Below are 55,052 nucleotides of genomic sequence, written 5' to 3' on the forward strand. Positions count from 1 at the left end.
GGTGATAACGTCTCTATCACAGTCAAACTGATCAACCCGATCGCGATGGAAGAAGGCTTGCGCTTCGCTATCCGTGAAGGCGGTCGTACTGTCGGTGCTGGCGTTGTTGCTAAAATCATCGAGTAATATCTGTCGTAATTTGTAGTATACTAGCTGGCTGTCGTATTAAATTTAATGCGGCAGCCAGTGTAGTTTTCGCTCTTTATTCAATATGCCACCGGTTCTGCCGTCAGTGGCTCGCTCTTTACAGGAATGAACATGTCCACACAAAATCAAAAAATCCGTATCCGTCTGAAGGCTTTCGATTACAAACTGATCGATCAGTCCGCTCTGGAAATCGTTGAAACAGCCAAGCGCACAGGCGCTGTTGTTAAAGGCCCGGTCCCTCTGCCTACACGTATCCAGCGTTTCGACGTACTGCGTTCCCCACACGTGAACAAAACTTCCCGTGATCAGTTCGAAATCCGTACGCACCAGCGTTTAATGGACATCGTCGACCCAACTGACAAAACAGTTGATGCATTGATGAAGCTCGATCTGCCAGCTGGCGTTGACGTAGAAATCAAATTGCAATAATCCCAATTGATCGGGAAATGCGAATGCAAATTTGTATTTCCAGATAAATACTGAAAATTCGACATACCACAATTTTTCGAAAATTCAAATAAATAGTCTTGTAAATAAAAAATTCGCAGGCTATAATCGAAGGCTTAGATGTAGGTCAGCTATTGCTGGCCTATTCGTTTAAGTTTTTTAAACATCAGCCTCACCCAATCGTAGGTGAGAATGGAGAAAACAATGAGCTTGGGCCTAGTTGGTCGCAAGGTTGGTATGATGCGCATCTTTACAGATGACGGGGATTCAATTCCGGTTACTGTTTTGGATGTGTCCAACAACCGCGTGACGCAAGTCAAAACTCCTGAAACAGACGGTTACTCCGCTGTTCAGGTAACTTTCGGTCAGCGCCGTGCATCCCGCGTAACAAAAGCGGCTGCCGGTCACCTCGCAAAAGCAGGTGTTGAAGCTGGTACTGTATTAAAAGAATTCCGTATTGATGCTGCTAAAGCTGCTGAAATGAAAGCAGGCGATGTCGTGCCTGTTGGCATGTTCGAAGCTGGTCAAAAAGTGGATGTACAAGGCGTTTCTATTGGTAAAGGCTATGCCGGTACCATCAAGCGTCACCATTTCGCTTCCGGTCGCGCTTCTCACGGTAACTCCCGTTCGCATAATGTACCTGGTTCTATCGGTATGGCGCAGGATCCAGGTCGTGTATTCCCTGGTAAGCGCATGACTGGTCATCTGGGTGACGTTACTCGCACTGTGCAAAATCTGGAAATCGCTCGCGTTGATGCTGAGCGTCAGTTGTTGCTGGTGAAGGGTGCTGTGCCGGGTGCAAAAAATGGTCAGGTGGTTGTATCTCCTGCTGTTAAAGTTAAAGCAAAGAAGGGAGCCTAATCCATGGAACTGAAGCTCCTAAACGAACAAGGTCAAGCAGCGTCGAACGTAGCCGCTCCTGATACTATCTTTGGTCGTGATTACAATGAAGCCTTGATTCATCAAGTCGTCGTTGCATTCCAAGCCAATGCTCGTAGCGGTAATCGCAAACAAAAAGATCGTGAAGAAGTCCATCACACAACCAAGAAGCCTTGGCGTCAAAAAGGTACTGGTCGTGCACGTGCTGGTATGTCTTCTTCTCCATTGTGGCGTGGCGGTGGTCGTATATTCCCGAATTCGCCTGATGAGAATTTCTCTCACAAAGTTAACAAGAAGATGTATCGCGCAGGTATCTGCTCGATCCTGTCTCAGTTGGCTCGTGAAGGTCGTTTGAATGTGGTCGACAATGTCGCTGTTGATGCACCTAAGACAAAACTGTTGTCCGAAAAGCTGAAGGCAATGGGTTGCCTGGATTCCGTCCTGATCATTACTGACGAATTCAATGAAAACCTGATGTTGGCAGCGCGTAACCTGGCAAATGTTTTGGTTGTTGAGCCACGTTATGCAGATCCAGTTTCTTTGGTGTTCTACAAGAAAGTGTTGATCACCAAGCCAGCACTGGCAAAGATTGAGGAGATGCTGGCATGAGCGCACCAGTCAAACATAGCGAAGAACGCCTGATGAAGGTGTTGCTGGCTCCTGTGATTTCTGAAAAAGCAACCATGGTTGCTGAAAAGAATGAGCAAGTGGTTTTCCTGGTTATGCCAGATGCAACCAAGCCAGAAATCAAAGCTGCCGTCGAATTGCTGTTTAAAGTACAAGTTGAATCCGTACAAGTGGCAAATCGTCAAGGTAAACAAAAACGTACCGGTAAATTTAATGGCCGCCGCAATCATACAAAACGCGCTTTTGTATGCTTGAAGCCAGGTCAGGAAATTAACTTTACTGAGGGGGCATAAGCATGGCACTCGTTAAGATGAAGCCAACCTCACCAGGTCGTCGTGGTATGGTGAAAGTAGTGACAGAAGGCCTGTACAAAGGTCGTCCGTTCGCTGCTTTGTTGGAAAAGAAATCCAAGACTGCTGGCCGTAATAATAACGGTCACATCACTACCCGTCATATCGGTGGTGGCCACAAGCAGCATTATCGTCTGGTTGACTTCAAACGCAACAAAGATGGTATCCCTGCAAAAGTAGAACGTATTGAATACGATCCTAACCGTACAGCACACATTGCTTTGTTGTGCTACGCGGATGGTGAGCGTGCATACATCATTGCGCCTAAAGGTATGGTCGCCGGTGATCAGGTGATGAACGGTTCGCAAGCGCCGATCAAATCTGGTAACTGTTTGCCTATCCGTAACATCCCGGTCGGTACAACTATGCACTGCGTAGAAATGCTGCCAGGTAAAGGTGCTCAGATTGCACGTACAGCTGGTGCTGGCGTTGTGCTGATGGCACGCGAAGGTACTTATGCTCAGGTTCGTCTGCGCTCCGGTGAAGTTCGCCGCATTCATATCGAATGCCGTGCGACAGTCGGTGAAGTAGGCAACGGCGAGCATAACCTGCGCAAAATCGGTAAAGCTGGTGCAATGCGTTGGCGTGGTGTTCGTCCTACCGTTCGCGGTGTGGTCATGAACCCGGTCGATCACCCGCACGGTGGTGGTGAAGGTAAAACTGCAGCCGGCCGTCACCCAGTATCACCATGGGGTCAGCAAACCAAGGGTAAGAAGACACGTCGCAACAAGCGCACTACTTCGATGATCGTCTCACGCCGTGGCAAGAAATAAGGGATAAAACATGACACGTTCATTGAAAAAAGGGCCGTTTTGCGACGCCCACCTGGTGAAGAAAGTCGAAACCGCGCAAGCGACTAAAGACAAAAAGCCAATCAAGACTTGGTCCCGTCGTTCGACAATTATGCCGGACTTCATCGGTTTGACCATTGCGGTTCATAACGGTAAGCAACACGTACCAGTTTATGTTTCCGAAAACATGGTTGGTCACAAGCTCGGCGAATTCGCGCTGACCCGTACGTTCAAGGGTCACGCTGCCGATAAAAAGGCTAAGAGATAAGGACCGATGATGGAAACTAAAGCAAATTTGCGCGGTGTGCGTCTGTCTGAGCAAAAAGGTCGCCTGGTGGCTGACCTGATTCGCGGTAAAAAAGTAGATCAGGCATTGAATATCCTGGCATTCAGCCCTAAAAAAGGTGCTGCGATCATCAAGAAAGTGTTGGAGTCTGCAATTGCAAACGCCGAACACAATGATGGCGCGGATATCGATGAGCTGAAAGTAAAGACTATCTATGTCGAAAAAGGTGCGATTTTGAAGCGTTTTACAGCACGCGCAAAAGGTCGTGGTGATCGTATCTCTAAACAATCCTGTCACATTTATGTGACTGTCGGTAACTAAGGAGTCACGATGGGACAGAAGATACATCCAACCGGTTTTCGCTTGGCAGTAACACGTAACTGGTCTTCTCGCTGGTATGCTGGCAATGGTAACTTTGCCGGCATGCTGATCGAAGATCTGAAGGTACGTGAATACCTGAAGAAGAAACTGAAAAACGCGTCTGTAGGCCGCATCGTTATCGAGCGCCCTGCCAAAAACGCACGCATTACTATTTATAGCTCCCGTCCAGGCGTTGTAATCGGTAAAAAAGGCGAAGACATTGAAGTATTGAAAGCTGAGTTGTCGAAATTGATGGGCGTGCCAGTGCACGTCAACATCGAAGAAATCCGCAAGCCAGAAATCGATGCGCAATTGATCGCTGATTCTATCGCTCAACAGCTGGAAAAACGCATCATGTTCCGCCGCGCCATGAAACGTGCGATGCAGAATGCAATGCGCCTGGGTGCGCAAGGTATCAAAATCATGTCTGGTGGTCGTTTGAACGGTATCGAAATCGCACGTAAAGAATGGTATCGCGAAGGCCGTGTGCCTCTGCATACTCTGCGTGCTGACATCGACTACGGCTTTGGCGAAGCATCCACAACTTACGGCATCATTGGCGTAAAAGTATGGGTCTACAAAGGCGATCGTTTGGCAAATGGCGATGCGCCTGTTATCGAATCGACACCGGAAGACGACAAAAAACGTCGTGGTCCACGTCGTGATGATGGCAAGCCAAATAGCCGTCCACGCGCCAAGCGTCCTGAAGGACAAACACCGACGACCGGCGCAGCAGCCCCGGCAGCCAAGCGCGTACGCGCAAAAGCTGACGCTGCAGCCCCGGCTGAGAAAGCAGGAGAATAATCATGCTGCAACCAGCACGCAGAAAATATCGCAAGGAACAGAAAGGCCGTAACAAGGGTATCTCGCATACTCGTGGTACAGCAGTTTCCTTCGGTGAGTTTGGCTTGAAAGCGGTTGGCCGTGGTCGTATCACAGCGCGTCAGATTGAAGCTGCGCGTCGTGCAATGACACGTCACATTAAACGCGGTGGTCGTATCTGGATCCGCATTTTCCCGGACAAGCCAATTTCCCAGAAGCCAGCGGAAGTCCGTATGGGTAATGGTAAAGGTAATCCTGAGTACTACGTTGCCGAGATTCAACCAGGCAAAATGTTGTACGAAATGGATGGTGTCGATGAGACGCTGGCACGCGAAGCGTTCCGCTTGGCTGCAGCTAAATTGCCGCTGTTGACTACGTTCGTCGTCCGTCAAGTCGGCCAATAATAGGAGTTGTAAATGAAAGTATCTGAACTCCAAGGTAAGGATCAGGCGGCTTTGACCAAAGAACTGAATGAATTGCTGAAGGCACAATTCAGCCTGCGTATGCAAATTGCTACGCAACAGCTGACTAACACTTCGCAGTTGAAAAAAGTTCGTCGTGACATCGCACGTGTAAAAACCGTCATGAACCAGAAGGATGCCAAATAATGAACGATCAAGTTAAAGTCGCACTGAAGCGCACATTGATTGGCAAGGTTGTCTCGGACAAGATGAACAAGACCGTAACAGTGGTCGTTGAACGTCACGTCAAGCATCCTTTGTATGGCAAGATCATCGTCCGTAGTGCAAAGTACCACGCGCACGATGAAGCAAACCAGGCAAAGGCTGGCGACACCGTTGAAATTCAAGAAGGTCGTCCTATCTCCAAGACTAAAGCTTGGACAGTGACACGTGTGGTTCAAGTCGCACAAGTAGTATAAATTTATTGCACAAATCGTTTTTTGGTGTAATAATAATGGGCTGTCATTTGCAAAGTAAGCGAGTGGCAGCCTAAATGTCTTTCGCAACGCCCTCCTGTTGTGAAAGTGGTTAAAAAATCGTCCACCTAATCAGTTGGCTCGTGCATTGTAGGTTATGTAGGGGTTAGCTGGCAGGACCAAGACTGACTACAAATTTGCATAGTGCAAGTTGTGTGGATTAAGTTGGGAAAGAGAACATTATGATTCAAACAGAAAGCCGGCTGGAAGTGGCTGACAATACTGGTGCGCGCGAAGTTTTGTGCATTAAAGTGTTGGGCGGTTCCAAGCGTCGTTATGCGGGTATTGGTGACGTAATCAAAGTCACTGTTAAGTCTGCTGCTCCGCGCGGTCGTGTAAAAAAAGGTGAAATTTACAACGCCGTTGTCGTGAGGACAGCTAAGGGTGTTCGTCGTCAAGATGGCTCGTTGGTCAAATTTGATGGCAATGCTGCGGTATTGTTGAATGCAAAACTTGAGCCTATCGGTACTCGTATTTTCGGCCCAGTAACACGCGAACTGCGTACTGAGCGCTTTATGAAAATCGTGTCCCTGGCTCCTGAAGTGCTGTAAGGGGTTGTGATGAACAAAATTCGTAAAAACGACGAAGTCATCGTCTTGACGGGTAAAGACAAAGGTAAGCGCGGTCAGGTGCAAACATGCATCGATAGCGATTACGTTGTTGTTGCTGGTGTTAATGTGGCCAAGAAGGCAGTTAAACCAAACCCAATGACTGGCGCAGTTGGTGGCATCGTGGATAAAGTGATGCCGATTCATGTGTCGAATGTTGCATTGTTTAATGCAGCGTCTGGCAAAGCAGACCGTGTAGGCTTCAAGGTAGTGGATGGCAAGAAAGTCCGTATCTACAAGTCGACTGGCGAAGTTGTGAAGGCATAACATCATGGCCCGTCTACAAGCTATATATAAAGATAAAATCGTTGGTGAATTGACTCAAAAGTACGCTTACAAGTCAATCATGGAAGTCCCACGTATCTTGAAAATCACCCTGAATATGGGTTTGTCTGAAGCAATTGCTGACAAAAAGATTATCGAGCATGCGGTTGGTGATCTCACCAAGATCGCTGGTCAAAAACCAGTAGTGACCAAAGCTCGCAAAGCGATCGCTGGTTTTAAAATCCGTGAAGGTTATCCAATTGGTTGTATGGTAACTTTGCGTGGCGCTCAGATGTATGAATTCCTGGATCGTTTCATCACTGTGGCGCTGCCACGTGTACGTGACTTCCGTGGTGTTTCTGGTCGTGCGTTTGATGGTCGTGGTAACTACAATATCGGTGTCAAGGAACAGATCATTTTCCCTGAAATCGAATACGACAAGATCGACGCGTTGCGTGGTATGAATATCAGTATCACTACGACAGCAAAGACCGACGACGAAGCGAAATCGCTCCTCGCCGCATTTAAATTTCCGTTCAGAAACTGAGGTCGCCATGGCAAAATTGGCACTGATTAATCGTGAGCAAAAGCGTGCAGACCTGGTGAAGAAATTCGCTGGCAAGCGCGCCGAATTGAAGGCCATCATTGATGACCAATCAAAGACAGAAGAAGAGCAGTACGCTGCTCGTCTGAAGTTGCAGGCTTTGCCACGTAATTCCAATCCGACTCGTCAGCGTAACCGCTGCGCTTTGACAGGTCGCCCACGTGGCACATTCCGTAAGTTTGGTTTGGGCCGTATTAAACTCCGTGAAGTCGCCATGCGTGGTGAAATCCCGGGTATGACTAAAGCCAGCTGGTAATAGGAGAATAAGCAATGAGTATGAGCGATCCTATCGCCGATATGCTGACCCGCATCCGTAACGCACAAGTTGTTCAAAAAACTGTCGTCGCGATGCCGTCTTCCAAAGTAAAGATCGCAATTGCGAACGTACTTAAAGACGAAGGTTACATTGAAGATTTCGCAGTTTCTGAAACTGCAGGTAAGTCCGAATTGAAAATCGGCTTGAAATATTACGCAGGACGTCCTGTTATTGAACGCTTGGAACGTGTATCACGTCCAGGTCTCCGTATTTACAAAGGTAAAGACGAGATCCCAAGTGTCATGAACGGTTTGGGAGTGGCGATCGTTTCCACACCAAAAGGCGTTATGACTGACCGCAAAGCGCGCGCAACCGGTGTCGGTGGCGAAGTGATTTGCTACGTCGCCTAAGGAGTGAAAGATGTCTCGAGTAGGTAAGATGCCAATCGCTTTGCCGGCAGGTGCTGAAGTCACCATTTCGACAGAGCAGATTACAATTAAAGGCCCACAGGGCGTGCTGACCCAAGCATTGAATGGCTTGGTGACAGTTGCGAACGACAAAGGTACTTTAAGTTTTTCCCCAGCTAATGATGGTCGTGAAGCCAATGCGATGAGCGGTACCTTGCGTGCCCTGGTCAATAATATGGTTAACGGCGTCACCAAAGGTTTCGAAAAGAAACTGAGCTTGGTCGGCGTTGGTTATAAAGCGCAAGCTCAAGGCGACAAATTGAATTTGTCTCTTGGTTTCTCGCACCCTGTTGTTCACGCAATGCCAGCTGGCGTTACATGTGCAACACCAACACCAACTGAAATCCTGATTAAAGGGATTGATAAGCAAAAAGTTGGTCAGGTTGCTGCTGAAGTTCGTGCATACCGCAGTCCAGAGCCTTATAAAGGCAAAGGCGTTCGCTATGCGGACGAAGTGGTTGTGATTAAAGAAACCAAGAAGAAGTAATAGGGGTTGACGATGGACAAGAAACAATCACGTCTGCGCCGCGCACGTCAAACCCGTGCCAAGATCGCAGAACTCAAAGTGAACCGCCTGGCCGTGCACCGCACAAACCTGCACATCTATGCAAACATCATTGGCCCAGATGCCAGAGTGTTGGCATCGGCTTCTACCGTAGAGGCAGAAGTACGTGCAGAGTTGGCTGGCAAGTCTGGTGCGGGTGGCAATGCTGCTGCAGCGAGCTTGGTCGGCAAACGTGTTGCGGAGAAGGCAATCAAAGCAGGGGTTACCGAAGTTGCGTTTGACCGCTCCGGTTTCCGTTACCACGGTCGCGTCAAGGCGCTTGCAGAAGCAGCCCGTGAAGCTGGCTTGAAGTTCTAAGGAAAATTTGTCATGGCAAAAATGCAAGCAAAAACAGCAGCCGACAAGCCGGATGATGGCATGCGCGAAAAAATGATCGCGATCAACCGCGTAACCAAAGTGGTTAAGGGTGGTCGTATCATGGGTTTCGCAGCGTTGACAGTCGTTGGTGACGGCGATGGCCGTATCGGTATGGGCAAGGGAAAATCGAAAGAAGTTCCGGTAGCCGTACAAAAAGCGATGGAAGAAGCACGTCGCAAGATGATTAAAGTGACTTTGAAGAACGGTACTTTGCAACACACCGTTACTGGCAAGCACGGCGCATCTTCCGTCATGATTTCTCCGGCAAAAGAAGGTACTGGCGTTATCGCTGGTGGTCCAATGCGCGCGATTTTTGAAGTAATGGGTATTGTGAACGTCGTGGCGAAATCCAACGGTTCCACTAACCCTTACAACATGGTTCGTGCAACTTTGAATGGTTTGGCCAAGATGAGTACTCCATCTGAAATCGCTGCAAAGCGTGGCAAAACTGTTGAAGAAATTCTCGGTTAAGGAGCACCTCATGTCTAAGACAGTAAAAGTGCAATTGGTTAAAGGTTTGATCGGCACACGCCAGGATCACCGTGCAACTGTACGTGGCCTGGGTCTGCGTCGCGTCAATTCAGTTTCTGAATTGGAAGACACACCAGCAGTACGTGGCATGATCAATAAAGTCTCGTATCTTGTGAAGGTTGTATCGTAAGCCGTTTGGTTTTCGATCGGAGCAAATTATGGAATTGAATACAATCCAGCCAGCTGATGGCGCAAAACACTACAAACGTCGTGTTGGTCGCGGTATCGGCTCAGGCTTAGGTAAAACAGCGGGTCGTGGCCATAAAGGTCAAAAGTCCCGTTCCGGCGGCTTTCATAAAGTCGGTTTTGAAGGCGGTCAGATGCCTCTGCAACGTCGTTTGCCAAAACGTGGTTTTAAATCACTGGCAACACCGTATAAAGCAGAAGTTCGCCTGACAGACCTGGAAAACCTGCCAGTGACAGACATCGACGTTTTGGCTTTGAAACAAGCCGGCGTAGTCTCTGAACTGGCACGTGTAGTCCGCGTCATTTTGTCTGGTGCAATTACCAAAAAAGTTTCTTTGAACGGTTTGATCGTCACTAAAGGCGCTAAAGCTGCAATCGAAGCTGCTGGTGGCACAATCGCTTAATTCAAAGCAGACAACCGGAGCATTAATTGGCAACATCTCCACAACAAAATAAAAGTGCCGCAAGTGGGTTTCCCTGGGGGCGACTCTGGTTCTTGCTGGCGGCACTGGTTGTCTACAGGATAGGTGCACATGTTCCTGTACCTGGCATTGATGCAAATGTGCTAGCTGAAATGTTTAAACAAAACCAGGGCGGTATTCTGGGTATGTTTAATATGTTTTCAGGCGGTGCGCTGCAGCGCTTTGCAATTTTTGCGCTCGGTATCACCCCGTATATTTCGGCTTCGATCATCATGCAGTTGATGTCGATCGTCTCTCCTCAACTGGAAGCCCTCAAAAAAGAAGGCGAATCCGGTCGTAGAAAGATTACGCAATATACGCGTTATGGCACCTTGTTGCTGGCAACTGTGCAAGCCTACTTTATTGCATTTGGTCTGGAAGGTCAGGCTAATCTGGTGATAGATCCGGGTCTCGCTTTCCGTTTTACGACGGTAGTGTCCCTGGTGACAGGTACGATGTTCCTGATGTGGCTCGGTGAGCAAATCACTGAACGCGGTCTGGGAAATGGTATCTCCATCATCATTTTCTCTGGTATCGCGGCAGGTTTGCCTGGTGGTTTGAGTAATCTGTTTGAATTGGTACGTAGCGGTCAGATAGGTAATTTCTCGGCACTGGTGATCTGTGTCCTGGTTCCGGCAGTAACGTTTGCAGTGGTGTATGTCGAGCGTGGTCAACGCAAGATTCTGGTGAATTACGCCAAGCGTCAAGTGGGTAATAAAGTGTATGGCGGGCAAAGCAGTCATTTGCCGCTGAAGTTGAATATGGCTGGTGTCATTCCTCCCATTTTTGCTTCTTCCATTATCTTGTTCCCGGCGACGATCACCAGCTGGTTTACCAAGGGTGCTGAGTCTTCAACGAGTGGTGTAGTTACCTTCCTGAAAGATTTGGCTGCGTCGATGGCGCCTGGTGAACCGATACACGCTTTGTTGTATGCAGTAGCGATCATCTTCTTCTGCTTTTTCTATACCGCTTTGGTATTCAATAGCAAGGAAACCGCTGATAACTTGAAGAAAAGTGGTGCGTTTGTTCCGGGGATTCGTCCTGGTGACCAGACCGCTCGCTACATCGACAAGATTTTGATGCGCTTGACGCTGGCTGGTGCGATTTATATTACGCTGGTTTGTCTGTTGCCAGAATTTTTGGTTGCGAAGTGGAAAGTACCATTCTATTTCGGCGGAACGTCTCTGCTGATTATCGTGGTGGTTACCATGGACTTTATGGCGCAGGTACAGAACTATGTGATGTCCCAGCAATATGATTCGCTTCTTCGTAAAGCAAATTTCAAGGGCGGGATTCCTTCACGGTAATCGCCCAGGGGACAGCAGATCGAATGGCAAAAGACGACGTTATACAGATGCAGGGCGAGATTCTGGAGAATCTTCCGAATGCAACATTTCGAGTTAAGTTGGAAAACGGGCATGTTGTACTTGGCCATATTTCCGGGAAGATGCGAATGAACTATATTCGTATTCTTCCAGGTGATAAGGTGACAGTGGAATTGACGCCTTATGATTTGAGCCGGGCGCGAATAGTGTTCCGTACCAAGTAAATTTAAAATGAACTAGAAGGAAAGAGGGCAAAAATGAAAGTTCTCGCATCAGTTAAGCGGATCTGCCGCAACTGCAAAATCATCAAGCGCAAGGGTGTTGTTCGTGTTATATGCACAGAACCACGCCATAAGCAGCGCCAAGGTTAATTAACGTTATTGAACGAGGAATAACGAATGGCACGTATCGCAGGGGTTAATATCCCAAATCATCAGCATACCGTAATCGGCTTGACAGCTATCTATGGTATTGGCCGTCCACGCGCACAGAAAATCTGTGACGCAACAGGTGTTTTGACCAATAAAAAGGTTAAAGATCTGGATGACAACGAACTCGAGAAGCTTCGCGACGAAATCGGTAAATTTATCGTCGAAGGCGACTTGCGTCGTGAACTGTCCATGAACATCAAACGCTTGATGGACTTGGGTTGCTACCGTGGTCTCCGTCATCGTAAAGGCTTGCCTTGCCGTGGCCAACGTACACGCACTAATGCGCGTACTCGTAAGGGTCCACGTAAAGCAGCGCAATCTTTGAAGAAATAATCCAGGCTAGCCCGGATCCAAGGAAAACATTATGGCAAAAGCTCAAAATAACGCTGCAGCAGCACGTGCGCGTAAGAAAGTTAAAAAGAACGTTGCAGAAGGTATTGCTCACGTTCACGCTTCTTTCAACAACACCATCATCACGATCACTGATCGTCAAGGCAATGCGTTGTCTTGGGCAACTGCCGGTGGTGCTGGTTTTAAAGGCTCACGTAAGTCTACTCCGTTTGCAGCGCAGGTTGCAGCAGAGGCAGCTGGTAAAGTGGCTGTTGAATGCGGTATCAAAAATCTGGAAGTTCGTATCAAAGGCCCAGGCCCAGGTCGCGAATCTTCAGTACGCGCCTTGAACAATCTGGGGATCAAGATCTCCCTGATTCAAGACGTTACTCCAGTGCCACATAACGGCTGCCGCCCTCCAAAGCGTCGTCGTATCTAAGCTGGAATACTAAGCGGGATTTATTCTCTGCTGGCGTTCTGACGGAATCTCCGTTAGAATGCAGACCCGCCATTTCGTTGGCGGGTTTTGTGTTGTGAAAATTTTAGAATTTACAAAGACACCGTCTTTGTTGTTAAGACCACCGTCTGATTGCAGGCAGATCAGACTAGCGTAGTGTAGAAAACATTACGTCATTTACAAGGAAAATATCGTGGCACGTTATATCGGACCAAAAGCAAAACTTTCCCGTCGCGAAGGCACGGATCTGTTCTTGAAGAGCGCACGTCGCTCCCTCGACTCCAAATGCAAACTGGACGCAAAACCAGGTCAACATGGTCGCACTTCCGGTGCTCGTACCTCTGACTACGGTAATCAATTGCGCGAAAAGCAAAAAGTTAAACGTATGTACGGCGTTTTGGAACGTCAGTTCCGCCGTTACTTCGCTGAAGCTGACCGTCAAAAAGGCAACACAGGCGAAACCCTGTTGAAATTGCTGGAATCCCGTCTGGACAACGTTGCTTACCGTATGGGCTTCGGCTCCACACGCGCTGAAGCACGTCAGCTGGTAAGCCACAAGGCATTCACAGTCAACGGTATCGTTGTCAACATCGCTTCTTACCAGGTTAAATCTGGTGACGTCATCGCTGTTCGTGAAAAAGCCAAGAAACAAGTTCGTATCGCTGAAGCACTGTCCCTGGCAGAACAATCCGGCATGCCTTCCTGGGTAGCTGTTGATGCGAAGAAACTGGAAGGTACTTTCAAGTCCATGCCAGATCGTAGCGACATCGCTCACGATGTCAACGAATCCCTGATCGTTGAATTGTATTCTCGTTAATATTCAAGTTTCACCGCCTGCCTGTTTAGCGACAGGCAGGCTTTTTTCTTTAATGCCGTCAGCCTTATCGGTGTAACGAACCGAGGGTATTGAAAAGGACATTTCATGCAAAACAATCTGTTGAAGCCACGTATCATTGATGTGGAAATGCTGGGTGCCGGTCACGCTAAAGTCGTGATGGAACCTTTTGAACGTGGTTATGGCCATACACTGGGCAATGCGCTGCGTCGCGTGCTGTTGTCCACTATGGTTGGTTATGCACCGACTGAAGTAGTTATCGCTGGTGTGGTTCACGAATATTCTTCCCTCGATGGCGTGCAAGAAGACGTCGTTGACATCCTGTTGAACTTGAAAGGCGTCGTTTTCAAGTTGCATAACCGTGATGAAGTTACACTGACATTGAAAAAAGATGGCGAAGGCGCTGTATTGGCTTCCGACATCGATCTGCCGCATGACGTAGAACTGATCAACCCGGATCACGTGATCGCCAATCTGACAGCCGGCGGTAAGCTGGACATGCAGATCAAGGTAGAAAAAGGCCGTGGCTATGTGCCAGGTAACGTTCGCCGTCTGTCTGAAGATGCGAACAAAACCATCGGTCGTATGATATTGGATGCGTCTTTCTCTCCAGTACGTCGTGTTTCTTACGCAGTGGAATCTGCCCGCGTTGAACAACGTACCGATCTGGATAAACTAGTTATCAATATTGAAACCAACGGCGTTATCTCTCCCGAAGAAGCAATTCGTCAATCCGCCCGTGTGCTGGTTGATCAATTGAATGTCTTCGCTGCCCTGGAAGGTACTGAAGCTGCTGCTGAAGCCCCATCCCGTGCACCTGCAGTTGATCCTGTCCTGTTGCGTCCAGTCGATGATCTGGAACTGACAGTACGTTCAGCCAACTGCCTGAAAGCAGAAAACATTTACTACATTGGTGATCTGATCCAGCGTAGCGAAAATGAACTGTTGAAGACACCAAATCTGGGTCGCAAGTCCTTGAACGAAATCAAGGAAGTTCTGGCTTCCCGTGGTTTGTCTTTGGGCATGAAATTGGAAAACTGGCCACCAGCTGGCCTGGAAAAGTAATTTTGTCACAACGAGTGGGCTGAGACAGCCTGCTCGTTTTTTAACCGTAGTAAAAATAATTACCGGCCCGCGATGAGTTTGCTTATCGATAGAAGAGCTGGCATTTAAATCTGAAAGGAAATACCATGCGTCATCGTCACGGCTTACGTAAGCTGAATCGTACTTCTTCCCACCGTCTGGCAATGCTGCGCAACATGACAGTATCCCTGTTGCGTCACGAAGCCATCAAAACAACTTTGCCAAAAGCCAAAGAACTGCGCCGCGTTATCGAGCCGATTCTGACTTTGGGTAAAACAGACACACTGGCTAACAAGCGTCTGGCTTTCTCCCGTTTGCGCGACCGCGAAATGGTAGTCAAGCTGTTTGCTGAACTGGGCCCACGTTATGCAAATCGTAACGGCGGCTACCTGCGCATCCTGAAAATGGGTTTCCGCGTCGGCGACAATGCTCCTATGGCATACGTTGAACTGCTGGACCGTCCAGAAGGCGTCGATGCAGCTGATGCACCAGTTGCTGAGTAGTCTCAAGTAATTAGTCTTAAGTAATGCACCGGTGACAGCAATGTCCCGGTCTTGAAAAGCCGTTCAGTTTATACTGAACGGCTTTTTACTTTTTACCTGTCAGCTTATTCTCCGCATTGCGTGTAATGCAAAGCACTCTGTGCCGACCAATACCTGTCCACGGGATGAATGTGAACGCGCTCCAGGAGAAGGCTGGACCTGCAACTGTTATCAGAATGAAATTGGAGAGCCAACATGGATGCGCAAAGCCTGATACTGGTATTCACCAATGTGCCTGACCGCGAAACCGGAAAGCGCATGGCCAGCCAGATCGTCGCGCAGAAATTGGCTGCCTGTGTGAACATTTCCTCTGATATATTGTCCATCTACAACTGGGATGGCCAGCAACAGGCAGAAACTGAAGTCCAGTTAATGATCAAGACGACACAAGCCCGTTATGCACAGCTGGAAGAATTAATAAAGAACAAGCACCCTTACGAATTACCTGAAATTATTGCCACCCCCCTGGTGGCCGGGCTGCCAGCCTATCTGGGGTGGGTAAGAAAAGAAACTGAAACGCCATGAACTCATTCCCGCTACAGCGATCTGCTGCCTCTTTTGTCGTGTTTGCCCAACTGCTACGCCTGAGTGCATTGGTTTTTGCGCTGCTGCTGACACCGTTCAGTATGGCCGAGGATTTCCTCGATCCGGAAGAAGCCTTCAAGGTGTCTGCCAAAATGGTGGAACCAGGCATCGCCGAAGTCACGTTTACGATCGCAGATGGCTACTACCTGTATCGTGAACGTTTCAAATTCAGTTCAGATGACGCCAAGCTGGGTGAGGTTCAACTGCCTAAAGGCAAAGTCAAGTTTGATGAAACCTTCCAGAAAGACGTAGAAACCTACAGAAAGTCCGTGGTGGTCCGTGTGCCTGTGCAGGCGACTGCGGACTTCACGCTTAAAGTGGGACGTCAGGGTTGTGCTGATGCCGGGTTGTGTTACCCGCCAATGGAAACGCCGATTAAATTGCAGATCGCCAGTACGGCAGCTGGATCATCATCTGCTAGTGCAGCACCAGCAACTAGTACCGAAATAGTTGCAAATAAGCCGGCAACAGAGTCTTCTGATGATGAAAGTTCAGGCATCAGCAAGGCGCTCAAAGGTGGGAAGTTGCTGGTCATTTTGCCACTCGCCTTTATTCTCGGTCTCGGTCTGTCGTTGACGCCGTGTGTCTTGCCTATGGTACCTATTCTTTCATTTATCATTGTTGGTGAAGGTACCAGCGTTACACGTAGCCGGGGGTTTTTGCTGTCGTTCGCTTATGTGCTTGGTACCACTGTTTTATACACCGGATTCGGTATTGCTGCTGCCCTGGCTGGTGAGAGCCTGGCAGCGCAACTGCAAAATGCCTGGGTACTGGGAACATTCTCACTGATATTGGTTGGCTTTGCTTTATCCATGTTCGATGTCTATCAGTTGCAAATGCCAGCAGCTTTACAGACCAGGCTGACAGAAGTTTCTGAAGGTCAGACCCGCAATAATAGAGTCGGCAAATTGTTTGGCGTGTTTTTAATGGGCATTATCTCAGCATTGATTGTTGGCCCTTGTGTCACCGCCCCATTGCTCGGCGCTTTGGTCTATATAAGCCAGACACGTGACGTGCTGGTAGGTGGTGCAGCCATGTTTGTCATGGCAATCGGCATGGGTACCCCGCTGCTGCTATTGGGATTGTCTGCTGGAAGTTTGTTGCCGCGCGTAGGTGTCTGGATGGAAAGCATTAAGCACTTCATTGGTGTCCTGATGATAGCCCTGGCTTTATGGATGGTCAGTCCGGTTATCCCGGTCTGGACGCAAATGCTCGGTTGGGCCATCTTGCTGATAGTCTATGCCGTTTATCAATTATTTTTCCAGCGCAGCGGTATGCTGCTCAAAGCCGTATCGATCATCTTTATCCTGGTGGGTGCCGTGCAATTGATCGGTGTTACCACTGGTGGCCGTGATGTATTTTCCCCGCTTGCTCACCTCTACGGCGGTCAGACACATGGCGTAACTTTCACGCGTGTGCGCAATGTTGCCGAGCTGGATGCGGCACTGGCACAATCCAAAGGCAAAACCGCCATGCTGGATTTTTATGCTGACTGGTGTGTGTCCTGCAAGGAAATGGAAAAACTGACTTTCACCGATCCCAAAGTCAAGGCCAGACTCGACACCATGCTCTTGCTGCAAGTGGATGTGACTGCCAATAATGCAGATGACAAAGCCCTGCTGAAACGCTTCAATCTGTTCGGGCCACCAGGCATTATTTTCTTTGATGGACAAGGCGCAGAGGTCCAGGGGAAACGTGTTATCGGTTACCAGGATGCAGAGAAATTTATTACTTCACTGCAACGCGTTGAAGGCAAATAAGCGGACTGCCGCGCATATTCAGGGATAGGTATAAGCATTCAACAAAACTATCCTTGAATCGCGATGATACAGAGGCTATATTCAAACTCTGGTTTCTTTTTGGAGAAAAATATGACTTTGCGTTTAGGTGACATCGCCCCTGATTTCGAGCAAGAATCCTCTATCGGGACATTGAAATTTCATGAGTGGGCAGGCAGTTCCTGGGTTGTCCTGTTTTCACATCCGGCTGATTTCACACCAGTCTGCACCACAGAATTAGGCCTGACAGCGAAACTGAAACCTGAATTCGATAAACGCAATGTCAAAGCGATTGCCTTGTCTGTGGATAATGCCGAATCCCATGTGAAATGGATCAAGGATATCGAGGATACGCAAAACACCGTGGTCGGTTTCCCCATCGTTGCTGATGCCGACAAGAAAGTTGCTGCGCTGTATGACATGATCCACCCGAATCAGTCCGAGACGGTCACTGTGCGCTCGCTGTTCATCATTGATCCGAATAAAAAAATCCGCCTGATCATTACCTATCCTTTGACCACCGGCCGCAATTTTGACGAAGTCTTGCGCGTGATCGATGCACTGCAACTGACAGACGGTTATAGCGTCGCCACACCGGGCAACTGGCGTGACGGCGATGATGTCATCATTCCTTTGTCGATCAAGGATGAAGACGTCATCAAGCAAAAATATCCTAAGGGTTACACTGCACCACGTCCTTATCTGCGTATCACACCGCAGCCAAACAAATAAGCCAACCAAGCTATATCAGGGTAGTTGCGGATAAACAAAAAGCCACGAGATCTTTCGTGGCTTTTTGACTTTTACAGAACAGATGTGAATCAACGCGATGGCACTATCATTTCGGCATAATCATATAAAGCACCCAGAATCTCTTCCGCAGCTTCATCCGCTGTTTCTGACAAAGTATCTATCTGGTTGAAATACATTTCCACCGTTCTGGCATTGCCTGCGCCATCCAGCAGGCGTGTAGTGCGATGTTCTTCCCAGGCTTGCTGTTCTTCCGTGCTCAGGCTGTCGTAAAAATTACGGGCGCGGTAGCGGAACAGTAATTCAGTCAGGCGCGGGTCTTGAAATGAAGTGCTGGCTTTAGCCAGTTGTGCCGGTTTCATGCGCCGCAATTCATTCAGCAGGCGACGGTCACCACTGCCTACGAAACCACCGTACAAGTCTTCATCGACGTCGGCTTCAGCGGCTTCAGGCCGTGCATACACCTGTTCCCATATAGCAGCGATAGCAGGGCCTAGTGCAGCAGCTTTTTCTGCATGCTGCAGCATCAGAGGCATGTCGATCTGCCATTTTGCGGCCATGTTTGCCGACAGGGTCTTCAGATTGCCGATGACAGTAGGTGACTTGTTGATATGTATGCTTTTGACCGGCAATCGTTGCACACCCTCGGGCAGGACATCGGTCTTGCTGAACAGGCGCAACTGTATGGTGGCGACATCCAGCCCTGCCAGTTCGGACGGATCATAGGCCAGGTCCCAGGCGATGACTTCATTCTTGTTTTTCGGATGCATGGCCAGTGGCCACATCACCGCCAGGCAGCCACGGTCGGTCGGGAACATGCCTGACACATGCAGGAACGCTTTGTCCAGCAAGGGCATGCCGATTTCTGCCGCGGCCCTGTCCTTCTTATGCAGTGCAAAACAGAAGTCGAATAATTTGGGCTGGCGTTCGCGTATCAGGCGTGCCATGGCGATGGTCGCCCGCACGTCTGACAAGGCATCATGCGCTGATTCATGCGCAATGCCATTGGCGGCAGTCAACAGCTCAAGCCGGAAGCTGGGCTTGCCTTCATCATTCAGTGGCCAGTGGATGCCTTCCGGACGTAGCGCATAGCAGGTACGCACCATGTCCATGATATCCCAGCGACCGCAATTGTTTTGCCATTCACGCGCATACGGATCTATCAGGTTACGCCAGAACATGAAGCGGGTAATTTCATCATCAAAACGGATGGTGTTGTAACCCACGCCTATGGTGCCGGTCTGGCTGAGCGCTTGCTCTATTCTGGCTGCAAATTCGTGTTCGGGCAGGCCACGTTCCAGACAGGTCTGTGGTGTGATATGGGTAATCAGGCAAGACTGTGGATCGGGTAAAAAATCATTCGCAGGCCGACAATACATCATGACAGGTTCGCCGATTTCATTCAGCTCTGCATCGGTGCGTATGGCAGCAAACTGGGCCGGGCGGTCACGGCGCGCAACAGCGCCAAATGTCTCATAGTCGTGCCAGAGGAAAGTATGTTCTTGCATGCTGTTTTGTTTCTATATGTAGTTTCGTATTCAGTAAGACGAGGCAGGGGCGCCGGTCTGCAATGTTCTTCGGCAAGCTTATTCACGCCGCCTGCTGGCCTGGTCTTCCAGATAGCGCTGGCTGCGGAAATAAATCAGCAACAGCACCACGATGACGGCCATGGCACTCATGGTGATCCAGAAGCCGGATGCATGCTTCAGCAGCGGCATGACTTCAAAGTTCATGCCAAAGATGCCGGTGATCAGGGTCAGGGGCATGAATAAGGCAGTGATCACGGTCAGGGTGCGCATGATTTCGCTGGTACGGTGGGCCATGGCCGCAAAGTGAATCTGTACGGCGGATTCCAGTGAGGCTTCCAGGCGGCGCGCATGGTTCAGAACGCGGCTGATATGTTCCATGACATCATTGATGCGTACCAGTAGCAAATCCTTGGCGCGGCTGTTGCCATCATGGTTGTCGACGATATGATCGCGCAATTCCTGCATGGCATCGTGCTGTTCTTCACACAGATTGTCCAGCTTGCGCAATTCCACACGCGAATCCAGCAAGGCCATCCAGTTATTGAAAGGGCGGCGCGGGTCCAGCAAAGCATGCTGCCAGCGATCCAGTTGCTGGGTCAGTGGGTGGCGTAGTTCCAGGTATTGGTCGACCATGGCATTCAACAGGCGCAGCATTAATTCTTCCGGCGATGACGGCAGCCGGCCACCATGGGTGGTCGCGCTTTCACCCTTGAACTTGTAGTCAAGCAGACGCTGCCTGGCCAGTTCCACGGTGCGGCTTTGGGTGGGCCTGACGGTTACCAGGACATTTTCCATCAGCAGAAAGGCCACCGGTGTCGTCGCCAGTTTGTTGAGTGCCGCAGGCATCTTGCGTTTGCTGCCATTTTTTACTTCTGCCGGCTCTTCAGCCAGCGTCAGCTTGCGAAACACGACCATTTCGTAATCCTGCGTTGCATCGAAGTAGGATGGATGGCTCTGGTTTCTGACGTCCTTCAAATGCAGATCATAAATCTGTGTGCCGCTGATTTGCTCAACCAGATTGCGCCATTCTTCGGGATTGGCACAGACTTCGTCATGTGTCGCATCCAGCCACAAAAAGCCACCGGTTTTCACCAGTTGTGCATAGTCTTCAGGATTCAACAGTGTTTGGGTTTCGTTAATGTGAAAGATGTCCATGCGTATTCTTAGGTAAAAAAATGAAGCCCAATGCGCCGAGAGAAATAATGCAGGCAGCCGCGAGCAGCGCCTGCTCGGTCACTGACAGCGCATACGAGTAAAACCAGTCGGCACTCAGCATGCTCATGAGAAAAATCGCTATCAATCGCAGGCTTTCCGGTATCAGGTAAAACCGGCCTTTTTCAATCAGGCCACCCAGGCACCATAAGCTGAATATCAACCAGGCGGCGTAGACGCTGGCATTCAGGGCTGACATGGATTTGAAGGCCAGCAAGAAATAGGTCGCCGCCTGCAGCAGGGCAATAAATTGCAGCAGACAATAGCCGAGCGCTGCGTTGCTGACCAGTGGATCGAACAGGGGACGTGCAAGATCAAATGGTTTTGCCGGGGGCAGGGCACGCAAATCGGCAGGTCGCCAGCCTGGCGGGCGCAACCAGATCAGGAATTTATCAGCCCAATGCCGGGTGTGCCAGGCATCCTGCAGGACGGCCTTATACACCTCCAGATTGGCCCACAAAGGGTTCCAGCTGCGCAAGGGGCTGCGTGTGCCATACACGACAGGCTCGCTATCCTGTTCTTCGATAAAGCTGCCAAACAGACGGTCCCAGATGATCAGGATGCCACCGTAATTTTTGTCCAGATAGATGTCATTCACTGCGTGATGAACACGGTGATTTGATGGCGACACAAAGACCCTGTCAAACCAGCCCAGCTTGTTGATCTGTTCGGTATGCACCCAGAACTGATACAGTAAATCAATCAGGGCAATCACGACAAATACCTGCACTGGAAAACCGATGATCGCCAGAGGTAGATAAAACACCCAGCCGAACAGCGGGCCGGTACTGGTTTGCCGCAATGCCGTGGTCAGGTTATAGGCTTCACTTTGGTGATGCACGACATGGGCGGCCCACAGCAGATTGGTTTCATGCCCCATCCTGTGCAGCCAGTAATATAAAAAATCATACAGCAGCAAACCGCTTATCCAGACCCAGACGCTGCCCGGGTCCAACTGCAGCAGCGCGAAATTACTGAATACCCAGGCATAGGCACCGACCGAAAACAGTTTCAAAAATACGCCGGTGATCTGGCTCATGACACCCAGGCTGAGGCTGCTGATGGCATCATTGATGCGGTACAGGTGCTTTTGCCGTTTTCGTGCCACCAGAAATTCGATGGCAATCAGCAAGAAAAAAACCGGGCTGGCAAAAGTGATGATTTTTTCATGCATGATCCCGGCCTTAATCCTGATGTTGAGGGTGAGATGATTGAACCGAGCATGCAATCAGCCATAGCGCCAGGTAGTAGCTGCCAAGGATCAGCAAGGGAGAATGCGGGATCGGCGTATAGAATTTGTTATACGCCAGAATGGTATCTGACAGCATGAAGCAGATGCCGCCGCTCATCGCCATACGGCTATCGACAGTGCGCAGGCTGATGCCGCGACTGATAGCCTGCGCGCACATGGCCAGCAACAGGCAGACATAAGCAAGCACGGGTATGCGCATGGCAGGTGGCAAGCCTGGCCACAACACAAACAGATGGGCCGCGCCGAGTGCTGTCAGTGCAACGAAGACCAGCGGTTTGGTAAAGAATCTGGCATCGCTGCAGAGTGCGCGTAAAAAACACAGGTGGGCAAATAAAAAACTCAGCAGGCCAAGCAAAAATCCCTGGGCCAGCACGCTGACCGGCAGCATCAGAAAAATATCACCCAGCAGCGAAAACAGGATGCCGGCCAGGATCGCCTTGCGATAGCGCGCATTGATGGCCGGTTGCGCCCGCAGGGCAAGAAAAAAGATGCCGAGCGTGGTCAGCGGTTTGAATGCATAGTGCAGGAATTGCGCGCCATCTATGGTGCTACTGAATTCCGCACCCGCAATCGCGAGCGCGGCAAACAGCACGATCAAGACAGAGTGCAGGCTGGAAGACATGGCAGCAGATCAGCCTGCGTGCTTGAGCAATCTGGCAACGTCGCGGGCAAAATAAGTCAGGATGCCATCGGCACCGGCACGTTTGAATGCCAGCATGGTTTCCATCATGGTCTTGTTATGATCCAGCCAGCCATTCTGGGCCGCTGCCTTGATCATCGCGTATTCGCCACTGACCTGATAGGCAAAGGTTGGTACCTTGAATTCATCCTTGACCCTGCGCACGATATCCAGATAAGGCAGGCCGGGTTTTACCATGACCATGTCGGCACCTTCAGCCAGATCGAGTGCGACTTCACGCAAGGCTTCGTCGCTATTCGCCGGGTCCATCTGGTAGTTGGCCTTGTCGCTTTTGCCCAGATTGGCAGCCGAGCCTACCGCGTCGCGAAAAGGGCCGTAGAAGGCCGATGCATATTTGGCTGAATACGCCATGATGCGGGTGTGGATGAAGTCATTGGTTTCCAGCGCCTGGCGTATGGCACCGATACGGCCATCCATCATGTCGCTGGGGGCAACGATATCCACACCTGCTTCAGCTTGCACCAGGGCCTGACGCACCAACATGTCTGTGGTTTCATCGTTGAGTACATAACCGGCTGCATTCAGCAAGCCATCCTGGCCATGGCTGGTGTAGGGGTCCAGCGCCACGTCAGTCAGGATACCCAGTTCAGGGAAACGACTTTTCAGTTCACGGACGGCACGCGGGATCAGGCCTTTGGGATTGGTGGCTTCAATGCCATCCGGTGTTTTCAGATGCGGGTTGATCGCCGGAAACAATGCCAGTACCGGTATGCCAAGTGCGACGCAATCTTCAGCAACGCCCAGCAACAAGTCAACCGTTACCCGTTCAACACCGGGCATGGAAGCGACTTTTTCACGCTGGTTGACGCCATCAATCACAAATACCGGATAAATCAGGTCGGACGCAGTGACCATGTTTTCGCGCATCAGCGCGCGGGAAAATACGTCTTTGCGCATGCGGCGCATACGTATCGCAGGGAAGTGGGCAGGTTTGATGATAGACATAAATAAGCGCCATGGTTAGGCGACATAAAGAAATGAAAAGAATTTTATGCAGGTTAATGAAACTTTTTTCAACTTGCAACATCTTAATACACAGGTTGGGACCTGTCTCTAAGCCTACCGCTTTTCCCCCTGAGCGGGCACCGTGCGCCCCTATTCGTAACGGTGTTATTACCCCGGCACAGACCAGGCCAATACGCCCTGATGTGCCGGGGTTTTTTTATTCTGCGTCCGCCGGCCTGTCAGTGGCGGCTGCGTCTGGCGCAATGGTTTCCTCGATTGCATTGGCGGTATCAATGGCATCAATGGCGTCGACGGTACCGACGACAGGATCACGGTCCAGACCCACCAGATGTTGCACGGCGGCATCGGCTTCTTCTATGCCTATGCGTTTCAGTGCAGAAAACAATTGCAGGCTGAACGGGAACCGCGCCCCTTCATCATCCACGTAACTGTCGAGCACTGCTTTGGCTTTGCGCAAGGCGTCGGTACATTCACTGCGATTGAGTTTGTCGGCCTTGGTCAATATGCAATGGATGGGCCTGCCGGTGGGGGCAAACCATTCCAGCATCTGGATATCGAGATCGGTAAACGGGCGACGTGCATCCATGATCAATACCAGGGCGGCCAATTGAGTACGGCGCTGCACATACGCCCCCAGCAACTGATTCCAGTGGTGTTTGGCCGCACCCGGTACTTCGGCATAGCCGTAGCCTGGCAAATCGACCAGCAGGGCGCGGATTTCATCGACCCGGGTTTCATCTTTGCGATGTTGGCCGACATGGGCGCCGCCAATTGAAAAATAGTTAATATGCTGGGTGCGACCTGGTGTTTTAGAGGCAAAGCAGAGTTTTTTCTGATTGCACAGGGTATTGATTGCAGTCGATTTGCCTGCATTCGAGCGGCCAGCGAAGGCAATTTCCGGTACATGAGTACGCGGAAGATCACGGAGATGATTCACCGTGGTAAAGAAGCGGGCTTGCCAGAGGATAGACATAGAGGAAAGGAATAATGGAAAAATGCAACATCAGGCAGTAAAAACGCCCGAAAGCTATTGTACAATAAGGGGTTAGGTATTGGGCAGCGATAAAAACAATGATCCAATACCAGTTTTTGCCACATTCTGATGGGCATTAACTTAGCAGCTATGCGTCGCCATTAGGGCAGATTTCCATTATTTAGTCTCAGGGTGTTTGAATGAACCGTGCTTTCCTGTCGTTGTCCAAGTCTTTCAGCGTCGCCGTCATGGCGGTGTCTTCTTTTGTTTCCGTCGCCTACGCCAACGAAGCAGCCAAGCCAGCCAAAGCTGACCCGGTCAAGGGTGAAGCCCTGTATAGCAGTGGTGATGCTGCCCGTGGTATTACTGCATGCGTATCCTGCCATGGTGCAGCTGGTAACTCTACGATTGCTGCCAATCCTAAACTGGCAGCCCAGCATGATGCCTACCTGGTAAAGCAACTCAGTGAATTCAAGAGCGACACGCGCAAGAATGCAGTCATGTCGGTATTCGCCAAGGCCATGACAGAAGACGACATGAAAAATGTGGCTGCTTATTTGTCCACGCAAAAAGCCAAACCAGGTGCTGCCAAGAACAAGGATATCGTTGAACTGGGCAAGCAAATCTACCGTGGTGGTATTGCTGAAAAGAATGTTCCTGCCTGCGCAGGCTGTCATAGCCCGAACGGTGCTGGTATCCCGGCACAATTCCCGCGTATTGCTGGCCAACATCAGGATTACACCATTGCCCAACTGACAGGCTTCCAGAATGCGACACGCCTGGATGGCGCAAAAATCACCGGTGCGCGTGGCAATAGCGCGCAGATGATGACGATAGCCAAGAAAATGTCAGAAGATGAAATGAAAGCCGTAGCAGATTATGTCGCTGGCTTGAGGTAATTCAAAAAATAAAGAAGCATGGGAGGGGGTGGCAATATGCCATCCCCTTTTTTCTTAGAACCTGTTTACGATCTTAAGCTCGTGCGCAATCGGAGTCCACGCGGGGCTCATGTGCTGCTCAAAATGCTCATGGTCTAAAGACCATTCCGTTTTTTGCGCTGCGTTTTTGTTGCCCTGACCCCGCTGACGCACGCTCGCTACAGATCGTAAACAGGTTCTTAGTGGATTTCAGGACGGTATGGACAACAAGATAGATAGCGAGCAGCTCACTGATACTGGTGGCTTAAAGATTCAAACCCGGCAAGCGTGGGTGGCAGAGGCAGTCGAGTTACTGTCTTCCATGCGCTTTGCCATCAGTTTGCTGACCCTGATCGCGATTGCCTCGGTGATCGGGACGGTGCTCAAGCAAAATGAACCGATGCCGAATTACGTCAACCAGTTTGGCCCTTTCTGGTTTGAGATTTTCAATAAGCTCAGTTTGTATTCGGTGTATTCAGCATGGTGGTTTTTGCTGATCATGACTTTTCTGGTGTTGTCGACATCGCTGTGCCTGATCCGCAATGCACCGAAAATGGTGAAAGATATGCGTAGCTGGCGCGACAATGTACGCGAGCAATCATTACGCAATTTCCATCACCGTTCTGAGTGGCATAGCAGCAATGCACGTACCCAGGTGATAAGCAGTGCATTGGTTCATCTGGGCCGTGTCGGTTATGGCTACAAGGTTCTGGAAAAAGAGGGAGCCAGCCTGATCGTTGCCAAACAGGGGGCTGCCAACAAATGGGGTTATATCTTTGCCCACAGTGCGATTGTGATTATCTGCGTAGGTGGTTTGCTCGATTCCGATTTGCCTATCCGGTTCCAGCAATGGTTCATGGGCAAGGTGCCATTTGAAGGCAGTGGCGTTATCGCCAAAATTCCCGAGCAACACAGGTTGTCGCTGGCGAACCCCAGCTTCCGTGGCAATACCATGATACCCGAGGGGGCCAGCAGCAATGCCGCCATCCTGCCGCAGGCTACCGGGGTGCTGATTCAGGATTTGCCATTCACCATCAAGCTGAAGAAATTCACGATTGATTTTTATTCTACTGGCATGCCCAAGCTGTTTGCCAGTGATGTCGAGGTAATGGATCACGAGACTGGCAAATCATTTTCCTCCACCATCAAGGTCAATGATCCCCTGATTTACAAGGGTATTGCAGTCTATCAATCCAGCTTTGAAGATGGTGGCAGCCGCCTGAAGCTGAAGGCTTACCCCATGTCTGGCGCGTCGGCAGAGACCTTTGATCTCGCTGGTGAAGTCGGCGGCACCACACCTTTGAAGATGGCCAGTGGTACGGATTATTCTATAGAGTGGTCGGGCTTTCGTCTCTTCAATGTCGAGAATATGGCGCGCAACGGTTCGGATGTGCGGGCAGTCAATGCGAATCAGGGATTTAACCAGCAATTCAGTGCCAATCTCGACAAGCACCTGGGTTCGGCGGCAAAAAATGCGAATAACAAAGACCTGAAAAATGTCGGCCCCAGCCTGCAATATAAGCTGCGCGACAAAACGGGACAGGCCAGGGAATTCCATAACTACATGCAGTCGGTACTGATCGATGGTGCCTATATGATACTGGCCGGTACGCGAGATTCGCCGTCAGAAGACTTCCGCTACCTGCGGATACCGGCGGATGATGAAGATACCGTCAAGGAGTGGATGCGCCTGCGTGCAGCGGTGAATAACCCTGAATTGCGTGAACTGGCTGCCCAGCGCTATGCCAAACGGGCTTTACCGCCGAACTTGGCGAATGCCGGGCAGGTGCAACTGCAATTGACCGAGTCGGCCAGGAAGAGCCTGAGCATTTTTGCCGGGGACGCTCAGCAGGCGGGTTTTGTGTCTATTTCCAAATTCCTGGAACAGATACCGGTCGCAGAGCAGACCAAGGCTGCCGATGTGTTCATGAAGATTTTGAATGGCAGCATGTGGGATCTATGGATGGTGGCACGCGAAAAAGACAGCTTGCCAGCGTTGGAACTGGATGAAAAGCATGCGCGCTTCTTGCAATCGGCGACGGCTGCGATATCTGATTCTTACTTCTATGGTGCACCGGTATTTTTGCAATTGACGAGTTTTGACGAGATCAAGGCGTCGGTCTTGCAAGTTACACGCTCGCCGGGCAAGAAAGTGGTTTACCTGGGATGTTTGTTCCTGGTGATGGGCGTGTTTTCCATGTTTTATATACGCGAGCGTCGCCTCTGGATCTGGATCAGGGATGACGGTATAGGTGCACATGTCCTCATGGCCCTGAGTTCGCAAAGAAAGACCTTAGATTTTGAAAAAGAATTTGAGCAATTGAAAATACATTTGCGGCAACTGACAACGCGGTCTGGTCAAGAGACGCAAGCAGATAACCGAGCAAACGCAGCTTAATCGACTACACTATGAAGCACATGGCCTGCTGGCCTGGTCTCTGGGGAAAAATGATGGACATCACGCAGAATTACACGCCCTATCAGGGGTTTTTTAAACGGCTATCGATAGCCGACTGGCTTTATGCGGTGGCCCTGTGTATGGCATCTTTGATTGCCCTGAGTCGTTTTGGCAGCTATATGGACGTGTACGAAAAAGGTATCGTCTTGCTGGCTGCTCCTACGTTTGCCCTGCTGGGCTGGCACTGGAAATCGGTTCGTACCTTGATGGTGATTTTGACTGCATTGAGTTTGCTGGCCATACAGTTATATGGTGGTTCGCTAGAGATGGCAGACAAAAAATTTTTCCTGAAGTATCTGTTATCCAGTCAGTCCGCAATATTGTGGATGAGCACCTTGTTTGTCCTATCCACCCTGTTTTACTGGGGCGGTCTTATTGCCCGTTCTAATTTTGGCGCCTCTGTGGGTTCCATATTATGCTGGGCTGCCGTGGTCATGGGTTTTACCGGCATGCTGGTGCGCTGGTATGAGTCTTACCTGATCGGTGCGGATGTCGGCCATATCCCGGTATCGAATTTGTATGAAGTGTTCATCTTGTTTTCGATGATCACTGCCTTGTTTTATTTGTACTATGAGCAGCAATACCGCACCCGGCAATTAGGTGCTTTTGTCATGTTGATTATTACTGCCGCAGTCGGGTTTTTACTTTGGTATATGTTCAGCCGCGAAGCGGCAGAAATTCAGCCTTTGTTGCCTGCTCTACAAAGCTGGTGGATGAAAATTCATGTGCCAGCCAATTTTATCGGTTACGGTACGTTTGCACTGGCAGCCATGGTATCTGTTGCTTATTTGCTCAAATCCAAGGGTTATTTAGTCGACAGGCTGCCGGCGCTGGAAGTGCTGGATGATGTCATGTACAAAGCCATTGCAGTCGGCTTTGCTTTCTTTACTATTGCTACCATACTTGGTGCTTTGTGGGCGGCGGATGCCTGGGGTGGTTACTGGTCCTGGGATCCGAAAGAAACCTGGGCGCTAATTGTTTGGCTCAATTATGCGGCCTGGTTGCACATGCGCCTGATGAAGGGTCTGCGTGGCCAGGTTGCCGCCTGGTGGGCGCTGGTAGGTTTGTTGGTGACCACTTTCGCCTTCCTGGGCGTGAATATGTTCCTGTCTGGTCTGCATTCTTACGGCAAGCTGTAAGTTCTATTTTTAATTTGTAAGGATCAGCAGAATTCTGCGACTCATGAGAAACTAGGGCAGAACAGTGATGTCCAATCACTATTCTGCCAGTCTCAACCACGGAGTTCACCATGCTGATTAAACGTAGTCCCAATGGCATAGATCTGCCTTTTTCTTCCGAAATCACCCCACGTGCCGTGTTTGACGCGCGCCGCGAATTCATTCGCAAAATGGCATTGGGTTCGGTTGCCGGTACGGCACTGTTTGAAATGGCTAACCGTGAAGCCTTTGCCCAGACTGCCGGTGCCCAGAAACTGGCAGCGAATGCCAATCCCGCCTACGCCTTGATGGAAAAGAAAACCGCCTACAAGGACGCGACGACTTACAATAATTTCTATGAATTCGGTACCGATAAGGCCGACCCTGCGGTCATGGCGAATACGCTGAAACCGCGCCCCTGGAGTATCAGCATAGAAGGGGAAGTCAAAAAGCCGATGGTGCTGGATCTGGATAGCCTGATGAAGCTGGCACCTTTGGAAGAGCGTATATACCGACTGCGTTGTGTGGAAGGCTGGTCCATGGTGATTCCGTGGATAGGCTATTCCCTGTCCAACCTGATCAAAAAGGTGGAGCCTACCGGCAATGCACGTTACGTTGAATTTATCACCCTCGACGACAAGAAGCAGATGCCGGGTTTGCGTAGCCCGGTACTGGAATGGCCGTATGTGGAAGGCTTGCGCATGGATGAAGCCAATCATCCACTGGCCTTGTTGACTTTTGGCATGTATGGCGAAGTATTGCCGAATCAGAATGGGGCCCCGGTACGCATGGTCTTGCCGTGGAAATATGGTTTCAAATCGGCCAAGTCCATTGTCAAAATCCGTTTTACCAAAGACCAGCCACGCACGGCATGGAACCTGGCGGCACCGAGTGAGTACGGTTTCTATTCCAACGTCAATCCGGATGTCGATCACCCACGCTGGTCACAGGCGTCCGAGCGCCGCATAGGCGAAGACGGCTTCCTGGCACGCAAGCGCAAGACGCTGATGTTCAACGGTTATAGCGAAGTTGCATCCCTGTACACGGGCATGGATTTGAAGAAATTCTACTGATATGCTGATCACGAACAAGCAGGTCAGCTATGTCAAGACCACGTTGTTTATCCTGGCCTTGCTGCCTTTCATACGTCTGGTGACTTTTGTATTTCTGGATAAGCTGGGGGCAAATCCAGTCGAGTTCATTACCCGCAATACCGGTGATTGGACCTTGTATTTCCTGTGCTTTACGCTGGCGGTGACGCCCTTGCGCAAGTTGCTGCACCTGCCATGGTTGCTACGTTGCCGTCGCATGCTGGGTCTGTATGCATTCTTTTATGCGTTGCTGCATTTCACGACATTCTTGTGGTTTGACCATTTCTTTGATGTCGAAGAAATGTGGAAAGATGTCATCAAGCGGCCATTCATCACGGTGGGCTTTATCGCTTTTGTTTTGCTGATCCCGTTGGCGCTGACCAGCACCAATGGCATGATCAAGCGCCTGGGCGGTAAGCGCTGGCAGCTCTTGCATAAGCTGGTGTATGTGATTGCTCCTTTGGGTGTGCTGCATTATTTCTGGATGAAATCGGGCAAACATGATTTTTCCCAGCCGGTATTGTTTGGCCTGATCGTCGCCGGCATGCTGATGCTGCGATTGTGGTGGCGCTGGTTTGGACGTGATCCGGTAGTGGTGACGGGAGCCTGATTTTTCTATCGCATCGGTGTTGCAGGTGCACATGGAACTTGTTTTACATTGCCTGTTTCTTCGCTGCATAATCGCGGGGGTTTGGGGCATGGCCCTGTATGGCGTATGTAAAACATGACAGATTATTTACTTCAAAAGAAGACATTACCGGGGCTGACACAGCGTTTGGCACTAGGTATGTTAGGAATGCTGGGCTGGCGCGTACGTTACCGCCCTTTGCCGGGGCCACGTGGGGTGATTGTGGTGTATCCGCATACTTCCAACTGGGATTTCCCTATCGGTGTACTGGCCAAACTGGCGATAGGCATGCCTTTCCATTTCATTGCCAAATCTTCCTTGTTTGAAGGCCTGACCGGGGCGAGCATAGGCCGCGTTGTGCGTTACCTGGGCGGCGAGCCGGTGGAGCGTGGTGTTTCAACCGGTGCCATAGCGCGGCTGGCAGAAAAAATGCATGCTGCCGACTGGTACTGGATGGCGATTGCCCCGGAAGGAACACGCAGCCTCAAACCTTATTGGCGCAGTGGCTTTTATCATATTGCCATGAGCGCCAAAGTGCCTTTAGGTTGTGCCTATTTTGATTTTGTAAAAAAAGAAGTGGCGCTGGTCGACTATCTGGACCTGACCGGTGACCGCGAGCAGGACATGGCCAGCATACGGGCCGTATTTGAAGGCGTGCAGGGATGTCGCCCCGGTTTTGCCAGCCCGATTGCCTTGCGTCCGGATGAAGATAAGGAGACAGACTGAGCAAGCCAGAACAATTCGCTCGTCATCGTCAGCCTTGAATTTGCTTGAGTCTGAGTGAATCTAGGTTATATCAGGATTGGCTTTGGGCAGGCTGCGGTGCCGGTTTGGCTGGCATGATCAAAGGACCTTTTTGGCCGCAGGCAGTGACTAAAGTCATTACGAAGAATAAGGGTATGAGTTTGCGCATCTTGCAATCCTGTAACACCGTATAGAATGGCGTTTTACTTTTAAAGACGCTGGAGTGTAGCATGACTGAATCCGAATTCCTGGTGCTGGCAGATACTTGTTTGCGACAAGTGGAGGAATTGTTTGAACAGGCTTATGAAAACGATGAGTACGATGTCGAATGCAGCCGCAGCGGCAATGTGCTGACCATAGAGTTTGTCGACAACGGTTCAAAAATCATCGTCAACAGCCAAGCACCCATGCAGGAAATGTGGGTCGCGGCTCGCAGTGGCGGTTTCCACTACAAGTTTAATGGGCAACACTGGCTGAACACCCGTGACGGCTCGGAACTGTTTGCCACTTTGTCTGCAGTGGCGAAACAGCAGGGCTGACTATTGGTGATGGTGACAGTCCTTTGCAGGACTGTCACAGACACATTAGTTATTCTTCGATGATAGTCACCGGAGGGGATAGAGTGGTGACGCCGACCCCTGGTGGATTTTCTGCATAGTAGTAATCTCCATCCACCGCAATGATCCCCTTTGGAACCGGCCTTTCTTCTATCGGGAAATCTTTCAGGATTTTCTGCATATACCCTATCCAGATTGGCAGGGCCAGGCCACCGCCGGTTTCCTTGTTACCCAGGTTTCTTGGCTGATCAAAGCCTATCCAGGCGATGCCCACGATCTTGGCCTGGTAGCCAGCGAACCAGGCGTCGAAAGAATCATTCGTGGTACCAGTTTTGCCGGCGATGTCCGGACGTTTCAGTACCAGCGCCTTGGTGGCGGTACCCATTTTGACGACATCCCGCATCATGCTGTCCATCAGGAAGGCATTGCGCTCATCAATCACACGATTATTTTCATCACCGGCCAGGTCGGGGTGGGTCTGCACCAGGATTTTGCCATTGGTGTCGGTGATTTTCGAAATCAGGTAAGGATTGACCTTGTAGCCACCGTTGGCAAACACTGAATAGGCACCAGCCATCTGCAAAGGTGTAACTGCACCGGCACCTAGCGCCAGTGTCAGGTAAGGAGGATTTTTTTCTGGCAGGAAGCCAAAGCGGCTGGTGTATTCCTGACCATATTTCGCACCTATCCTGTGCAGGATGCGGATGGAAATCATGTTCTTGGATTTAGTCAGGCCTTTACGCATGGTCATCGGGCCCTCGTATTTACCATCGTAATTCTTGGGTTCCCACGCCTGGCCACCGGTCTGGCCGGCGTCAAAGCTGATCGGTTCGTCATTGATAATGGTCGATGGCGACAAGCCTTTTTCCAGGGAAGCAGAATAAATGAAAGGCTTGAAGCTGGAGCCAGGTTGACGCCAGGCCTGGGTCACGTGATTGAATTTATTGAGGTTGTAATCAAAACCGCCTACCAGTGCACGAATGGCACCATCGGTGGTATTGGCAGCGACAAAGGCCGACTGTACTTCCGGCATCTGGGTGATGCTCCAGGTCTTGCCATCCAGCATGACACGTACCACGGCACCGCGCTGTATGCGCTTGTTGGCCGGGGTCTTGGTGGACAGTCCGCTAGCAGCGAAGCTTAAGCCGGTATCTTCTATGCGTATTTCTTCACCGGTTGCCAGCACGGCACGCACCAGCTTGGGTGTTGCTTCCAGCACCATGGCAACTTGCAGGTCATCGCTGTCGGTATGGTCGGCCAGTTCTTTTTCTATGGCTTCTTCGGCAGCTTCTTTGCTTTCCGGGATGGTGATAATGGCTTCCGGGCCGCGATAACCGTGGCGTTTTTCATAATCCATGACGCCGCGTCGCAGTGCCAGGTAGGCACTGTCCTGATCTGCCTTGGTGATGGTGGTGTAGACGTTCAGGCCGCGGGTATAGGTTTCTTCCTTGAATTGTTCATAGACCAGTTGGCGTGCCATTTCCGTCACATATTCTGCATGGATGCCAAATTCGCTACTGTCGGTCTTGGTTCTGAGTTCTTCGTTTTTAGCCTGTTCATACTGGGCTTCGGTGATGTAGCCAAGGTTGCGCATCCTTTGCAGGATGTATTGTTGCCTGACCGCTGCACGTTTGGGGTTGGCGACCGGGTTATAGGCAGATGGTGCTTTTGGCAGGCCAGCCAGCATGGCTGCTTCTGCGATGGTGACATCTTTTAAATCCTTGCCAAAGTAAATCTGGGCAGCAGAAGAGAAGCCATAGGCGCGCTGACCGAGGTAGATCTGGTTCATATAGACTTCCAGAATCTGGTCCTTGGTGAGGTTTTGTTCGATTTTCCAGGCCAGCAGAATTTCATAAATCTTGCGCTTGAAGGTCTGTTCGCTGGACAGGAAGAAGTTCCGAGCTACCTGCTGGGTGATGGTGGACGCCCCCTGTTTGGCTCCGCCGGTCAGGTTGTGCACGGCGGCGCGCGTAATACCCATATAGTCAACCCCGCCATGTTCGTAGAAACGGTCGTCTTCAATCGCCAGTACCGCTTTTTTCATGATTTCAGGAATATCCTTGAAGCGCACGACATTGCGCCGTTCTTCGCCGAATTCGCCTATCAACATATTATCCGCAGAAAAAACCCGTAGCGGCATTTTGGGGCGATAGCTGGTAATCGAGTCCAGTTCTGGCAAATTGGGGTAAGCCACAGTCAGGGCAAAACCAATAATTAACACGCCAGCAACTGCCAATCCTAGTAAAAGACCGCCAGTCCCGAGTAAAATGCGGGCAAATAGCTTGCCAACGGTGCGTTTTGGCGGCAACTGTTTATTGTCGGTTTCTTTTTTTTGATCAGGCATATGAGCTAATTGTAAATAAAGCAGCAGACATTATAGCCGCCTTCTATCGGCCTGAGATGGATGCAAATTGAAAGCAAATTTTCATAAAATCATCCACGCCGTGGATATTTGGCAACGTATATGGGTAGTGCTGCGTGGAAATTGCTTTACCAATGTCAGGCTTATTGCTAGGATTTCATGTAAGCTTGGATAATTGTCTCGTAAATAGCGGTTTTTAAAGAGAATTTACTCCAAGAAAGTGAATGATTTGCATATTTTTTTATTGTGCAAATTGAAATAATGAAGTAATCGTGAGGGGATATTCTTGGCTTTAGATCTGGCGTCATTGCTTGGCAGAAAAAATCCACCACTTGTTGGTTTGGATATCAGTTCTCTCGATATCAAACTTGTTGAGCTTTCGGAAGGAAGTAACAAGAGTTATCGGCTGGAGCGCTATGCCTCAGAACCACTGCCCAAAGGGGCCGTGCTGGATGGCAACATCGAGAATATTGAACAAGTCACGGATGCGGTACGCCGCCTCGTGAAGAAGAGTGGTACGTCGGCAAAGCATGTCGCCATGGCGATGCCGGCGTCTGCTGTGATTACCAAAAAAATCATATTGCCTGGCACCCTATCGGAACAGGCACTAGAAGTGCAGGTAGAGTCCGAAGCCAGTCAGTACATACCGTTTTCCATGGATGAAGTCAGTCTGGATTTCTGTGTGCTGGGTCCGGCGGCAAATGCTTCTGATGATGTGGAAGTCATGCTGGCCGCTTCCAGAAAAGAAAAAATTGAAGATCGTGTTGCCGTCATTCAGGCCGCTGCCATGCAGGCCAAAGTCATGGATATCGAATCCTATGCAGCGCGGGCAGCGATTTCGCGTCTGGTATCACAACAGGCGGATGAGGGTAAGGACCAGATTTATGCGGTTTTCCAGATCGGTTCCAAGCGCACGTATATTTTTATCATGCTCAATGGCGATGTCATTTATGAGCGCGAACAGCAATTTGGCGGTAGCCAGCTGACCCAGGACATCGTTCGCAATTATGGTTTGTCGCTGGACGAGGCGGAAGCCAAAAAGAAAAACGGTGACTTGCCAGACAGTTATGAGATGGAGCTGCTGGAACCCTTCCTTGAAAGCGCAGCATTAGAAGTGACGCGTGCCATACAATTTTTCTTCACATCCACGCCCTATACCAGGGTGGACCAGATTTTCCTGACAGGTGGTTGTGCCGTTATCCCCGGCCTGGTGGATATCATTGCCGAACGTACAAAAATCTCTACCGCCGTTATCAGCCCGTTCAAGGGTATGGAGCTGGGATCCGGTGTGAATGAAAAAACCTTGCGTACCGAAGCGCCGGCCTTTATGGTTGCCTGCGGTTTGGCCTTGCGGAGATTTGGCTGATGATAAAGATTAATCTCCTGCCGCACAGGGAAGAAAAGCGGAAACAGCTTAAAAACGATTTTTATACCTTATTGCTGCTGTCCGCCATCGTCGGCGGTTTGATTGTGGTCGTTGTGAGTACCTACTTTGGGCGTCTGCAAGCTGCACAGACCGAGCGCAATGAATTCATCAAGAAAGAAAACGTCAAACTGGATGAGAAGATTGCAGAAATTGCCACCTTGCGCCAGGAAATCGATGCATTGAAGGCGCGTCAGCAAGCGGTTGAGGATTTGCAGGGTGATCGCAATCAGCCGGTGTTCCTGCTGGATGAGTTGGTCAAATTTACGCCTGAAGGCGTGTATTTGCGCTCGCTGAAACAGGAAGGGCAGCGCATCGTCCTGACGGGTTATGCACAGTCCCAGGACCGGGTGGCTGAATATATTCGTGACCTGGGTGGCAGATCGGACTGGATGTACAAGCCTGACTTGGTAGGAATTCACTCGACAGGCATAGGTACCGGACGGGATGCCAAGAAAGTGTACGATTTTACAATTAATGTAGGAATCAAGCGACCCAGGGAGCGTGAAGAATCTGGATCGCAAGCCGCCGAGGGCGGCAATAAAGCCAAGTAGGCTTTGATAGTATTTTTTAGCAATGTTACGGAAAATTGTAAATGGCGATTAACCTGAATGAAATGGGCGAGTCTTTTGGCTCGCAGTTTCGAGACTTAAGTGGACTTCATCCTGGTCTGTGGCCAATTGCGCCCAGACTGGCAACCGCATTTGCGATTCTTGTCGTGGTGTTGGTTCTGGGCTGGTTCTTGCAATGGGATGGTCAACTGGAAGCCATCGATGCGGGCAAGGCCGAAGAAGTTAAACTAAAGAATGATTACAAGCAAAAATTGACGCAGGCAGTGAATCTTGATGCCTTGAAGGATCAGCGGAAACTGGTACTTCAATATGTGGCGACAATGGAAAAGCAATTACCTAGCCAAGCTGAGATGGCGGCTTTGCTGGCCGATATCAACCAGGCAGCAACTGGCCGTGGCTTGCAGTTTGATTCGTTCACGCCTGGCAATGTATTCGTTAAGGATTACTATGCCGAACTGCCTATCGCAATCAAAATTTCCGGCAGTTATCATGATTTGGGACAATTTGTCGCAGATATCGCCAAATTGCCAAGGATTGTGACTTTGAATAACCTGGGAATCACCACCGTGAAAGAGGGGGGGCTTGCTTTGGAGGTCACCGCTAAAACTTTCCGTTATTTGAATAAAGATGAAGTCATAACGCAGGCCAGTTTGAAAAAGGGGCCTAAGAAATGATGAAAACTGCGTTTAGATTACCTCTTATAGTAGCTATGCTTGCTTCGCTGTCAGCCTGTGGCGATAGCGAAGAGATCGAGATCAGAGCCTGGATGGAAGCTGAGAGAAAAGAAATCAAGGTTATTACACCTAAACTGAGTGAGCCCAAAGTGTATGTACCTATTTCTTATGAGGGGAAATCCAGTATCGATCCCTTTGACCCGGCAAAATTACTGGTTGTGCTGGCAAGATTAAAAGCAGAGTCCGCTAATGGTCTCAAGCCTGACATGGAAAGGCGGCGCGAAGCGCTGGAAGGCTTCCCTCTGGACTCCCTGAAAATGGTTGGAACCATAGAGAAAAACAAGGTGATGTATGCCTTGATTCAGGCAGATAAAACGGTTTATCAAGTTAAAGCAGGTGGTTACGTGGGACAGAATTTTGGCAAGATTACGAAAATTGATGAGGACGCCATAGACCTCAAGGAAATTGTTCAGGATGCTGCGGGTGACTGGGTGGAGCGCGAAGCTAAGTTAGAGTTGCAGGAGACCAAGAAATGAATGCGTTGATAAATACAAGTATAAGGGGCGCCACGATGATGCGATTTATTTTTTTGGTAATGCTGGCGTTTTGCCAATCCGCTTTTGCGCAAATTAATTCTATCGAGTCGGTTACTGCCAACCAACAAGGCTCCAATGTCATCGTCAAAATTGGTTTCAAAAGCACTTTATTGAAAGCGCCAGTCGGCTTTTCCATTTCCAGCCCGGCCAGGATTGCGCTGGATTTTGCTGATATCACCAACAGTACCGGCAAGACCGCTTTCGACATCAATATCGCTGACCTGCGCAGCATTAATCTGATTGAAGCCAGTGGCCGTTCGCGCCTGGTGTTCAACATGAACAAAGCCTTGAACTATGCAACGGTGATCGAAGGCAATGCATTGATCATCACCATTGATGGTTCTGGTGGGATTGCAACAGCAGTCAATTCCCAGGGCTTGCCAGCTACGCCTGACACATCAATCGCGGGTAAAAAGAATCTCAGGGATATTGATTTCCGTCGTGGCGTAGGGGGTGAAGGGCGGGTCATCATTGATTTGCCGTTTAATCAGGTCGCGGTGGATATTCGCCAGCAAGGCCAGAAAATCGTCGTTGATTTCCTCAAGGTTGGTTTGCCAGAAGTGCTCAGAAAGAGTGTGGATGTGGCTGACTTTGGTACGCCCGTCCAAAAAATTACGACCACCGCGGATGGCGAAAATGTGCACATGGTGATTGAGCCTAGCGGTTTGTGGGAACACAGTGCCTACCAGAGCGATACGCAATTCGTGGTGGAAGTGAAGCCTATCAAGGAAGATCCGAATAAACTGACCCAGGGTACTCAGGGTTATCGTGGTGAAAGATTGTCATTCAACTTCCAGAATATTGAAGTGCGGGCGATTTTGCAGATCATTGCTGAAGTCAGTAACCTGAATATTATTGCCAGTGATACTGTCAACGGTACCATTACCCTGCGCCTCAAAGATGTGCCATGGGATCATGCACTCGATATCATCATGCAGTCCAAAGGTCTGGATATGCGTAAAAACGGTTCAGTTATCTGGATTGCGCCGAAAGATGAATTGCTGACCAAAGAAAAACTGGAACTGGAACAAAAAGCGCAAATTGCTGACCTGGAACCTTTGAAAACAGAAGCTTTCCAGTTGAACTACCAGAAAGCAGAAGCGTTCAAATTGGTATTTGGTGCCGATGGTGCTAGCTCCAACCGTATTTTGTCCAAACGTGGCAGCGCAGTGATAGAGCCACGTACCAATCAACTGTTTGTTACCGATATCGCATCCAAACTGGAAGAAATCCGTAAATTGATACAGAAGACGGATATTGCTTCCAAACAGGTGCTGATTGAGGCCAGGATTGTTGAAGCAGATGATAAATTCAGTAAAACCCTTGGTGCAAAATTGGGTTTCACTGATTTGCGTGGTGTACGTGGTGGTGATGTTGGTTATCAGTTGTCGGGTGATCAGCGGGCTGCCCTTACCGGTAATTACCTGGGTATTGGTGAGCAGACTGGTCAGGCAAAAATAACGGATTCCAGCTATATTCCGAACTCACAGTTCGTGAGCTTGCCGGCGACTGGTATCAATGGTTTGAATCCAGGCAGCCTGGCGGTGAGTCTGTTCTCTTCTGCTGCCAACCGTTTCCTGAATCTGGAATTGTCCGCCTTGGAAGCAGATGGCAAAGGCAAGATCATCTCCAGCCCTAGGGTAGTCACTGCTGATCAGCTTAAGGCCTCGATAGAACAAGGTACAGAATTGCCTTATCAGATCGCTACATCCAGTGGCGCGACGGCAATTGTGTTCCGTACTGCCAGCCTGAGACTGGAAGTGACACCACAAATCACGCCAGACGGTAATGTGATTTTGGATGTCAATGTCCATAAAGATAGCGTCGGTATTGAAACCAGGGCTGGCTTTGCAATCGACAAGAAAGAAGTAAAAACGATGGTTTTGGTGGAAAACGGAGGCACCGTTGTACTTGGTGGTATATTCCAGCAGAACGAACGTGATAGTGTTACGAAAGTACCATTCTTTGGCGATCTTCCATTATTTGGGAATTTATTCAAGACAACTGGCCGTACTAACGATAAAACAGAATTGCTAATATTCATTACGCCAAAAATTATTGCTGAAAAATTCAATAACAAGCAATAATTGCTAATGTATACAGCTGCTAGTACCAATTTTACGAATTTGTTTAACTATAGGTGTTTCATGATGAAGTTTATTCGCGAAGTATTCGCATTATTACTGCTGGTCGGCCTGGCGGCTTGTGGTGGTGGCGGTGGTTCACCCGGCAATACAAACGGGACCGCATTGTTTACTACTGCACCTTCTGCCTTGGTAATTGCGCCCAATGAAACGCGCACCTATAACATAGGCGGTGGCGTACCTTCTTACACGGCAACCAGTAATTCTTCCGCCGTAACGGTTACTGTCAGTGGAACCACTTTGACGATCAAAGGCGGCGCCGGCGGCAAAGCTACGGTTGCCGTCAAGGATGGAGCGGGAGCCACAGTCAGTATTGACGTGACAATTGGTAGTGGTGTGGACTTGTTCACGTCGGCACCGTCTTCGGGCATCGTGGTAGGCGTAGGCGAGGGCTCAGCTACTTATACTATCGGCGGTGGTAGCCTGGTTTATAGCGCCACCAGTAACAATACGTCGATTGCTGTCGTCACGCTCAACAATAATGCTTTTATAGTGACCGGTGTTAGTGGTGGTAAAACGACAGTAACCATCAAAGACAGCGTTGGTGCCCTGGTTGAAATTCCAATTGTGGTTGGTTCGGTCGATCCATTATTCACTACTGCAGCCGGTTCCATTAATGTGGGCGTGGGTGCTGCGGCAACCTACAAAGTAGGTGGCGGTAATGGACCGTATTCTGTAGGCAGCAGTAACAATGCTGTCGGTACCGCTTCCATCTCGGGAACAACCCTGACTATTACTGGTGCTTCAGTCGGCACGACCAGTGTGATCGTCAGAGATGCCTCTATTGGCACTGTCACTATCAACGTGACTGTTGGCTCGACCGCTCCATTATTTACTTCTGCCCCTGCAGCACTGACAGTTGGTATCGGTACATCGAGCCCCACTTTCACAATTGGTGGTGGTAGTCAGATTTACTCTGCGTCCAGTGGTAATACACAGATTGCAACCGTAGGTATCAATGGCAATAAATTTGTGATCAGCGGCGTTACTCCTGGAAGCACCATCGTAACCATCAAAGATAGTCTGGGTGCTCCAGTCAATATCGCTGTAACAGTCGGTTCGGGCGCAACTTTCTATACGACTGCGCCTACCTTGCTGACCCTTGCCGTTGGTGGCAGCAATACCTATGTTCTTGGTGGAGGCAGTGCACCATTTACTGCTACCAGCAGCAATACCAGTGTGGTAACCGCCTCTGTTTCAGGTACGAATGTGGTTATTAACGGTATTATCCCTGGCAGCGCAAATGTGATTTTGCGCGAAGCTGGCGGCGGTATTCTCAATGTTGCCGTGACAGTTGGTAGTGGTGCAGTGAACGGTGTGTTTACTACTGCTCCGGCAGCCGTCACGATTGCTGTTGGGGCATCGCCAACTTATCAAATTGGTGGTGGCACCGGGCCTTACACTGCAGCTAGCAGTAATGTAGCGATAGCAACTGCTTCGGTAAGCGGCACAACATTGACACTTACTGGTGTTGCAACGGGCAATGCCATTATTCAGGTCAAGGATGCATCGGGCAGCCCAGTTTCAATTTCAGTCAATGTAGGTTCAGGTGCAGCAGTTGCGCTTTATACCTCTGCCCCGGCCAATCTGACCTTGTCGATCGGTGCAGCGCCGGTGTATACAATTGGCGGTGGTACAGGTCCTTATACCGCAGCGACCAGTGATTCCAGAATTGTCACGACCTTAGTCAGTGGTACTGCGCTGACACTGACAGGTGTTACTGCTGGTTCAGCCGTCATTTCTGTGGTCGATAGTGTCGGTACAAGAGTTCCGATCAATGTCAGTGTGATTGGTACTACCAGCGCAACACTGGCAGTGACACCAACTGCCAGTACAGGTTATGTTGGCGACTTGCTGGCTTTCCGCATTGATGGCGGTGCAGCACCTTACACCATCACTTCAAATAACCAATCTATTGCCAGCGTGGCCAATGGTACGGTGTCAGCCAGTGGTGGTATCTTTAATGTGAGTCTGGCGAAAGCCGGTGGCACAACACTGGTTGTTGCAGATGCTTCAGGTAACACCAGTTTGGTAACAATCACTGTCGCCGCACCGGTGTCAACTCTGTCTATCAGCCCTGTTGTATTCAATATCAATGAAACGAATGTTGCGACGATTAGTTTGAATATTTCAGGTGGTAATGCACCATTCCAGGTATTCACCAGCAGCGCCTTGTTGTCTTCTGTTTCAGGCAATAGTCCAGATCCATTGAATCCTTTGAGCTTCAATGGCCGGGTTGTCAGTGTTGCCCTTGGTACTCAGGGTACACGTTGCGTCGCCGCGGATACACCTGTGACGATCACTGTCAAGGATTCTCAGAACGTCACGGCCACAAGCACGATGACGATCTTGAATCTTGCTGTTGGCGGTTGCTGATGATGAAATATTAGTCTGGCAAGTTTATTGTGATGTGTATGAAATAAGAAATAGTGTCGACTAATATTTTTCTAGTAGGCCTGATGGGCTCCGGCAAAACTACGGTTGGCCGGGCCCTGGCAAAAAAACTTAATAAGCGATTCATTGATTCTGATCACGAAGTAGAGGCGCGTACTGGTGTCTCTATTCCCGTGATATTCGAGATCGAGGGCGAGGCCAGTTTCCGTCAGCGTGAAGCGGATGCTATCCGTGATTTGACGGCACAGGAAAATATCGTTTTGGCTACAGGTGGCGGTGCCGTGTTAAATGCAGAAAGCAGGAAGTTTTTGCATGAGCGCGGCACCGTTATTTATTTGCGTGCGGGGATACAAAGCATATTGCAACGTACCCGGCATGACAAGAACCGGCCTTTATTGCGTACCGGTGACCCCCGCAAAAAGCTGGAAGAGTTAGAATCCCAGCGTGACCCCTTATATCAGGAAGTTGCCCATCTGGTGGTTGAAACCGGACGGCCCAATGTCCAATTTTTAGTACAGTCCATACTGGATAAATTGCCGCAACAATTCGGCAGTGAGACGGATGGTAGTACAAAGCAAACTATGTCTCCCGAAAATAATTCCTCAAGCACGGTCTTGAATGTCGATTTAGGCGAGCGCAGCTATCCCATTTCCATCGGTTCTTCCCTGTTGTCTGATAGCCAGTTCCTGCAATCCCAGATCAAGGGCAAGCGCATTGTCATCGTAACGAATACCGTTGTCGCCCCCATTTATCTGGCCGCACTGGAAGCAAGTCTGCGCGCCGCTGGCAAGGATGTGGTTTCCGTTGTGTTACCTGATGGTGAAGAACAGAAAAACTGGGCCAGCCTGATGCTTATTTTTAATGCTCTGCTGGAACAGAAATGTGACAGAAAAACCACCTTGCTGGCGTTGGGCGGTGGTGTGATTGGTGACATGACCGGCTTCGCCGCTTCTGCCTACATGCGTGGTGTACCGTTTATCCAGGTGCCGACTACTTTGTTGTCACAAGTCGATTCTTCTGTCGGCGGCAAGACGGGTATCAATCACCCGCTGGGCAAGAATATGATAGGCGCGTTTTACCAGCCGCAGGCAGTGATTGCCGATATTGCTACCCTGCAAACCCTGCCGGACAAGGAGTTGTCGGCCGGTCTGGCAGAAGTGATCAAGCACGGTGCGATTATCGATGCTGCCTTTTTTGACTGGATAGAAGCCAATATGGCCGCCTTGCGTGCCAAAGACGCCGAGGCTTTGACGTATGCCATTTTGCGCTCATGCGAAATCAAGGCCGATGTCGTACGCCAGGATGAACGCGAAGGCGGCTTGCGCGCGATTTTGAATTTTGGTCATACCTTTGGGCATGCCATAGAGTCTGGCCTGGGCTACGGCAAATGGTTGCATGGCGAAGCCGTAGGCTGTGGCATGGTGATGGCCGCAGACTTGTCCTGCCGCCTTGGGTATATGGACTACGTCAGCAAGACCCGCATCAAGCAACTGGTAGAAGCAGCAGGTTTGCCTGTTGTTGCCCCAGATCTGGGAGAAGAACGTTGGCTGGAATTGATGGAAGTGGACAAGAAAAACGAAGGCGGCAAGATCAAGTTCATCTTGTTGAAACCCTTGGGGCAGGCTGTGATTACGACCGTTCCTCAGGATATCCTGCTACAAACCCTGCGTAGCTGTATTTCTCACTGACGATCATGCTCATTGACGACTATGCTCATTGACAACTATGTTTTCTGACACTCACCTCGCTCCCTATGCTGCACAATCTGCCAGCACGCGGGGGCGACGTCACGCTGAAGAGGCATCTTCTTCACGCAGTGAATATCAGCGTGACCGTGATCGCATCATCCATTGCACCGCCTTTCGCCGTCTTGAGTACAAAACCCAGGTCTTCGTCAATCATGAAGGCGATTTATTTCGCAACCGCCTGACCCACAGTCTGGAAGTAGCCCAGATAGGACGTTCCATTGCCCGCAATCTGCGCCTGAATGAAGATCTGGTCGAAGCCATTTCGCTGGCGCATGATCTGGGGCATACTCCTTTCGGGCATGCGGGCCAGGATGCCCTGAACGCCTGCATGAAGGCATTTGGCGGGTTTGAACATAACCTGCAAAGCCTGCGGGTGGTCGATCAGCTGGAAGAGCGCTATGGCGCATTTGATGGCTTGAATCTGACTTTCGAGACCCGCGAGGGCATACTCAAGCATTGCTCCATCACCAATGCCAGATTACTGGGCGATGTCGGCCTGCGTTTTATCGAAAAGAAAAGACCCAGCCTGGAAGCACAGGTAACCAACCTGGCCGATGCCATCGCCTATAATAATCATGACATCGACGATGGCTTGCGCTCCGGTTTGCTGCAGGAAACGCAATTGATGGACCTGGATATTTATGCCCGCCACCGTGCGGTTGTGGATGCCAGCTACCCCGGCATCAATGGACGGCGGGCGATTGCTGAAACCATACGGCGCATGATCAATACCCTCATCGTCGATCTGATACAGACCTCAGCACAAAAAATTCGCGAGTGTGCACCAGCCAGTGTCGATGATGTGCGTGAGATGGAAAGAATGATTGCGTTTTCCGAGCCCATGTACCAAGAAGCACAGGCACTCAAGCAATTCCTGTTTGAAAACCTGTACCGGCATTATCAGGTTAATCGCATGACTTTCAAGGCCAGACGGACTATCAGTGAATTGTTTGGAGCCTTGTTCCAGGAACCGAATCTGTTGCCGCCTGATTATCAGGTAAAACAGATACAGCCTGAAGAAGAACACCTGCCATTACAGGTAAGAAAAATTGCAGACTATATTGCCGGCATGACAGATCGTTATGCCATGCGCGAGCACCGCCGTTTGTTCATGGTGGATGAAATTTGAATCTGAAACCGGGCTATCATAGCCCCTTTTTTATTTTGGAAAAAACATGTCCTCCCTCTCTTCTTTGTGTGCCCGCCTTGTATTCACCATTGCCGTAGCCGGTAGTGCCGGGGCGGCCTACGCGCTGTCATTGGCAGATTTAAGTAATCAGGATGCCAGTACCGGCCTGAAAGCTGCGCTGGACAAAGGCTCGGCGGCGGCAGTCAGCAAGCTGGGTGTGGAAAACGGTTTTCTGAACAATGACAAAGTCAAAATTCAATTGCCTTCGATATTGGAAAAAGCCCGCCCCATCTTGCAGATGACAGGCAAGGGACAACAACTCGATGAACTGGTGGTATCCATGAACCGCGCTGCCGAAGCCGCCGTGCCGATGGCCAAACCCTTGCTGGTGAACGCAGTCAAGTCCATGTCGCTGACTGACGCTAAAAATATCCTGACTGGTGGCGAGACTTCCGTGACAGATTTCTTCAAGGAAAAAACCGCGACTCCTCTGAGTGCCAAATTTTTGCCCATGGTCAAAGGTGTGACGGACAAGGCAGGCTTGTCGGCCAAATACAATAGCATCATGGGACAGGCACAGAAATTCGGTGCCGTTTCCCAGCAAGAAGCGACGGTAGAAGGCTATGTCACCCAGAAAGCCATGGATGGCCTGTTCCTGATGATTGCCGAAGAAGAAAAAGCCATACGCAAGGACCCGATTGGTGCAGGCAGCAAGGCGATCAGCAAAGTGTTCAGTTTGCTCAAGTAATCGACTGCCTGCTGATGTTGCTGAGGCTTATGTTGCTTACGCAATAGACATGCAATGAATAGATGAAAGAAATTCACCTGATGCATGAAAAAAATTCTTTAACCAAGAATTTTTTCACGAAAGAAAGCCGTTCAAAAAATGCAACAGCGCCCGGCAAGCCTTGCTACATAAGGCTTGCCGGGGGATGCTGAATTTTATTCCGCAGCGACTGGCGGTTTGATGCCCGGATGTTGCGTAGTTTTACTTAAGTAGCGTAATTTTCAACATGTTGATCACTTCCTGCTAACTTGGCACGGTAATTCATTAATTCCGTTTTTGAACTACCAACCAAAAAATAATTCAGGAGACCAGCATGTCCTATAAAATCCAATCCCTAGTTGCGTCCGCGTTGTTGAGCTGGGTGGCTGTTGCCCATGCAGCAGACCCGATCAAAATCGGCGTTGCCGGCCCATTTACCGGTGGCTCTGCACCAATGGGTGTATCGATGCGTGACGGCGTCAGACTGGCTGTCAGCGAAATCAATGCCAAAGGCGGTGTCCTTGGCCGTCAGTTGCAATTGATAGAGCGCGATGACGAAGCCAAAAATGAGCGTGGTGTACAGGTTGCACAAGAGCTTATCAATAAAGAAAAAGTATCTGCTACTGTCGGTTATATCAACACTGGTGTGGCACTTGCTTCCCAGCGCTTTTATCAGGAAGCCAAAATCCCGGTATTGAATAATGTGGCGACAGGCAGCATAGTCACCAAGCAATTTCTCGCGCCTGAACACAAGGACAACTACATTTTCCGTACCGCCGCCAGTGACACCATACAGTCGGCAATGATTGTTGACGAAGCCATTACTAAAAACAAATTCACAAAAGTCGCCATCCTTGCGGACTCCACCAATTATGGCCAGCTTGGCCGTGAAGACCTGGAAAAAGTATTGAACGCAAAAGGCATCAAGCCAGTCGCGGTAGAAAAATTCAATATCAAAGATGTGGACATGACGGCTCAGTTGCTAAAGGCCAAACAAGGCGGTGCGCAAGTTATCCTGACCTATGGTATCGGCCCTGAACTGGCGCAGATTGCCAACGGCATGGAAAAACTCGGCTGGAAAGTGCCGATGATAGGTAGCTGGACACTGTCCATGGGTAACTTCCTCGACAATGCCGGTAAGAATGGCGATGGCGCGATGATGCCGCAAACTTTTATTCAAGACCCGAATACAGCTAAGCGCAAAGCCTTTATCGAAGCTTACCAAAAGGCATATAAATTGGAACGCATGCCGTCTGCCGTTTCTGCAGCGCAGGGCTATGATTCGATTTATCTGCTGGCAGCGGCATTCAAACAGGCTGGCAGTACAGATGGGGTGAAAGTGCGTGAAGCGCTGGAAAACCTGAATGAAAAAGTCGAAGGTGTGGTTACCACTTACAACAAACCTTTCACGCATGATGATCATGAAGCCATCAAGCCAGGCATTCCTGTCATGGGTGAAGCCAAGGGTGGTCATATTGTTCTTGCCAAATAAGGCATAGGCGCACTCTGTAGCTAAATGGTCAGTTCCACTCCGGGGCTGGCCTTTTTTTCAGTCTGTCAGTTTGTACACTGGCCCGGGTTGATCCCGGGCCGGCTGGCGAACTGCACTCCATTGGATGGAAAAAATGGAAATCTTACTTCAACTTGTTTTCAGCGGTATTGCCCTGGGGATGATCTACGCGGTCATCGCCTTTGGCTACCAGCTGACATTTGCCACATCAGGCACGCTCAATTTCGGTCAGGGTGAAGCGTTGATGCTGGGGGCCCTGGTTGGTCTCAGCGTAGTTGGCAACGTGCACGGTGGCCCGTATATGAATTACTGGCTGATGATACCCATTGTCATCGTTTTCGGTGCCTTGCAGGGTATGTTTGTGGAATGGATAGGTGTACGTCCCGCCATCAAGATCAAATCCGAATTTGGCTGGATCATGTCCACCATTGCGCTTGCCATTATTTTTAAAAATGTCGCAGAAAATATCTGGGGTAAGGACGACCTGACCTTTCCTTCGCCTTTGTCGGCAGCACCGTTCCAGATATTTGGCGCCAATGTACAACTGATGCAAGTGGTAGTGGTACTGGGGGCGCTGGCAATGATGTTGGCGGTGGAATTTTTCAATCGCAAATCCATCTACGGCAAGGCAGTAGTCGCTACCTCGAATGACAGGGACGCTGCCGGCCTGATGGGTATCAATACCAGCATGGTCATTACCTTTTCCTACGCATTGTCATCGGCTACAGCGGCTTTTGCCGGTGTGCTGGTCGCACCGCTGACACTGACTGGTGCCACCATGGGTTCCGCCCTTGGCCTGAAGGCATTTGCGGTGGCGATTATCGGTGGTTTGACATCTGGTGTTGGCGCTATCGTTGGTGGACTGATATTGGGCATTGCGGAAACCACGACCGGTTTTTATATCTCGACTGGGTACAAGGAAGTGCCTGGCCTGGTATTGCTGTTGCTGGTATTGGCGATCAAACCGGCAGGTCTGTTCGGCAAAGCTGCCATCAAGAAAGTATGAGGCCTTATCATGAATAAAAAGACCCTGCTCGTTTCTATTGTCGGGATTGCTGCACTGGGTCTGTTCCCGGTTGTCATGCACAATCCTTACTATCTGCACCTGGTTGAAACCATACTCATCTATGCCATCTTATTGTTTGGTCTCGATATTGTGGTTGGTTATACCGGCCAGGTATCACTCGGCCACGCCGGCCTGTTTGGCATAGGTTCCTATACTACCGGTGTGTTGGTGTTTAAACTGGGTTTGCCATTCCTGGTGGCTGTGCCCTGCAGTATCGCCGTGGCAGCGCTGTTTGGTGCCTTGCTGGCCCTGCCTGCATTGCGCGTGACCGGCCCTTACCTGGCCATGGTGACATTGGCGTTTGGTACCATCATCACCATCCTGATCAATGAGATGACTTTCCTGACCGAAGGCCCCATGGGCATCAAGCTGACCAAGCCTGTGGTGTTCGGCCACAAGTTCACCGAGGTGGAATATTACTACGTCGTCGCGGCGATGATGGTGCTGGCGCTGATTGTGGTCCATCGTATTTTGCGCTCACACCTGGGCCGGGCATTTCAGGCTTTGCGTGACAGTCCGATTGCTTCTGACTGTATGGGGGTGTCGGTGTATCGCTACAAGGTAATTGCCTTCGTCATCAGCGCTGCTCTTGCGGGGCTGGCGGGAAGTTTGTATGCGTATTCAGAAGAATATATTTCACCGAATACCTATAACTTTGAACTGACCATCATGTTCTTGCTGGCAGTTATCATGGGGGGGCGTAAAACGCGTAGCGGTGCCTTGCTGGGTGCCCTGATCGTGGTCATGCTGCCATCGCTGCTGGCTGACATCGAACTGTTCCGCAAAATCGCCAGCGTGGCCGCTGTCATTGCGGTGCTTGCAGGTGGTGCAGCGATTGCCAAGCAGCGCAAGACCGTACGCGAAATGCTGGTGCCGGTAGGTGCAACGGTGGCCATGGCCCTGTTTTCCTACAAGCTGGAAAACATTACAGACTGGCGTTTGACCATTTTTGGTTTGATGACCCTGTTCGTCGTGTATTACCTGCAGGATGGCATCGTCGGGTTCGCCAACAGCCTGCTAGGGAAAGGCGCACGCCATGTGGAACTGGATGCTGCCACAGTCAAAGCCAGTCACGATCTGGCCATCATGAAGGCCAGTGAAGCCAGGGTCGGTGTTTTGCTGACTGCCAGAAAAGTGCTGATGCAGTTTGGTGGCTTGAAGGCATTGAACCAGGTTGACCTGCAAATTACCAAAGGCACGGTGCATGGCCTGATTGGCCCGAACGGTTCTGGCAAGAGCACCATGATGAATGTGCTGACCGGTATCTATCAACCCACCGACGGTGTGGTGGAATTTGGTGGTCATGTCATATCCGGCAATACCCCTTCGGCAATTGCGCTTGGCGGCGTGGCCCGTACTTTCCAGAACGTGCAGTTGTTTGGTGAAATGACCGCGACTGAAAATATCCTGGTTGGTCTGCACAATACCTTCCGCAGCAACGTGCTGGATGTCATGCTGAATACGCCGCGTTATCAGCGTGAAGAACGTCAGGCCCGCGAGCGCGCTGCCAGCCTGCTGCATTTTGTCGGCCTTGCTGACCTGGCAAATGAAGAGGCGCGCAATCTGCCTTATGGCAAACAGCGTTTGCTGGAAATAGGACGTGCTCTCGGCTTGAATCCGCAATTGCTATTGCTGGATGAACCTGCTGCCGGCCTGACCGCGCCTGATATCAAGGAACTGATAGCCATCATTCACAAAATACGTGAACACGGCATTACCATCATCCTGATTGAACATCATATGGATGTGGTCATGTCGATCTGCGATATCGTGACCGTGCTTGATTTCGGCCAGAAAATCGCTGAAGGCAAACCGGCTGCCGTACAGGCTGACCCCAAAGTGATAGAAGCTTATCTTGGTGGCAGTGTGTCAGATACCGCCGACATCGTCGCTGCATAAGGAGAACATCATGTTGAGCATTTCAAATTTACATGCAGCTTATGGCAAGGTCGAAGTCTTGCATGGCATTTCTCTGGAAGTACCTAAGGGAAAGGTAGTGACCCTGATAGGATCAAACGGCGCCGGAAAAACCACGACCATGCGCGCCATTTCTGGCATGCTGAAACCGAAAGAAGGTTCTGTTGTGTTGGCCGGCAAGGATGTGACAGGGATGGATTCTCACAAGATCGCACGTGCTGGCCTGGCCCATTCACCGGAAGGTCGGCGCGTATTTGCCACCATGTCGGTGACCGACAATCTGTTGCTGGGTGCCTTCCCGCGTTTTACCCGTAGCCGCCCGCGTGGCGACATAGAAACTGACCTGCAAAAAGCCATGGACTTGTTCCCGCGTTTGAAAGAACGTCGTAATCAGTTGGCCGGTACCCTGTCTGGTGGTGAACAGCAGATGCTGGCGATGGCCAGGGCGGTGATGCTGAATCCGGATGTCGTCCTGCTGGATGAACCTTCCATGGGGCTGGCACCGATACTGGTGGATGAAGTCTTTCGCATTATCGTGCGGCTGAAAGAGCAGGGCATTACCATGCTGCTGGTGGAACAATTTGCCGCGGCCGCTTTGGCGGTGGCAGATTATGGTTATGTGCTGGAAAACGGGCGCATTTCAGTTCATGGGCCAGCAGCCAATCTACAAAATGATCCGGCTGTGAAAGCGGCTTATCTGGGTGGTGGCGCGCATCATTGATGCGATAACAATCAGTTGGACATTAGATGGACAAAAGGGAGGCATTGCTTCCCTTTTTAATTTGGCCTGATATTCTGTCTGACTTGTTTTATCTAGTCTTTCAAGTGTCGCAAAGGATGCGCATGAGCTGGCCATGCTTCTGCGAAGAAGCCTGTCACTTGTTCCGTCGTCACCTCCGTCAGCGTACCGGGTGACCAGCGTGGCGTATTGTCTTTGTCAACGACTAGCGCACGCACACCTTCCAGCACTTCGCCGTGTTTGAAGCAATGGCGCACCATGTTTCTTTCCATGCGCAGGCAATCGGATACGGTCATGCTGGCGCTGCGTCGTAGTTGTTCCAGCGTGACGGACATCAGTAAGGGGGAACGTTTTTGCATGATGGCAAATGCTTGCTGTGCAAAATCAGATGCATCTTGCTGCAAGTTGTTGCTGATCTTGATTGCGCTGTTTCCGCTGAACAGGGCATCAATACTTGATCTGTTTGCTGCCAGCTTGCCGGTGCCAGGGAGTGCCTGATCTGCAAAAGGAGCAGCAAATTCGCGGATTGCCGCTCGCACATCCGTGGCGGTATTTTGCCCCAGAAGATGCATCAAGGCGGGCAGTTCTGATGTCGGTATAAATACATCGGCCAGCCCTGCATACAATGCATCTGCTGCGTTGATCATTTCACCGGTCAAGCCCAAGTAGGTACCGATTTGCCCCGGTGCACGCGACAGGAAATAACCTCCCCCCACGTCCGGGAACAGGCCGATATTCACTTCCGGCATCGCCATCTTGGTACGTTCCGTGACAATGCGCAGACGGCAGTCATTGCCTGCCTGGGCAATGCCCATACCACCACCCATGACTACTCCATTCATCAGCGCGATATAGGGCTTGGGGTAAAAATGGATTAAATGATTTAATGCATATTCTTCAGTAAAAAAGTCTTCCAACAGGGCAGAGTCTCCCATTGGTGTCGCGGTACCCACGTCATAAAAGAAACGTATATCGCCCCCTGCACAAAAAGCCTTTTCGCTACTGCCGTGAATGAACACAGCACGTACATTTACATCGTCTTGCCAACCCAGCAAAGTCGTGGTGAGCGCACGCACCATCTCCAGCGACAATGAGTTCAGCGCCTTGGGCCGGTCCAGGGTGATATAGCCTATGTTGTTCTTGACAGAAGTGAGGACAAATTCGCTCATGGTGATTGGCTATGCAGTAGAGAATGAAGCTGCTATTTTAGCTTTGTCAGCGATGCACGTCACGGGATGTATAAGTATATGAGGAAACAGTGCAAGTAAAGGATGCTCCTTGCAGTTGCAGTTGCAGTTGCAGTTGCAGTTGCAGTTGCAGTTGCAGTTGCAGTTGCAGTTGCAGTTGCAGTTGCAGTTGCAGTTGCAGTTGCAGTTGCAGTTGGGTTTGACTTTGGGGTTGTTTTTGAATTTAACAATTCCGATGTGTCGACGCCGTTTGTGCGGTACAGAAAATGGAAATAGAAGAGCCGATGTCTGAGCGTAGCGAGTTTCGGATCTTCCCATTTTTTGTACCGCACAAACGGGAACCCCGCAGGGGCGACGACGCCTCGGTCGCCTTCTTTTGCTTCCTTTTCTTGGCGAAGCAAGAAAAGGGAGTAGCTGCCGGGCTACCCCCGGCTGGCAATCTTAAATACTGTGGGTAAGTACATAAAAGCTACACACGTAAAGCATGCAGACCTGACATTAAATCAGACCACGGTATGCCAAATGTTGCTAGATTGCCTGCCCGCTATATTCCTGCCTACGTAGGAATGGCAGTAATACCTGTACAGCCTGTCAGAGGGCAATCAATTTAGCGATTGAATATATGATTTATTTCAGAACCATTCATCCAACAAAAAAGGACGCTTTTCGCGTCCTTGTTTTGGATACCCGCAACCCGAAGGCAGGGGTGGTGAGTCTTATGAAGCCGATGCCGGATCAGGAATATGCTTGATGGCGTCGTGCTGATGGTTTTGTATTTTGTCTTTGTGCTTGATGACCTGGCGATCCAGTTTGTCTACCAGTGTATCGATCGCTGCATACAGATCATGCGCCAGACTTTCTACATGAATATCTTTGCCACTGATATGCAGATTAATGTCGGCTTTGTGTCGTTTTTCCTTTTCCCGGAGCTTGTCCACCGTCAGGATGACGGCGATATCAATGACCTGGTCGAAATGTCGCCTGATACGTTCTAGTTTGGTATGTACATATTCACGAATTGCAGGAGTTACTTCGACGTGATGTCCACTGATGGTGAGATTCATACTGTGCTCCTATAGTGATGTTGCTTGCTGTAACGATAAGCTCATTGCTGTCTTATTGCCTTGAGCTAAATCATATATAGCAATTCAAACCGTGATTACAAGGACTTGCTTACAAAGATTTACGCAAACTCACTGGGGGGATTTTTAGGGCTTCACGGTATTTGGCAACTGTCCGTCGGGCAATTACCATGCCCTGTTCACCCAGCATGTCTGCAATTTTGCTATCAGAGAGTGGGCTTTTCTGGTCTTCTGCTCCTATCAACTGCTTGATGAGTGCGCGTATCGCGGTGGAAGATGCTTCTCCCCCTGTTTCCGTCGCGACATGGCTGCCGAAAAAGTATTTCAACTCAAACATGCCGTGAGGGGTCAGCATGTATTTTTGAGTTGTTACACGTGAGATAGTGCTCTCGTGTAATCCTAGTGTATCAGCAATTTCGCGCAAAACAAGGGGGCGCATGGCGACAGCACCGTGTGTGAAAAAATTACGTTGCCTTTCAACTATCGCTTGTGCAACGCGCAAAATGGTGTCGAAACGTTGCCGCATGTTCTTGATGAGCCAGCGCGCCTCTTGTAGCTGTGAGCCGAGTCCGCCTTCCCCCCGGTTTTGCTTCATGATGTTGGCATACATGCTACTAACCCGCAATTTGGGCATGACATCCTGATTCAGCGTGACTTGCCAGCCATTGCCTGATTTTTTGACGATGACGTCTGGCACCACATAATCCGATTCATCGACTGCAAAGTCGATACCCGGACGGGGCTTGCACAGTCTGATGACAGTTTGTGCGTCGCGCAAATCTTCATCGTCGCAGTCGAGAATTTTCTTGAGTTTGGTGAAATCTCTTTGTGCAAATAAAGTCAGTTGCGTTTCGACAATCTGCAAGGCCAGCCTGCGTGTCACGAAAGCAATTTTAGGCAGGCGTTTGATTTGCAGGGCCAGGCATTCAGAAGGTGTGCGAGCGCCCACACCGGCTGGGTCGAAGCTCTGCAGCATGTTCAGGGCAAATGCCAGCTCTTCTGGCTCCACGCACAATTCCAGTGGCAGGCTGGCATGGATTTCATCCAGGGTTTCTGTCAGGTAGCCATTGTTGTCAATGGCATCAATCATCAACTCGACCAGGGCGCGGTCACGCAGCTCGCGCAGGTTAAGGCGCATTTGTTCCTGCAGATGTTCACGCAGGGTGATGTGGGCAGCACCCAGTTGCGGGCGACCATCTTCATCATCGCTGCTTTTGCTGCCATGATGCACGTCATCAAAACTCCAGTCCTCTTCACTGGCGCTGAGGGCTTCGTTACTGACGGCGCTATCGGCATCACCCTGAACTTCCGTAGTACTGTTGCTTTCTTCGCGGGATGCAGGGGCTTCCATACCTGCATCGGCGGCGGTGCTGCTGGTATTGATGGCACCATCGGCCAACAGGCGCACGGCATGGTCCAGCGGATCATCCACACGCTCCAGCATGGGATTTTCGATGAGCAGGGTTTCCAGCTCCTGGTGCAATTCCAATGTGGACAA

At 50.2% G+C, this 55,052-nt stretch carries 64 protein-coding genes and 1 pseudogene (1 of these 65 running past the window's edge); 54 read left to right on the forward strand and 11 right to left on the reverse strand.

Going from position 1 to position 55,052, the window contains the following annotated elements:
- The 33 genes and pseudogenes from tuf to ACO0LM_RS18685 all read left to right on the forward strand — a co-directional run.
- Window positions 1-126, forward strand: a pseudogene (gene tuf / locus ACO0LM_RS18525) (elongation factor Tu); the annotation flags it as partial.
- 132 nt (window positions 127-258) lie between these two features.
- Window positions 259-576, forward strand: a complete 318-nt coding sequence (gene rpsJ / locus ACO0LM_RS18530; RefSeq protein WP_110255911.1) for a 30S ribosomal protein S10 — start codon at window positions 259-261, stop codon at window positions 574-576.
- A 222-nt stretch (window positions 577-798) separates the two neighbouring features.
- On the forward strand, window positions 799-1,455 hold the full coding sequence (gene rplC / locus ACO0LM_RS18535) for a 50S ribosomal protein L3 (protein ID WP_422989130.1): 657 nt from the start codon (window positions 799-801) through the stop codon (window positions 1,453-1,455).
- 3 nt (window positions 1,456-1,458) lie between these two features.
- The gene (rplD, locus tag ACO0LM_RS18540; protein WP_186950515.1) at window positions 1,459-2,082 is read left to right on the forward strand and encodes a 50S ribosomal protein L4; all 624 of its coding nucleotides are present in this window, start codon (window positions 1,459-1,461) and stop codon (window positions 2,080-2,082) included.
- Entirely contained in the window at window positions 2,079-2,393 is a 315-nt protein-coding gene (gene rplW / locus ACO0LM_RS18545) for a 50S ribosomal protein L23 (protein ID WP_422989131.1), read from the forward strand. Before rplD ends, rplW begins: the two co-directional genes overlap by 4 nt.
- Window positions 2,394-2,395: 2 nt before the next feature.
- Window positions 2,396-3,223, forward strand: a complete 828-nt coding sequence (gene rplB, locus ACO0LM_RS18550) for a 50S ribosomal protein L2 (protein ID WP_422989133.1) — start codon at window positions 2,396-2,398, stop codon at window positions 3,221-3,223.
- A 10-nt stretch (window positions 3,224-3,233) separates the two neighbouring features.
- Window positions 3,234-3,509: a 30S ribosomal protein S19 gene (gene rpsS / locus ACO0LM_RS18555; protein ID WP_110255916.1), complete on the forward strand. Its 276-nt coding sequence runs from the start codon at window positions 3,234-3,236 to the stop codon at window positions 3,507-3,509.
- A gap of 6 nt (window positions 3,510-3,515) precedes the next feature.
- Complete coding sequence (gene rplV / locus ACO0LM_RS18560) at window positions 3,516-3,848, forward strand: 50S ribosomal protein L22 (protein ID WP_174244915.1); 333 nt, start codon at window positions 3,516-3,518, stop codon at window positions 3,846-3,848.
- A gap of 9 nt (window positions 3,849-3,857) precedes the next feature.
- Window positions 3,858-4,691, forward strand: a complete 834-nt coding sequence (gene rpsC / locus ACO0LM_RS18565; protein WP_423038788.1) for a 30S ribosomal protein S3 — start codon at window positions 3,858-3,860, stop codon at window positions 4,689-4,691.
- Window positions 4,692-4,693: 2 nt separating this feature from the next.
- Window positions 4,694-5,113, forward strand: a complete 420-nt coding sequence (rplP, locus tag ACO0LM_RS18570) for a 50S ribosomal protein L16 (protein ID WP_110255918.1) — start codon at window positions 4,694-4,696, stop codon at window positions 5,111-5,113.
- A 12-nt stretch (window positions 5,114-5,125) separates the two neighbouring features.
- Entirely contained in the window at window positions 5,126-5,317 is a 192-nt protein-coding gene (rpmC, locus tag ACO0LM_RS18575) for a 50S ribosomal protein L29 (protein WP_110255919.1), read from the forward strand.
- A complete protein-coding gene (gene rpsQ, locus ACO0LM_RS18580; protein WP_422989136.1) occupies window positions 5,317-5,589 on the forward strand; it encodes a 30S ribosomal protein S17 in 273 nt (90 codons plus the stop codon). Before rpmC ends, rpsQ begins: the two co-directional genes overlap by 1 nt.
- A gap of 239 nt (window positions 5,590-5,828) precedes the next feature.
- Complete coding sequence (gene rplN / locus ACO0LM_RS18585; protein ID WP_006464924.1) at window positions 5,829-6,197, forward strand: 50S ribosomal protein L14; 369 nt, start codon at window positions 5,829-5,831, stop codon at window positions 6,195-6,197.
- A gap of 9 nt (window positions 6,198-6,206) precedes the next feature.
- Complete coding sequence (rplX, locus tag ACO0LM_RS18590) at window positions 6,207-6,521, forward strand: 50S ribosomal protein L24 (protein ID WP_186950507.1); 315 nt, start codon at window positions 6,207-6,209, stop codon at window positions 6,519-6,521.
- 4 nt (window positions 6,522-6,525) lie between these two features.
- On the forward strand, window positions 6,526-7,065 hold the full coding sequence (rplE, locus tag ACO0LM_RS18595) for a 50S ribosomal protein L5 (RefSeq protein WP_422989138.1): 540 nt from the start codon (window positions 6,526-6,528) through the stop codon (window positions 7,063-7,065).
- A 7-nt stretch (window positions 7,066-7,072) separates the two neighbouring features.
- On the forward strand, window positions 7,073-7,378 hold the full coding sequence (gene rpsN / locus ACO0LM_RS18600) for a 30S ribosomal protein S14 (RefSeq protein WP_110255923.1): 306 nt from the start codon (window positions 7,073-7,075) through the stop codon (window positions 7,376-7,378).
- 14 nt (window positions 7,379-7,392) lie between these two features.
- The gene (gene rpsH, locus ACO0LM_RS18605; RefSeq protein ID WP_162039557.1) at window positions 7,393-7,788 is read left to right on the forward strand and encodes a 30S ribosomal protein S8; all 396 of its coding nucleotides are present in this window, start codon (window positions 7,393-7,395) and stop codon (window positions 7,786-7,788) included.
- Window positions 7,789-7,798: 10 nt separating this feature from the next.
- On the forward strand, window positions 7,799-8,332 hold the full coding sequence (rplF, locus tag ACO0LM_RS18610) for a 50S ribosomal protein L6 (protein WP_423038790.1): 534 nt from the start codon (window positions 7,799-7,801) through the stop codon (window positions 8,330-8,332).
- A gap of 12 nt (window positions 8,333-8,344) precedes the next feature.
- Entirely contained in the window at window positions 8,345-8,707 is a 363-nt protein-coding gene (gene rplR / locus ACO0LM_RS18615) for a 50S ribosomal protein L18 (RefSeq protein ID WP_422989141.1), read from the forward strand.
- Between the two features lie 12 nt (window positions 8,708-8,719).
- Window positions 8,720-9,238, forward strand: coding sequence for a 30S ribosomal protein S5 (rpsE, locus tag ACO0LM_RS18620; RefSeq protein WP_110255927.1), 519 nt, complete (start codon window positions 8,720-8,722; stop codon window positions 9,236-9,238).
- 10 nt (window positions 9,239-9,248) lie between these two features.
- Window positions 9,249-9,428: a 50S ribosomal protein L30 gene (gene rpmD / locus ACO0LM_RS18625; protein ID WP_162039560.1), complete on the forward strand. Its 180-nt coding sequence runs from the start codon at window positions 9,249-9,251 to the stop codon at window positions 9,426-9,428.
- Window positions 9,429-9,456: 28 nt separating this feature from the next.
- Complete coding sequence (rplO, locus tag ACO0LM_RS18630) at window positions 9,457-9,888, forward strand: 50S ribosomal protein L15 (protein ID WP_186950503.1); 432 nt, start codon at window positions 9,457-9,459, stop codon at window positions 9,886-9,888.
- A 26-nt stretch (window positions 9,889-9,914) separates the two neighbouring features.
- A complete protein-coding gene (secY, locus tag ACO0LM_RS18635; RefSeq protein WP_422989143.1) occupies window positions 9,915-11,252 on the forward strand; it encodes a preprotein translocase subunit SecY in 1,338 nt (445 codons plus the stop codon).
- Window positions 11,253-11,275: 23 nt separating this feature from the next.
- Complete coding sequence (infA, locus tag ACO0LM_RS18640; protein WP_005663428.1) at window positions 11,276-11,494, forward strand: translation initiation factor IF-1; 219 nt, start codon at window positions 11,276-11,278, stop codon at window positions 11,492-11,494.
- A gap of 33 nt (window positions 11,495-11,527) precedes the next feature.
- Window positions 11,528-11,641, forward strand: coding sequence for a 50S ribosomal protein L36 (gene rpmJ, locus ACO0LM_RS18645; RefSeq protein WP_014004415.1), 114 nt, complete (start codon window positions 11,528-11,530; stop codon window positions 11,639-11,641).
- Between the two features lie 27 nt (window positions 11,642-11,668).
- Entirely contained in the window at window positions 11,669-12,034 is a 366-nt protein-coding gene (gene rpsM / locus ACO0LM_RS18650; protein ID WP_186950499.1) for a 30S ribosomal protein S13, read from the forward strand.
- A gap of 31 nt (window positions 12,035-12,065) precedes the next feature.
- Complete coding sequence (gene rpsK, locus ACO0LM_RS18655) at window positions 12,066-12,470, forward strand: 30S ribosomal protein S11 (protein WP_110255932.1); 405 nt, start codon at window positions 12,066-12,068, stop codon at window positions 12,468-12,470.
- 211 nt (window positions 12,471-12,681) lie between these two features.
- Window positions 12,682-13,305: a 30S ribosomal protein S4 gene (gene rpsD, locus ACO0LM_RS18660; RefSeq protein WP_422989145.1), complete on the forward strand. Its 624-nt coding sequence runs from the start codon at window positions 12,682-12,684 to the stop codon at window positions 13,303-13,305.
- A 105-nt stretch (window positions 13,306-13,410) separates the two neighbouring features.
- Window positions 13,411-14,388, forward strand: coding sequence for a DNA-directed RNA polymerase subunit alpha (locus ACO0LM_RS18665; protein WP_110255934.1), 978 nt, complete (start codon window positions 13,411-13,413; stop codon window positions 14,386-14,388).
- A gap of 125 nt (window positions 14,389-14,513) precedes the next feature.
- Window positions 14,514-14,909, forward strand: a complete 396-nt coding sequence (gene rplQ / locus ACO0LM_RS18670) for a 50S ribosomal protein L17 (RefSeq protein WP_110255935.1) — start codon at window positions 14,514-14,516, stop codon at window positions 14,907-14,909.
- Between the two features lie 234 nt (window positions 14,910-15,143).
- Window positions 15,144-15,473 carry a divalent-cation tolerance protein CutA gene (cutA, locus tag ACO0LM_RS18675; RefSeq protein ID WP_423038792.1) on the forward strand — a complete coding sequence of 110 codons (330 nt, stop codon included), beginning with the start codon at window positions 15,144-15,146 and terminating at the stop codon, window positions 15,471-15,473.
- Window positions 15,470-17,293 carry a protein-disulfide reductase DsbD gene (gene dsbD / locus ACO0LM_RS18680; RefSeq protein ID WP_423038794.1) on the forward strand — a complete coding sequence of 608 codons (1,824 nt, stop codon included), beginning with the start codon at window positions 15,470-15,472 and terminating at the stop codon, window positions 17,291-17,293. The genes cutA and dsbD overlap by 4 nt, the downstream gene beginning before the upstream one ends.
- 111 nt (window positions 17,294-17,404) lie before the next feature.
- Window positions 17,405-18,043, forward strand: coding sequence for a peroxiredoxin (locus tag ACO0LM_RS18685; protein ID WP_423038796.1), 639 nt, complete (start codon window positions 17,405-17,407; stop codon window positions 18,041-18,043).
- 89 nt (window positions 18,044-18,132) lie between these two features.
- Here ACO0LM_RS18685 and sbcB read toward each other — a convergent pair whose 3' ends face one another.
- The 6 genes from sbcB to yihA all read right to left on the reverse strand — a co-directional run bounded on the left by sbcB (window position 18,133) and on the right by yihA (window position 24,693).
- Entirely contained in the window at window positions 18,133-19,569 is a 1,437-nt protein-coding gene (gene sbcB, locus ACO0LM_RS18690) for an exodeoxyribonuclease I (protein WP_423038798.1), read from the reverse strand.
- Between the two features lie 78 nt (window positions 19,570-19,647).
- Window positions 19,648-20,745: a magnesium transporter CorA family protein gene (locus ACO0LM_RS18695; protein ID WP_423038800.1), complete on the reverse strand. Its 1,098-nt coding sequence runs from the start codon at window positions 20,743-20,745 to the stop codon at window positions 19,648-19,650.
- A complete protein-coding gene (locus ACO0LM_RS18700; RefSeq protein WP_423038802.1) occupies window positions 20,726-21,976 on the reverse strand; it encodes a sterol desaturase family protein in 1,251 nt (416 codons plus the stop codon). Before ACO0LM_RS18700 ends, ACO0LM_RS18695 begins: the two co-directional genes overlap by 20 nt.
- A gap of 10 nt (window positions 21,977-21,986) precedes the next feature.
- Window positions 21,987-22,676, reverse strand: a complete 690-nt coding sequence (locus ACO0LM_RS18705; RefSeq protein WP_423038804.1) for a lysoplasmalogenase — start codon at window positions 22,674-22,676, stop codon at window positions 21,987-21,989.
- A 9-nt stretch (window positions 22,677-22,685) separates the two neighbouring features.
- On the reverse strand, window positions 22,686-23,699 hold the full coding sequence (gene hemB, locus ACO0LM_RS18710) for a porphobilinogen synthase (RefSeq protein WP_423038806.1): 1,014 nt from the start codon (window positions 23,697-23,699) through the stop codon (window positions 22,686-22,688).
- A 217-nt stretch (window positions 23,700-23,916) separates the two neighbouring features.
- On the reverse strand, window positions 23,917-24,693 hold the full coding sequence (yihA, locus tag ACO0LM_RS18715; RefSeq protein ID WP_423038808.1) for a ribosome biogenesis GTP-binding protein YihA/YsxC: 777 nt from the start codon (window positions 24,691-24,693) through the stop codon (window positions 23,917-23,919).
- Window positions 24,694-24,893: 200 nt separating this feature from the next.
- Here yihA and ACO0LM_RS18720 point away from each other — a divergent pair, with 200 nt between their 5' ends.
- The 6 genes from ACO0LM_RS18720 (at window position 24,894) to ACO0LM_RS18745 (ending at window position 31,670) form a co-directional block, all read left to right on the forward strand.
- Window positions 24,894-25,592 carry a c-type cytochrome gene (locus ACO0LM_RS18720; protein ID WP_423038810.1) on the forward strand — a complete coding sequence of 233 codons (699 nt, stop codon included), beginning with the start codon at window positions 24,894-24,896 and terminating at the stop codon, window positions 25,590-25,592.
- A gap of 238 nt (window positions 25,593-25,830) precedes the next feature.
- Complete coding sequence (locus ACO0LM_RS18725; protein WP_423038812.1) at window positions 25,831-28,008, forward strand: cytochrome c biogenesis protein ResB; 2,178 nt, start codon at window positions 25,831-25,833, stop codon at window positions 28,006-28,008.
- 53 nt (window positions 28,009-28,061) lie between these two features.
- Window positions 28,062-29,207 carry a c-type cytochrome biogenesis protein CcsB gene (gene ccsB / locus ACO0LM_RS18730; protein ID WP_423038965.1) on the forward strand — a complete coding sequence of 382 codons (1,146 nt, stop codon included), beginning with the start codon at window positions 28,062-28,064 and terminating at the stop codon, window positions 29,205-29,207.
- Between the two features lie 110 nt (window positions 29,208-29,317).
- Window positions 29,318-30,298: a protein-methionine-sulfoxide reductase catalytic subunit MsrP gene (msrP, locus tag ACO0LM_RS18735; RefSeq protein ID WP_423038814.1), complete on the forward strand. Its 981-nt coding sequence runs from the start codon at window positions 29,318-29,320 to the stop codon at window positions 30,296-30,298.
- Window position 30,299: 1 nt separating this feature from the next.
- The gene (locus tag ACO0LM_RS18740) at window positions 30,300-30,926 is read left to right on the forward strand and encodes a sulfite oxidase heme-binding subunit YedZ (RefSeq protein WP_422989173.1); all 627 of its coding nucleotides are present in this window, start codon (window positions 30,300-30,302) and stop codon (window positions 30,924-30,926) included.
- Window positions 30,927-31,103: 177 nt separating this feature from the next.
- The gene (locus ACO0LM_RS18745) at window positions 31,104-31,670 is read left to right on the forward strand and encodes a 1-acyl-sn-glycerol-3-phosphate acyltransferase (protein WP_423038816.1); all 567 of its coding nucleotides are present in this window, start codon (window positions 31,104-31,106) and stop codon (window positions 31,668-31,670) included.
- Between the two features lie 70 nt (window positions 31,671-31,740).
- Here the strand turns inward: ACO0LM_RS18745 and lptM are convergent, their stop codons facing one another.
- Window positions 31,741-31,920 carry an LPS translocon maturation chaperone LptM gene (lptM, locus tag ACO0LM_RS18750; RefSeq protein WP_422989177.1) on the reverse strand — a complete coding sequence of 60 codons (180 nt, stop codon included), beginning with the start codon at window positions 31,918-31,920 and terminating at the stop codon, window positions 31,741-31,743.
- Here lptM and cyaY point away from each other — a divergent pair.
- Window positions 31,919-32,227, forward strand: a complete 309-nt coding sequence (cyaY, locus tag ACO0LM_RS18755) for an iron donor protein CyaY (protein WP_422989179.1) — start codon at window positions 31,919-31,921, stop codon at window positions 32,225-32,227. The genes lptM and cyaY overlap by 2 nt on opposite strands.
- A 49-nt stretch (window positions 32,228-32,276) precedes the next feature.
- Here the strand turns inward: cyaY and ACO0LM_RS18760 are convergent, their stop codons facing one another.
- Complete coding sequence (locus ACO0LM_RS18760; protein ID WP_423038818.1) at window positions 32,277-34,589, reverse strand: penicillin-binding protein 1A; 2,313 nt, start codon at window positions 34,587-34,589, stop codon at window positions 32,277-32,279.
- Between the two features lie 304 nt (window positions 34,590-34,893).
- Between ACO0LM_RS18760 and ACO0LM_RS18765 the strand changes: the two genes are divergently transcribed.
- From ACO0LM_RS18765 to ACO0LM_RS18825, 13 genes are all read left to right on the forward strand, one after another.
- Window positions 34,894-35,973, forward strand: coding sequence for a pilus assembly protein PilM (locus ACO0LM_RS18765; protein WP_423038820.1), 1,080 nt, complete (start codon window positions 34,894-34,896; stop codon window positions 35,971-35,973).
- Entirely contained in the window at window positions 35,973-36,584 is a 612-nt protein-coding gene (locus tag ACO0LM_RS18770) for a PilN domain-containing protein (protein ID WP_423038822.1), read from the forward strand. Before ACO0LM_RS18765 ends, ACO0LM_RS18770 begins: the two co-directional genes overlap by 1 nt.
- A 41-nt stretch (window positions 36,585-36,625) precedes the next feature.
- Window positions 36,626-37,276 carry a type 4a pilus biogenesis protein PilO gene (locus tag ACO0LM_RS18775; protein WP_423038824.1) on the forward strand — a complete coding sequence of 217 codons (651 nt, stop codon included), beginning with the start codon at window positions 36,626-36,628 and terminating at the stop codon, window positions 37,274-37,276.
- Window positions 37,273-37,812: a pilus assembly protein PilP gene (locus tag ACO0LM_RS18780; protein ID WP_423038826.1), complete on the forward strand. Its 540-nt coding sequence runs from the start codon at window positions 37,273-37,275 to the stop codon at window positions 37,810-37,812. The genes ACO0LM_RS18775 and ACO0LM_RS18780 overlap by 4 nt, the downstream gene beginning before the upstream one ends.
- Before the next feature lie 35 nt (window positions 37,813-37,847).
- On the forward strand, window positions 37,848-39,959 hold the full coding sequence (gene pilQ / locus ACO0LM_RS18785) for a type IV pilus secretin PilQ (protein ID WP_423038828.1): 2,112 nt from the start codon (window positions 37,848-37,850) through the stop codon (window positions 39,957-39,959).
- Between the two features lie 60 nt (window positions 39,960-40,019).
- Window positions 40,020-42,392: a beta strand repeat-containing protein gene (locus ACO0LM_RS18790; protein WP_423038830.1), complete on the forward strand. Its 2,373-nt coding sequence runs from the start codon at window positions 40,020-40,022 to the stop codon at window positions 42,390-42,392.
- 83 nt (window positions 42,393-42,475) lie between these two features.
- Window positions 42,476-44,098, forward strand: a complete 1,623-nt coding sequence (gene aroKB / locus ACO0LM_RS18795) for a bifunctional shikimate kinase/3-dehydroquinate synthase AroKB (protein ID WP_423038967.1) — start codon at window positions 42,476-42,478, stop codon at window positions 44,096-44,098.
- A 37-nt stretch (window positions 44,099-44,135) separates the two neighbouring features.
- Window positions 44,136-45,287, forward strand: a complete 1,152-nt coding sequence (locus ACO0LM_RS18800; RefSeq protein ID WP_423038832.1) for a deoxyguanosinetriphosphate triphosphohydrolase — start codon at window positions 44,136-44,138, stop codon at window positions 45,285-45,287.
- 46 nt (window positions 45,288-45,333) lie between these two features.
- Window positions 45,334-46,035, forward strand: a complete 702-nt coding sequence (locus ACO0LM_RS18805) for a DUF4197 domain-containing protein (RefSeq protein WP_423038834.1) — start codon at window positions 45,334-45,336, stop codon at window positions 46,033-46,035.
- 352 nt (window positions 46,036-46,387) lie between these two features.
- The gene (locus ACO0LM_RS18810; protein ID WP_423038836.1) at window positions 46,388-47,545 is read left to right on the forward strand and encodes an ABC transporter substrate-binding protein; all 1,158 of its coding nucleotides are present in this window, start codon (window positions 46,388-46,390) and stop codon (window positions 47,543-47,545) included.
- Window positions 47,546-47,678: 133 nt separating this feature from the next.
- The gene (locus ACO0LM_RS18815; protein ID WP_423038838.1) at window positions 47,679-48,569 is read left to right on the forward strand and encodes a branched-chain amino acid ABC transporter permease; all 891 of its coding nucleotides are present in this window, start codon (window positions 47,679-47,681) and stop codon (window positions 48,567-48,569) included.
- Between the two features lie 9 nt (window positions 48,570-48,578).
- Complete coding sequence (locus tag ACO0LM_RS18820) at window positions 48,579-50,528, forward strand: ABC transporter permease subunit (protein ID WP_423038840.1); 1,950 nt, start codon at window positions 48,579-48,581, stop codon at window positions 50,526-50,528.
- 10 nt (window positions 50,529-50,538) lie between these two features.
- Window positions 50,539-51,267 carry an ABC transporter ATP-binding protein gene (locus ACO0LM_RS18825; protein ID WP_423038841.1) on the forward strand — a complete coding sequence of 243 codons (729 nt, stop codon included), beginning with the start codon at window positions 50,539-50,541 and terminating at the stop codon, window positions 51,265-51,267.
- Between the two features lie 92 nt (window positions 51,268-51,359).
- Here ACO0LM_RS18825 and ACO0LM_RS18830 read toward each other — a convergent pair whose 3' ends face one another.
- A complete protein-coding gene (locus ACO0LM_RS18830) occupies window positions 51,360-52,454 on the reverse strand; it encodes an enoyl-CoA hydratase/isomerase family protein (RefSeq protein ID WP_423038842.1) in 1,095 nt (364 codons plus the stop codon).
- Window positions 52,455-52,556: 102 nt separating this feature from the next.
- On the opposite strand from ACO0LM_RS18830, the gene ACO0LM_RS18835 reads away from it, so the two are divergent.
- A complete protein-coding gene (locus tag ACO0LM_RS18835; RefSeq protein ID WP_423038844.1) occupies window positions 52,557-52,748 on the forward strand; it encodes a hypothetical protein in 192 nt (63 codons plus the stop codon).
- Between the two features lie 440 nt (window positions 52,749-53,188).
- Here ACO0LM_RS18835 and hpf read toward each other — a convergent pair whose 3' ends face one another.
- Both hpf and ACO0LM_RS18845 read right to left on the reverse strand, forming a co-directional pair.
- Window positions 53,189-53,536: a ribosome hibernation-promoting factor, HPF/YfiA family gene (gene hpf, locus ACO0LM_RS18840; RefSeq protein ID WP_422989213.1), complete on the reverse strand. Its 348-nt coding sequence runs from the start codon at window positions 53,534-53,536 to the stop codon at window positions 53,189-53,191.
- A gap of 109 nt (window positions 53,537-53,645) precedes the next feature.
- Window positions 53,646-55,052, reverse strand: the 3' portion of a protein-coding gene (locus ACO0LM_RS18845; protein WP_423038846.1) for an RNA polymerase factor sigma-54. The gene runs 81 nt beyond the window's last position; 1,407 of the gene's 1,488 nt are visible here — the last part of the coding sequence; its start codon lies beyond the right edge, outside the window; the stop codon is at window positions 53,646-53,648.

This window comes from Undibacterium sp. Di26W, from assembly GCF_049340265.1.
In the GTDB taxonomy this organism is placed as follows: domain Bacteria; phylum Pseudomonadota; class Gammaproteobacteria; order Burkholderiales; family Burkholderiaceae_D; genus Undibacterium.

Bases quoted from the DNA above. Each gene is read 5' to 3' on its own strand.
- lptM (WP_422989177.1), bottom strand. From the start codon at position 31,920: ATGCTACACTCCAGCGTCTTTAAAAGTAAAACGCCATTCTATACGGTG.
- ACO0LM_RS18760 (WP_423038818.1), bottom strand. From the start codon at position 34,589: ATGCCTGATCAAAAAAAAGAAACCGACAATAAACAGTTGCCGCCAAAA.
- ACO0LM_RS18815 (WP_423038838.1), top strand. From the start codon at position 47,679: ATGGAAATCTTACTTCAACTTGTTTTCAGCGGTATTGCCCTGGGGATG.
- ACO0LM_RS18800 (WP_423038832.1), top strand. From the start codon at position 44,136: ATGTTTTCTGACACTCACCTCGCTCCCTATGCTGCACAATCTGCCAGC.
- dsbD (WP_423038794.1), top strand. From the start codon at position 15,470: ATGAACTCATTCCCGCTACAGCGATCTGCTGCCTCTTTTGTCGTGTTT.
- rplO (WP_186950503.1), top strand. From the start codon at position 9,457: ATGGAATTGAATACAATCCAGCCAGCTGATGGCGCAAAACACTACAAA.
- rplX (WP_186950507.1), top strand. From the start codon at position 6,207: ATGAACAAAATTCGTAAAAACGACGAAGTCATCGTCTTGACGGGTAAA.
- rpsK (WP_110255932.1), top strand. From the start codon at position 12,066: ATGGCAAAAGCTCAAAATAACGCTGCAGCAGCACGTGCGCGTAAGAAA.
- ACO0LM_RS18820 (WP_423038840.1), top strand. From the start codon at position 48,579: ATGAATAAAAAGACCCTGCTCGTTTCTATTGTCGGGATTGCTGCACTG.
- rplR (WP_422989141.1), top strand. From the start codon at position 8,345: ATGGACAAGAAACAATCACGTCTGCGCCGCGCACGTCAAACCCGTGCC.
- rpsM (WP_186950499.1), top strand. From the start codon at position 11,669: ATGGCACGTATCGCAGGGGTTAATATCCCAAATCATCAGCATACCGTA.
- yihA (WP_423038808.1), bottom strand. From the start codon at position 24,693: ATGTCTATCCTCTGGCAAGCCCGCTTCTTTACCACGGTGAATCATCTC.
- ACO0LM_RS18695 (WP_423038800.1), bottom strand. From the start codon at position 20,745: ATGGACATCTTTCACATTAACGAAACCCAAACACTGTTGAATCCTGAA.
- ACO0LM_RS18810 (WP_423038836.1), top strand. From the start codon at position 46,388: ATGTCCTATAAAATCCAATCCCTAGTTGCGTCCGCGTTGTTGAGCTGG.
- rplV (WP_174244915.1), top strand. From the start codon at position 3,516: ATGATGGAAACTAAAGCAAATTTGCGCGGTGTGCGTCTGTCTGAGCAA.
- rpsN (WP_110255923.1), top strand. From the start codon at position 7,073: ATGGCAAAATTGGCACTGATTAATCGTGAGCAAAAGCGTGCAGACCTG.
- rplQ (WP_110255935.1), top strand. From the start codon at position 14,514: ATGCGTCATCGTCACGGCTTACGTAAGCTGAATCGTACTTCTTCCCAC.
- rplF (WP_423038790.1), top strand. From the start codon at position 7,799: ATGTCTCGAGTAGGTAAGATGCCAATCGCTTTGCCGGCAGGTGCTGAA.
- rplC (WP_422989130.1), top strand. From the start codon at position 799: ATGAGCTTGGGCCTAGTTGGTCGCAAGGTTGGTATGATGCGCATCTTT.
- rpsS (WP_110255916.1), top strand. From the start codon at position 3,234: ATGACACGTTCATTGAAAAAAGGGCCGTTTTGCGACGCCCACCTGGTG.
- pilQ (WP_423038828.1), top strand. From the start codon at position 37,848: ATGATGCGATTTATTTTTTTGGTAATGCTGGCGTTTTGCCAATCCGCT.
- rpsQ (WP_422989136.1), top strand. From the start codon at position 5,317: ATGAACGATCAAGTTAAAGTCGCACTGAAGCGCACATTGATTGGCAAG.
- rplB (WP_422989133.1), top strand. From the start codon at position 2,396: ATGGCACTCGTTAAGATGAAGCCAACCTCACCAGGTCGTCGTGGTATG.
- ACO0LM_RS18720 (WP_423038810.1), top strand. From the start codon at position 24,894: ATGAACCGTGCTTTCCTGTCGTTGTCCAAGTCTTTCAGCGTCGCCGTC.
- infA (WP_005663428.1), top strand. From the start codon at position 11,276: ATGGCAAAAGACGACGTTATACAGATGCAGGGCGAGATTCTGGAGAAT.
- ACO0LM_RS18685 (WP_423038796.1), top strand. From the start codon at position 17,405: ATGACTTTGCGTTTAGGTGACATCGCCCCTGATTTCGAGCAAGAATCC.
- rplE (WP_422989138.1), top strand. From the start codon at position 6,526: ATGGCCCGTCTACAAGCTATATATAAAGATAAAATCGTTGGTGAATTG.
- ACO0LM_RS18805 (WP_423038834.1), top strand. From the start codon at position 45,334: ATGTCCTCCCTCTCTTCTTTGTGTGCCCGCCTTGTATTCACCATTGCC.
- hpf (WP_422989213.1), bottom strand. From the start codon at position 53,536: ATGAATCTCACCATCAGTGGACATCACGTCGAAGTAACTCCTGCAATT.
- sbcB (WP_423038798.1), bottom strand. From the start codon at position 19,569: ATGCAAGAACATACTTTCCTCTGGCACGACTATGAGACATTTGGCGCT.
- rpsC (WP_423038788.1), top strand. From the start codon at position 3,858: ATGGGACAGAAGATACATCCAACCGGTTTTCGCTTGGCAGTAACACGT.
- rplP (WP_110255918.1), top strand. From the start codon at position 4,694: ATGCTGCAACCAGCACGCAGAAAATATCGCAAGGAACAGAAAGGCCGT.
- ACO0LM_RS18830 (WP_423038842.1), bottom strand. From the start codon at position 52,454: ATGAGCGAATTTGTCCTCACTTCTGTCAAGAACAACATAGGCTATATC.
- rpmD (WP_162039560.1), top strand. From the start codon at position 9,249: ATGTCTAAGACAGTAAAAGTGCAATTGGTTAAAGGTTTGATCGGCACA.
- rpmC (WP_110255919.1), top strand. From the start codon at position 5,126: ATGAAAGTATCTGAACTCCAAGGTAAGGATCAGGCGGCTTTGACCAAA.
- ACO0LM_RS18665 (WP_110255934.1), top strand. From the start codon at position 13,411: ATGCAAAACAATCTGTTGAAGCCACGTATCATTGATGTGGAAATGCTG.
- rplW (WP_422989131.1), top strand. From the start codon at position 2,079: ATGAGCGCACCAGTCAAACATAGCGAAGAACGCCTGATGAAGGTGTTG.
- rpsH (WP_162039557.1), top strand. From the start codon at position 7,393: ATGAGTATGAGCGATCCTATCGCCGATATGCTGACCCGCATCCGTAAC.
- ACO0LM_RS18835 (WP_423038844.1), top strand. From the start codon at position 52,557: ATGCTCCTTGCAGTTGCAGTTGCAGTTGCAGTTGCAGTTGCAGTTGCA.
- ACO0LM_RS18745 (WP_423038816.1), top strand. From the start codon at position 31,104: ATGTTAGGAATGCTGGGCTGGCGCGTACGTTACCGCCCTTTGCCGGGG.
- ACO0LM_RS18725 (WP_423038812.1), top strand. From the start codon at position 25,831: ATGGACAACAAGATAGATAGCGAGCAGCTCACTGATACTGGTGGCTTA.
- rplD (WP_186950515.1), top strand. From the start codon at position 1,459: ATGGAACTGAAGCTCCTAAACGAACAAGGTCAAGCAGCGTCGAACGTA.
- ACO0LM_RS18700 (WP_423038802.1), bottom strand. From the start codon at position 21,976: ATGCATGAAAAAATCATCACTTTTGCCAGCCCGGTTTTTTTCTTGCTG.
- ACO0LM_RS18780 (WP_423038826.1), top strand. From the start codon at position 37,273: ATGATGAAAACTGCGTTTAGATTACCTCTTATAGTAGCTATGCTTGCT.
- cutA (WP_423038792.1), top strand. From the start codon at position 15,144: ATGGATGCGCAAAGCCTGATACTGGTATTCACCAATGTGCCTGACCGC.
- rplN (WP_006464924.1), top strand. From the start codon at position 5,829: ATGATTCAAACAGAAAGCCGGCTGGAAGTGGCTGACAATACTGGTGCG.
- ACO0LM_RS18705 (WP_423038804.1), bottom strand. From the start codon at position 22,676: ATGTCTTCCAGCCTGCACTCTGTCTTGATCGTGCTGTTTGCCGCGCTC.
- rpsE (WP_110255927.1), top strand. From the start codon at position 8,720: ATGGCAAAAATGCAAGCAAAAACAGCAGCCGACAAGCCGGATGATGGC.
- ACO0LM_RS18790 (WP_423038830.1), top strand. From the start codon at position 40,020: ATGATGAAGTTTATTCGCGAAGTATTCGCATTATTACTGCTGGTCGGC.
- rpmJ (WP_014004415.1), top strand. From the start codon at position 11,528: ATGAAAGTTCTCGCATCAGTTAAGCGGATCTGCCGCAACTGCAAAATC.
- ACO0LM_RS18740 (WP_422989173.1), top strand. From the start codon at position 30,300: ATGCTGATCACGAACAAGCAGGTCAGCTATGTCAAGACCACGTTGTTT.
- ACO0LM_RS18775 (WP_423038824.1), top strand. From the start codon at position 36,626: ATGGCGATTAACCTGAATGAAATGGGCGAGTCTTTTGGCTCGCAGTTT.
- aroKB (WP_423038967.1), top strand. From the start codon at position 42,476: ATGGGCTCCGGCAAAACTACGGTTGGCCGGGCCCTGGCAAAAAAACTT.
- ACO0LM_RS18770 (WP_423038822.1), top strand. From the start codon at position 35,973: ATGATAAAGATTAATCTCCTGCCGCACAGGGAAGAAAAGCGGAAACAG.
- cyaY (WP_422989179.1), top strand. From the start codon at position 31,919: ATGACTGAATCCGAATTCCTGGTGCTGGCAGATACTTGTTTGCGACAA.
- hemB (WP_423038806.1), bottom strand. From the start codon at position 23,699: ATGTCTATCATCAAACCTGCCCACTTCCCTGCGATACGTATGCGCCGC.
- rpsJ (WP_110255911.1), top strand. From the start codon at position 259: ATGTCCACACAAAATCAAAAAATCCGTATCCGTCTGAAGGCTTTCGAT.
- ccsB (WP_423038965.1), top strand. From the start codon at position 28,062: ATGGACATCACGCAGAATTACACGCCCTATCAGGGGTTTTTTAAACGG.
- msrP (WP_423038814.1), top strand. From the start codon at position 29,318: ATGCTGATTAAACGTAGTCCCAATGGCATAGATCTGCCTTTTTCTTCC.
- ACO0LM_RS18825 (WP_423038841.1), top strand. From the start codon at position 50,539: ATGTTGAGCATTTCAAATTTACATGCAGCTTATGGCAAGGTCGAAGTC.